Raw genomic sequence first — 57,671 nt, forward strand, 5'->3', positions numbered from 1 at the left:
CATGTTTTGTAATCAGGATGATTTATCATCTCTTGAAAAGAAATTTTAGATTCATTCGTTGCAAAGCTATTAAATAGCTCATGTGCTCTGCTCACAGACGTTGCACCACGAAAAATTTCTCCAAATATGTACACGTCTATTTGCTTATTGATTGATGTATAAGCGTACGCATTATGGAAAGAAGTTTCAGCCAGCGCAAAAACCAAATTGAAGTATGCATTCGACATTCTACTAAGCGTTTCGTTGTGACTAGAGATAACCGCTATTTCATTTAGGGTTAATACGAGCTTTCTGGCAGTGAGGTTAAACTGCCACATAACATGCGTTATTTTACCTTGTTCATCATGGGTGTGACTTTTATTTTCAGCCCCTTTTCGCACATACTCTAAGGTATCTAACATAGATTTTACTTGTTTTATTTGGCTCGATAAAACTTCAAATCGAGCCAGTTTATCTGAATTAGAATTGATGAAATTGGAATAATCTGCCTGAGCTTTAAGTGCTCTTTTATTATAAATTTGCATTTTTTTAAAGCTATCTTCTACATCGTTATCAAGGCTATCGATATATTGACGACTGTAATAAGCTTCGTTTAAAAGTGTTGATATAAATGGATAGGTTACATTTCCATATTTTAAGACAATTTCCAGCTGATGAATTTTTTCTTGTTGAGCATATGCTTGTTCAAGTTTTTCTAATGCGAACATCACTGTAACCACAAGTGGTAATATGGAAAGGATTATCATTCGCGTTTTAATTTTAAATTTATTTAGAATTTGCATTACTGAACCGTTATATAAAAGGAAAGGTCATTCAATCAATATAGTATATTTTTCGATTAAAGCTGTTACTTTATGTCAAAAAAATATGAAAGATAAAAGCAGTAAGATCATGTACCTATAGGAAAAAATTAAAAGTTCTATGTGCCATATTATGTGTTGTTACTATTAGGGTTATCACACTTAATGGTTCGGTAGACGTAACTTCTACTTGTTACTATCGTCCTATGTTTAACTAAATAATTTAAACTAGCTAAAGTCACAAACTCTTTTAGAGTAAAACAAATTGAGTGGGATACGTTTAAACTTATCTATAATTTATTTAGCGAAAACTTCAGAGTAATTATTTAATAGTCTAATACTTTAAACCTTTTTTGAAATATGAGCACATAATAGATTACAGGCCAAAAAAAGCAGTCATTAGATAAACCAATGACTGCATAAAAAAACTGGAGACGGGAAAACCCCAGTTACTTGGTACTAAAATCTATTTAGTTTCTTTCAAATAAACCGTTTTCTTTTCAAGGTATTGCTCAAGACCAAACTTACCGTCTTCGCCACCAAAACCACTTTGTTTCCAGCCATTGTGGAAACCTTGGTGTTGCTCACCCATACCACGGTTAACGTATACTTCACCCACTTCTAAATCATTAATCGCTTTGTTAATGTCAAAGAAGTTTTGCGTGTAAATGTAAGCACTTAAACCGTAAATACTGTCGTTACAGTATTCAATGGCTTGGTCCATATCTTTTACTTTAATGATAGGTAAAACCGGGCCAAAGGTTTCTTCGTGTACAGCAATATTGTCTTGTGCCACATCAACTAATAAGGTTGGTTCATACCAACAACCACCTTCATAGCCAGTTACTGTAGCGGTTTTACCGCCGGTCGCAACAGTAGCACCTTGTTTGATACTTTCTTGTACGATGTGATCAATGTTTTCAATTTCACGTTGGTTACATTTTGGTCCCATTTGTGTTTCAGGGTCCATTGGATCACCAACTTTAAGCGCTTTAACGGCTGGTACAAATTTGTCCATGAATTTTTCATAAACACTTTCTTGTACGTATAAACGTTCAACACAGGTACATACTTGACCACAGTTAGCAAAACGTCCCCATAAGGCACCTTCTACAGCCGCATCTAAGTCTGCATCTTCCATAACAACCATTGGCGCTTTACCACCAAGCTCTAACATAACTGGTGTCATGTATTCTGCTGATGTTTTGTAAATTTGCTTACCGGCTTTAGTTGAGCCTGTCATGGTGATCATTTTCGTGATCGGGCTTTCACATAATGCTTGGCCAACAACTGAACCTGAACCATTAATTACGTTCAATACACCTGCAGGAATACCTGCTTCGTTAGCTAAACGACCTAATTCGGTAGTTGCTAAAGGTGTTTCTTGTGTTGGTTTTAAAACAATACTATTACCTGTGATCAACGCAGGACCAATTTTACGACCAGCAAGTGCTAATGGAAAATTCCAAGCCGTAATACCAACAACTACACCACGTGGTACTTTATGAATGTAAATTTTCTCATCTTCGTTATCTGACGGAAGAATATCACCTTCAATCGTTAAGGCATTATCACACGCGTAATCAATAAAAGTGGCTGTTACATCAACTTCCATTTCAGCTACAGATAATAATTTACCTTGTTCTGCCACTAACATTGGCGCAAGAATAGCTTTGTTTTCACGAATTTTGTTCGCAAAGTTACGCAAAATATTTTGACGTGTACGTGCCGTTAATTTTGCCCATTTTTTTTGCGCGGCATCGGCAGTTTCTAAAGCTAATTGTGCGTCTTCGGCACAGCCTTTAGGAATAACACCGATAACTTCACCCGTCGAAGGGCTTAAAATATCAATTTCACCGTCAACTTTTGATGAAATATATTCACCATTAATAAAGTTTACGTTGTTTTTAAAATTAAGGTTTTGAACTGTCATTGAGATTATCTCCCCATCCAGCCGCCATCTACCAATAAGATAGCGCCATTAACATAACTTGCAGCTTCAGAAGCTAAAAACACTGCAGGCCCTTTAAAGTCTTCTGGATTACCCCAGCGACCTTGTGGAATTCGGCCTAAAATAGCTGCGTTGCGCTCGGCATCGTTGCGAAGTGCTTCTGTGTTATCTGTATCAATGTAGCCTGGTGCAATAGCATTAACGTTAACACCTTTACCAGCCCACTCATTAGAAAGAGCCATCACTAATTGACCAATAGCGCCTTTACTTGCCGCATAGCCAGGTACAGTAATACCACCTTGGAAAGTAAGTAATGAAGCAGTGAAAATAATTTTACCGCTACCACGATTAACCATTTCTTTACCAATTTCACGGCTAAGAACAAATTGAGAATTTAAGTTAACGTCAATTACCTTATCCCATAAGTCGTCACCATGTTCAGCAGCTGGAGCACGTAAAATGGTACCGGCATTGTTCACTAAAATATCAATTTTAGGGAAGTCAGCTTTAACTTCTTTAATGAAAGCATAAAGTGATTCACGATCACCAAAATCACATTGATAACCTTTAAAGTTTTTGCCTAACGCTTTAACTTCTTTTTCAACGTCTGAACCTTCAAGTTCTAAACTTGCTGATACACCAATAATGTCAGCACCAGCTTCCGCTAAACCCAACGCGATACCTTTACCAATACCACGTTTACAGCCAGTTACTAATGCAACTTTACCTTCTAAACTAAATTTTTCTAACATGTTATTCATTGATTCAAACCTTAATTATTCTGCGCCACATGAAACAAGTGCTTTCATGCCTTCTGGGTTACCATCCATATTGGCAAATGCTTGACCAATATTACTTAACTCGCTCACTGAACTGATAAACGGTTGTACATCAATTTGACCTTTAGCGATTAAATCAATTGCCCAGTCAAAATCTTCAGCTTCATAAACACGAGCGCCTAATAACTCTAGCTCTTTCCAGAAAAATTGGAATAAATCTATTTCAGGTTTTTGTGAATGAATAGCAACCATCACAATACGACCACGACGACCAGCAATTTGCGTCATTGCATCAATAGCAGGTTTTACACCAGATACTTCAAAAACAACATCTGCGCCTTTGGTACCTGTCCATTCATCAACATAAGCGGCTAAATCTGTTTCAATTGGGTTAACTGATTTAACACCTAATTCATCGGCAAAGGCACGACGAGATTCGTTTGGCTCTGAAACCAATACTTCAGCACCAACACTTTTTGCTACCGCTGCTACTAATTGACCAATTGGACCACCGCCTAAAACTACCGCTTTTTCGCCCGCTTTCAAACGTGAACGACGAATATCATGACAAGCAACAGATAATGGCTCAATTAATGCGCCTTGTTGCAAATTAACATTCGCTGGTAATTTATGTAAAGTACGTGCTTTAACCGTCCAAGAGCTTTGGAAAGCACCAGGAGTGTCAATACCCATAAATTTTAAATTTTGACAAATATGAGTGAAACCAGATTTACAGGTTGGACATTCACCACACCAATCTAATGGACGAACAACTACTTTTTCGCCAACAGTAAAGTTTGTAACACCTTCACCAATTTCAGCAACAACACCTGAAATTTCATGACCAATAGTTGCTGGTGGGTTAACACGAGCATCCATGACACCATGATAAATATGCATGTCTGTACCACAAATACCAACATAGCCAACGTTCAATCTAACTTCGCCTGCTTGTGGAGCGATAGCTTGGCTTTCAACAAGTTGAAAAGATTTATTACCAATATATTGTGCTGCTTTCATTGTCTTGCCTTATGATTTTTTAATTAAGTGTGGAGATAAAAGTGCGTCATCAAAAACGACACCTGTACCTGCTACATCGGGTGCTATCGCTCTGCCATTTTCATCTAATTGCAGAGGATATTTTGTGTATTGATCAATTGGGAACGAATGTACTTCCAAATACCCTGCATGCGGCTGCGATGCTAGTAGCGAAACATGCAATTCATGCATACCGTGACTACATAAAGGTAAGTTATTTTCTTTTGCTAACTTAGCAACGCGTAAGAAACCTGTAATACCACCAATGTTTGACGCATCTGGTTGTAAAAAGCTTAAGTTTGCTTGCGCAATGGCATAACCAAACTCATGCAAAGTGTGTAGGTTTTCACCCATTGCTAAAGGAATATTGATATTCTTTGAAATTTCAGCAAAACCTAAATAATCATCAGGAATGGTTGGTTCTTCAAACCAGCTAATATCGTATTGTTCAATTGCTTTACCAAAGGTGATCGCTTCATCAACTGACAATGAATAATTAGCATCAACCATAAAGGTAATATCAGAACCGATCAGTTCACGAACTGCGGCAACACGTTCAACGTCTTCAAGGTAGTTTTCTTTACCAACTTTAATTTTTACTGCTTTAAAGCCGTTATCTAAGTAACCTTGAATATTGTTTAGTAATTTTTCTTGAGAGAAATTAAGGTCAATACCACCAGCATAACAAGCTGTTGTATTATTAGCGCCACCGGCAACTTTCCATAAAGGTAAGTTTTCACGCTTACAGCGGATATCCCAAAGGGCAATATCAACAGCTGACATAGCAAAACTTACTAGCCCGCCACGACCAACATAGTGAAGGTGCCATTCCATCTCATCCCAAATTTCTTCAATTTGGTTAGCATCTTGACCCATGATCATTGGTTTGTATTCATCAACTAATAATGAATATATGGCACGTCCGCCTTTACCACCTGTATAGGTATAACCAACACCTTCGGTGCCATCGTTACAACGAACTTTACAAACAACCAATTCAAAATGTGTGTGGTCGCCATGTTTAGCATCGGTTAGCACTTCAGCTAATGGCACTTGGTAATATTCTACGTCTACGGCGCTTATGATGTTTGCATTATCATCCATCGAACTACTCTCTCAAATAATTTATTGTTAACAATTTACACTTTATTGTCGTTTAAGTAAAGTTTTATTATTGATATTTTTTTAAAGTAAAAAGTAATAACCGTTGAAGGTGCTAACTATCCGCGAATGATTTCTAATTACCATTTGAAATTGCTTTATGATTAATCAAATCTAAACAAGCTAATTTTGTTCACTTTGTTTCAACCTATTATTTTCTTTAGCAATATTTTTTAACTGCTGTTGGGATAAGCCCCGTCGGTAATGTTCTTGTGCTGAAAACTTAATGTAGTGCTTTTTCATGTACGGATCATGATGGTCAAGACTTAAATCACAATCAAAACGTGTTAAAACAGAATGGTTTTTAGAATAGTCTCCACCATGAGCGGTAAAGTGTGATAAACCCCAAGTGATACCTCGACCATATTTTGTATCAGTAAACGCATCTGCGACAAAAGGGCCTGCCGCCACTGGCATTAATTCAGTGTGAGCTTGTACTTCAAAATTCACCCAATCTTTGGCGTATTGGATCGTGTTTTTTTCAGTACCATCTTTGATCACTAGCGCAGCCACTCCTTCCTTAAATGGAAATAAGGTTGTTTCATGGCCTGAGTTGATTACAGGATTTAGTGGGTGTTTTTTGAAAGGACCAAGTGGATGATCAGCCGTTACTAAACCTTGCATTCTTACTTGTGAAGGATTGACGTCACCACGTTCATCAAAATCAGATTTGTAATAAATGTAAACTTTACCGTTGTGAACTAAAGGGTAAGGATCATGTACTGAATATTGATCCCACTCACCAGGTTTACCATTATCAATGACAACTTTATTATATGGGATCCAAGGACCATCAGGTGAATCAGCATACGATACGGCAACGGGGCAATCGTCGCCACGTGTACCACTTGCCTGATTAAACGCCTGATAATACAAATAATATTTACCCTGCCATTTTAAAATATCGGTCGTGGTTACAGAGCGCCAACCTAATTGAGGTTTTGGTGGACGAGGTACCGCTACCCCCTGCTCTTGCCAAGTAAAACCATCTTCTGAGGTGGCATACCATATTTCTGATAAATCCCAGTCACTCGAAGCTACGGTGTCTGTTGCTAAATGCGCACGGCCTAAGCCAACGGGCGGTGTTTTGGTATGTCGGTATGTGTACCAAACATAATATTTACCATTTTCAAAAATAATCTTTGATGGATCGCGTCGTGAGATGGTGCCATCACCATTATTGTAGTCAAAACCTTTTAATTTTGTGTATTTGAATTGACTATATAACTCGTTTAATTCAGGTCGTATCGAGTCGTATTCATTATAATTACGCTTAATTGCTTGGCTTAAAGGTTGGTTAGGCGCTTGCTCAGGAATAGAAAAAGGAAATGCTTTTTCTGCATTCGCCTGATAAACGAGGCCTAAATAGATAAAAAAGAATAAGATTGATTTGTTCACAAGATCACCTTTATTAAGAATTAATGCCCCAACATGCAAGATATTGGGACATGAGCAAACCTAAAACAAAATAGCTGCAAGAGGTTTGCCTGCTCAGTAAATTGTTTAACAACTACCAACTAAATTTAAAAACGGTAGTTTCATCATAAATATCACCCGCTTTTAAATAGGTTCGCGGTGAGTTTGGAATATTTGTGCCATTGGGATATTTAGAGGTTTCAAAACAAAAAGCTTTAAATTGGCCGTATTTCAGGCCATTTTCGCGGGCAAGATTGTTTGATGTATATCGGCCGGTATAAAATAAGGCACCGGGTTCTGTTGTTGAAATAGCTAACTTTCTACCTGAATGCGGCTCACTTATGTTAGCTACTTCAATTAAATTTCCTTGCGGATTATTAAATAGGTAATAGTGCTCAAAGCCATTCGGTAACTTACTAAATGCCTTTGCTAACGGCTTACTTTTATTAAAATCCGTTGCTGTCCCTTTTACAGATGATGCCTTACCATCAGGAATATTAGTGTCAGCATTTGGTGTTAAATAAGCTTGACTGTTAATTTGCACAACATGATCCAATACGTTTTCTTTAAAACCATTTAAATTAAAGTAAGCATGATGAGTAAGTGACACAGGTGTGTTTTTATCGGTTGTTGCTAAATAACGAACTTTTAATTCATTATCATTAGTTAACTTATATTCAACAGCAACATTAAGGGTACCTGGGTAACCTTCTTGTCCGTCAGGGCTGGTGTAAGTTAATTTAAGTACCGCGGCATCATTTTCTTGATACGTTTTTGCAATTGTCCAAACATGTTTGTCAAAACCTACGGTACCGCCATGTAAATGGTCACTGCCCGCATTTTGTGAAAGTTGATAACTATTGCCGTCAAGGTTAAATTTTCCATTATGAGTAAATGAGGCATAACGACCAATAACACCGCCAAAATATGGATTATTCTGTTGATACTCGTCAGAAAAATAACTAGATAACTGATTAAATCCTGCGGTAATTTCAGCATTATGGCCATGTTTATCAGGAACCATCAATGATGTCATGGTTGCACCATAATTTGTGATTTTAACCTGCATCCCCATGTCGTTTTTTAAAGTAACTAACTTGATAGATTGCCCATCATGTTTACCGAAATCTGCACTAACAATTGATATTGCATTAGCAACATTAAATAATGCTGAACTAAATAGTGTTATTAATAAAATACACTGTTTTCTCTGAAACATTTTCATCTTAATACCTTTATTGAAATAACGGTTTATCACTATGGTAATTAAATGCCAGCTTACAAATTAAGTTAAAGCCGCCCGAAATACTGGCTTATAAAATCATCAATGATTGATAGCATGGTTTCTTAAATTAATTTTTGTAAACAATTGACCATTTAAAAATAGTACTCGAAATATAAAAATATATCCAATAAATATATATTAAATATGAGTTTATGTTTTCTTATTTAAAAATTATGTTTTTGATGAAAGCAAAGATAAGAATTGACGTGATATCAATTAAATACAATAGATAAAGGTGATAGTAGAAGTTGTAGCCAACCGAACGTTGTTATCGTTGGCTACGCCATAAAATGTCAATAGGCTACTTATTGACAGCCGGTTTTGCCTTCAGGCATAGCTGTTAAACCAATATTGGCAATTTCAATTTCTAATTTACCTTGAGTAGCAATACTCAGAATTGAGGTAATATTTTTGTAATCAAAATCAGTACCTTGGGTTGTTTGACTAAAACAAGCCAGCGGAATTGGCAATGAAAACCATTCATCCTTAGGTAACTGTTTTAACACTTGTTTTAACGGGAACTTACTCTGACAAGTATTATTATTATAATTACATTGCATCGCTAGATGTGTTGCTTCATTAGGGGAGCGATTAATTTTAATATCAAAAGTAATTGCAGCTTTGTCTTTAACTGACGATAAATCTATTTTATTTTTTGTTAGCGTAAAGCTTGAATCATATAAAATGTTTCCGCCCCACTGACCTTTAACTTTTTTCCCCTTCCATTTCAGCAGTAAAGCATCACCTTCTTTATTTTTTTTACTTGCCGATACGGTTAAATTTTTTCTTTCAGTTTCAGCACTTTGATCTTTTACTGGCACAGACCAGTTTAATGCATTACCTATGGTTGCCTGCCATGGGGCAACCGGCTTTCCTTCTGAAACATAAGTGACCAGAGGGTCTTGTTGAGCCGTCACATTAAAGCTCAAGACTAAAGCACTGGACGCGCAAATGTTGATTATAGATTTTAAAAAGCGTTGATTTATTATCATTATTAACTCCTACTAGCTTTTCTACACTTGCTTAACGCCTTTTGTTTGCTAAAGACTTTTTCAGTGTATCAAGTCATATTTATTGCGAATTCACAGCTATAAAATAGCTAAATTCGTATGTAAAACATTAACACCATATATTAATAAGACAAAAAATTAAATATTGAAACTAAATTAATATCTGGATTTGTACAGGTAACACAGCCGTGATTTTTTTGTAAGCTATTGTTATTAAATTGTTAATTTTTAAAAACCACCACATATATCTTTTATTGAATTTTTATAAGAAATATATAACAAATCATTATAAACATTCTCATTTTAAAATTAATAATTCGATGATATTGTTTTATTAATAAAAACACAAATTTAAATACAAAAACAACAAAATAATAAAACAATAAGGGAAAGTATGAAAACAAATCCTTCGTTACTTGGCAAAAAAATAGGGCTGATATCCCTGCCAATACTATTTTATCCGCTTGTTAGCCATGCCGCTGAAACCACAATAACCATCAATACTGATACACAAAGGTTTATTGGTGAAATATCTGTATTAGATCGAGATAAGTTTTTTAATCTCCATAGTACACCAACAAGCTCACAATATGATCTTGATGATCTTCGAGTTATTACTGAAGAACTAAATGCAGGGTTTGGACGTTCATTTTGGAGTCCGATGTCAGCAGCTGGCGACACTTTATATCCTTCAACAGATTTCGCACTAGAAAATGGGCCACTTGCTATTCAACAGCAACACTCGAACCCTCTATACCCCTTTACTGATCGCCGTGTTGTGGTAACAGACCATCCAATAAATGTCATGAAAGAGGGGAACAACCCTGTTGAAGGTGCTCGATGGGCAGCTGATTATTTTGAAAATTATTATGACGACACCACTCGGCCACTATTTTATGAACCATTGAATGAGCCTTTTGTCCATGCCAGCGACTTTGTTGATGGACCATGGGATCCTGTTCAGAATGCAATTGTTCAAGATCAAATGACCGAATGGTTTAAAGAAATTGGATTAGAATTTGATCGCCGAGGTATCGATACGAAAATAATCGGTTACTCTTCTGCTTGGCCGTCACTTGAACTTAATGATTTTGGCTATTGGTATGATCGTGAAAAGCGCTTTATGGATATTGCCGGTGAAGCTGTTGATGCTTTTTCATTCCATTTATATGATGGGGTTAATGTTAAAGGACAAGATAACAAACGCTCAGGTAGTAATGCTGAAGCAATTATGGATTTGATCGAAACTTATAGCCACTATAAGTGGGATAAAATCAAACCTCATGCCTTAACTGAATACGGGGGTATTATTGACGGTTTCGAAGGTGTTGACTATAGCCCTGAGCGGAGTTCTCAAGAATTACCTTCATTAAACCATCTTTTATTCAGTGCCTTAGCACGTGAGGATAGATTACTAACTTCTATCCCTTTTATTACCGGCAAAGCAACTTGGTTTTATCAAGCAAACAACTTCCAGCCTTATTCTGCGGCGGTTTGGCGACCGGATCCAGACAAAATTTATGGCTCTAAAGTTAATGGTTTTTTATTAACTGAAAAAGCAAAATTTTTCCATTTGTGGTCAGAAGTTAAAGGCAGCCGAATTGATATTCAAGAACAAGACCCTGATTTATACACGCAAGCATTTGTTTATGGCAAACAAGTTTTTGTCGCCTTAAACAATTTAGAGGATGAAGCAAAAACAGTCGCTTTAAATTTTGTCTCCTCATTAGATAATTTACAGTCGGTAAGAATAAAACGTTTGAATGTTCCATACGGTGAAGCCGCAATGTATGTAGATGAAACCACAGATATTGCCCCTAATGAATTAACCTTAGCAGCGCATGAAACGGTAGTGCTTGAATATCAATTTTCAGCCCCTGTTAAACAACATAATATCGTAAGAAAACAAAGCTACTATGCTTATGAGCATTTACAGCCAATCGTAGAAAACCAAGCACTGAACTTTAATATTAATCAAGTATCACTCACCAAAGATCCGCTCTCATTTACCGATTATATTGTCGATCAATTTGACTATGACGAAAACTTAGCTAAATCAGTTAAACCACAACTTCATAATGCGTTAACAGCGTTAATCACTAAATTAAATCGTAGTTTTGCAATGATTGTTAGTCGTTATCCTGATACTTGGCAACAGCATAAACAACTTGCAGTATTAGTTAAAAATGCCAAACACAATCGCAATATGAATTTAGCCCTGCAGCATCATTTTTACACACAAGGCTTTAATACAAGCCAAGGTACAGCTTTGTTGAGAATGAGTATTGGACGAAAACATGATAAATCTAAGCAGCCGAATATTACGGTTAATGGCCATACGGTTAGCGTACCAAATGATTGGGCGGGTTATGATCAGGCCACGCGCACTGACTTTTTCGGCGCCATAGAAATTCCTGTACCAAACCGCTATTTGAAAACCGATAACCTGATCACCACCACTTTTTCTGATAGTGATGGTCGAGTAAGTTCGCTAGTACTAGAAGTTGATACTCAAGAAGCGATGGTAAACGTACCTGTCACTGGCATTGAAGTTTCGACAACCACCTTGCAAATGAATAAAGATAAAATGCGTCGTTTACACGCTAGCGTATTACCTAAAAATGCCAGCGATCAATATGTCATTTGGCAATCATCTAACCCGGAAATTGTCTCAGTGGATAGCAATGGTGTATTAACACCGATACAGCCTGGCAATGCGACTATTTCGGTAATGGCAAATGATAATAATGATCAGTTTTCAACTATTGATGTGGAAGTATTAGATCAAATAACTTTACCTAATACTATCACCATCATTGAAGATACTAGTGATGAAGTTTCAAGTACAAACTACGTGATTAAATTAGCCTACTCAACCAATATTGACCGTGATATTAGCCTTGAAATGCGCTCACCCACGAACCAATGGCTAGGCGAAAAACGTATTACAGTGCCTGCTGGCGAAGGTGAAACTGAAATTAATTTTACTTTAAATGAACCTCTACCGGCAGGAACTGGTTACACTTGGACGGCAGGGTTACGTGAAATTAACGGTGACTGGCGTACCAATGTTGATAGCCATAAGCTTAGTGGTATTGTAATTCACCCTGAAGATTGGGTTTACACTGATGAGTCTAGCGTTGAAATTACCTCAGGTTTTGAAAACTTAGCTTTATCACCAAGTTATAAAGTAACCGTACAATACAGTGCGGTAGTAGAAAGTGATGTAACGGTTGATTTATTTCACACTTCAGGCTGGAAAGCCGGTACCAGAACAACAGTACAACCAGGTACTGGCGAAGTTGAATTAACACTCTGGCCTGCCACACCACTTGCAGCAGACTCAGGCTATCGTTTAATTTCTGCGATCCGTGAAGTAGGCGGCAATTGGCAAACTGACTTTGCTAATACCGTAATCGATGACATCACCATTAGCGATGGCAATGATGACCCAGTTATTGACAGCAATTTGATCAGTGATCTTAATGCAAATTTTGAAACTGGGGATTTCTCACCTTGGGATACAGCGTGGGATACCGTAGGTACCGCCGAAGTAAATACTTCCGCTGCACTGGATAGCAACTTTGGTTTAGCCATAGATACCACGGCTGGCAAAGTTGGCATTGTGTTAAGTAGTAACGCATTGCCACAAGATATTTATCAAATCAATAAACGTTTAAAAATCTCCTTTGATGCTAAGCGTGCCAGTTCTGGCGGCTGGGTAGGCGGATTTGCTCAGTTTTGGAACAATGCCGGCGCTTGGGTAGCCTCAGAGCAAAAATGGTTTGAAATTAAACCAACTTGGACACGGGTAGAGTTTGAAATTGAGGGCCAAGATTTCACATCGGGCTCAACTAATTTCCAAATTAATATCAATAAAACCGGCGAACACATCTTCTTAGACAATTTCAAAATTGAAGACGTTACTCCGTAACCCCTAATAAATTTGAACACGAACTTGTTAACTGCAGGTTCGTGCTTTCATCACTCTTTAATAGGTAAAACAATGTTAAAATTTTTAAAGCAATTAATTATAATTTCTAGCGTTGCGGCTTTTACGACACAAGCCGCTATCATTAATGATCAGATCATACTTGGTGAATTTGAAGGTGAATTTGGGGGTGGTTACTACACCATAACCAACAATACCGATTTAGCAATCACTGAATTTGGTGTTACAACGGGTCAAGGTGAATTTGATAATCAGGCCATTATCGACGACTTTTACCCCTATTTAACAGATAATACTGAAATCGCATATAGCGGTTTATTTTTTGATTATTATTTAGCTGACGCTTGGTCGGCTAAGTTTTATGAAAAAAACGAATGGGATATTACATTTGCCAGTACTCATGGCAGCTATGTTAATTTATTTGGTGAAGAAGAAAATGCCGTTGGCGTAAACTGGTATTACTTTGATCAAGAAAAGTTTAACAGTTTATTACTTGATACTCAGGCTAGTGATTTCTACATTAATGCTGATACATCAGTTGGCGATCAATTTGGTAGTTATTTCCGCTTTGGTGGCGAATTACTCTCTAATTTTGCAGCTTTTAACTCTGACGCTAGTGTTCAATTAATTGATACTGGCAGCGCTAATGCAACTTTTGAAACGCCAGTCAATGTTCCCGAGCCAAGCTCGTTAATCTGGTTTATTGTTGCTGTAATGGCTTTATTATTTCGCAGCCAACGTAACCAAAACCAAGGTTAATAACGCTTATAACCTAAAAACAAATAAGGGCTGATAATTTTCATTATCAGCCCTTTTCATTACTTCATCATTGCTCAATAATTTTTATAACGCTTGCCAGTTTATCTCGCCGCTAGTTAATACTGGCACCAGTGAAGCATACGCTGTTGTTAAATGGCTAACAAATGTTGCTTGTTGCGGTAACCATGTGCCAAATACTTCCGTTAATTGTAGGAATAACTGAATGTCATGGGCAGGCTCATTATTACACTTAGCGGCAATTGCTAACATTTTGTCAGCTAAAGGATCAACTAGCTCCTCACCCGAGCTATAACGCTTACGAATAAATAAACACCAAGCAACAATTGCACAAGCAAGTTTATCAATAGCAAGATCATTTTTTAAATTTTGCTCAATAATTGGTAGAATTCGCATCGGTAACTTTTGTGAACCATCCCAAGCAATTTGCGCTAATAAATGACAAATGGCTGGGTTTCTAAAACGTTGTAAAATATCCTGCATATATTGTTGTGCGTTTAATTCTTTCGGCGCAGTAAATGAAGGAATGACTTCTTGATCAACCATAGCTTGAATAAAATCAACGAGCTTTTTATTCTGCATAGCGTCGTATACCGTTTCAATACCTGCGAGAACCCCAAGATAAGCCATAGTTGAATGTGGACAATTTAATAATCGCAACTTAGCGTTTTCAAAACCACGAACATCTGAGGTGAACGTAGCGCCTGCTTGTTCCCAAGCGGGTTTATCACTTGGTAAAATATCTTCAATTACCCATTGCACAAAAGACTCTCGTTTAATTGGCCAATTATCTTCTATACCTAACTCGTTACTCACTTGGGCACGTAATTCGTCATTAGTTGCAGGCGTAATACTATCGACCATAGAACATGGACAAATAAGCTGTTCTTCAAGCCATGATGCTAAGCTTTCATCAAATTGCATGGCATAAGTTATCAAAGCAGCTCTTAATTTTTTACCATTATCTGTTAAGTTATCACAACTCATTGCAGTAAATGGCGCAATACCTTCATTTTTACGAATAGATAAAGCTTCAACTAACAATCCAATCGCAGAGACTTTTTTCGCTGCTTGTAAATCAGCTTTAATATCACTATGTGCTAAATCAAGCTTGCCTTCATTATCTAAACAATACCCTTTTTCAGTAATTGTCATAGTAACAAAACGCGTTTTTGGGTTAGTTAAGCGCAATAACACTTGATCGTAATCTTGATGCGATACAAGCACTTCTTGAACAGCCCCAATTAATTCAAACTCGGTCTGCTCATCTAATACCGCTAAAGTATAAAGCCCGTTTTGTGGCTGAAGTGCTTTTTGTACCCCTTGAGAATGCATTGAAACACAACTAATGCCCCAATTCCCTCCCGCTAAAGCCATTGCTTTATGCGTATACCAAGCTTGATGCCCACGGAAAAAAGCGCCAGGGCCAAGATGAACAATACCAATTTCAGGCGTAGTGTCGCCGTTAAGGTAATTGGGTAATTTTATTTTTTCTGCCGGTAACTGTTTTAATGAGCTATATGATAATTGAGTCACAATAACTTTCCTTTATAACTAAGCGGATAAAAATGCCGTTAATCGCATAAACTTTCTTGAGCAAAGTAAGCTTAATTTATTTGGCTGTTTTTACGTATAACTAAGGTTTATACAGGTAATATTAAATGATTTATATCCAAAAGTTAAGATTTAAATATAAAAATTAATTGATTTTTAAAATTAAATCGTTTTATTATTACCTCAATCATTAGCTGATAAGAACAACCTATATTATGAAAAAAACAATTATTGCATCCGTTATTGCTATCTCGCTAGCTGGCTGTTCAGATAAATCTGCCACAATAACTGAAGAAAATGTGGCTCTTAATAGAGCACAAAAACTTGCTGAAATTGAGCAAGTAGCCAACCAAGGACCTTATAAAGCGTCTTTCGAATCTTTCACGCAATATCAGATCCCTGATTGGTATCAAGATGCAAAATTCGGTATTTTTATTCATTGGGGTGTTTATTCAGTTCCTGCTTTTAATGGTGAGTGGTACCCACGTAAAATGTATAACCCTAAGTATGCTGAATATAATCATCATAAAGAAAATTTTGGCGAGCAAACGGAATTCGGCTACAAAGATTTTATTCCACAATTTAAAGCAGAAAAATTTAATGCTGATGAATGGTTAAAAATCATCTCAGATTCTGGTGCTAAATACATTGTGCCAGTTGCTGAACATCACGATGGTTTCTCAATGTATGACAATTCATACACCAAATGGGACTCTGTTGAAATGGGACCTAAGCGTGACATCATTCAAGAATTAAAAGATGCTACCGAGAAAACCGATATTCATTTTGGTTTATCAAGTCACCGTGCGGAAAACTGGTGGTTCTTTGATGGTGGCCGAGAAACTCCATCTGATGTTCAAGACGATACCTATCGTGATCTATACGGCCCTGCGGTAAACCGTGAAACCTCAGAATCAGGTGAAACACCGCCGTCAAAAGAGTTTATGGATGACTGGTTATTAAGAACTGTTGAACTTGTTGATAAATATGAACCTGAACTGATCTGGTTTGACTGGTGGATGGCGTCAGAGCCTTTCCATGCCCACGTAGAAAAGTTTACGGGTTATTATTACAACAAAGGTGTGAACTGGAAAAACATGCCTGCGCTTAACTACAAAGAACATGAAGAAATGCGTTCATTCCACCCTGGCTCAGCAGTATTAGATATTGAACGTGGTGGAATGACGGATATTCACCCACATTTTTGGCAAACCGATACTTCTGTTTCTTTATCATCTTGGGGTTATGTGACTAACCATAGATACCGTAACGCTAATTCATTAGTTGATGATTTAATGGATATTATTTCTAAAAACGGTTCTTTATTGTTAAATATTGGTCCTAAACCAGACGGTACAATTCCTGAACTAGAAGTTAATTTATTAAAAGAAATTGGTGATTGGTTAAAAGTAAATGGTGAAGCTGTTTACAATACGCGCCCTTGGGTTGTTTACGGTGAAGGTGAAACTTACGTACCGGATGGCAAAAACTCTAACGATGCTGAGAAAAACCGTAAAGATTTCAATAGCAGCGATATTCGTTACACCACTAATGGCGATACTTTATACGCTACTGTTTTAGCATGGCCAGGTGACAATGCCAAAGTAACTATGCGCCAAATTAATACTAAGAACTACCCGCAACAAGTTAAACATGTTTCGCTAGTGGGTGTTGATGGTGAGTTAACTTTTGAACAAACCGATAATTCATTAGTTGTTACATTACCTGCCGGCGCGCCAACCAAGCACGCTGTGGTATTAAAAATTACGCATTAAATTTCCCCTAGAATATGCCAGCTTGGCACAATTGAGCTGGCATATTCATTTTTTTAACGAAATTACTTCAATATGTGCTTTGTTCTAAAGCACATATTTAAAAATCTCAAATTCAAAACTTCAGCAATCTGATCCTGTGAGACAACAATGAAACTAGTTAATAAAAGTATAATACTCACCACTTCATTACTTATGTCTTCATACGTAACCGCTAAACCGCCAGAGCCAGAGCCCGGCAAACGTTGGGTGTTAAATAATGCTTATTCTGATGAATTTAATGGCAATAGTTTAGACAAAACCAAATGGCGAGATAAACATAAATCTTGGCGAGGAAGACCACCTGCTACCTTTGACCCAAAAGCGGTGGAAATTAACAATGGTAAACTAGAAATTACCAACTCAATGTTAGATAAGGCAGACGGTAAATATACCATTGCTGGTGGTGCCGTACAGTCGTTAAATCAAACAGCCTACCACGGCTATTATGAATCTCGCTTTAAAGCTTCTCGCATTAATATGTCGACAACATTTTGGTTATCTAATGACAATATTCCTTTTGAAGGGAACAACCATTTAGGTCAAAATTGCTCTCGAGACCGCTGGAGCATGGAGCTTGATATAGTTGAAGCGGTTGGTGGTGTCATGGATCAGTCTTGGACTCAGTCTTTCCGTGATGGCATGCAGTACAACACCCATGTTTGGTATTCGGGTTGTGAAAAAAATAGTCGAAATAGGTTTTCCAAAGGTGCTAATGTCGCTGAAGGTGATGGCACTCAAGCTTTTAATAATAAATTACCTAAAGGTGAAGAAGTATGGCAAAACTATAATACATATGCTGCCTGGTGGAAAAACGAAAACGAGGTAGATTTTTATTTAAATGATAACTTTGCTGGCCATATAAAAGTAGACACAACTCTATTAGCAAAACCTTATAATCGTCCCATGCAAATGCAAATGTTAACAGAAACTTATGACTGGGGCAGACCACTGCCAACAGCTGAAGAACTAGCCAATAAAAAAATTAACACTTCGTATTATGATTGGGTAAGAAGTTATTATTATGCCGATGTGAGTGAAGAAGTTAAACAAGAACTTCCCCTCTCAGGTACGCCTGATGATATTTTTACTGAGTCGGTTCAAATTAAAAAAGTACAATTTATAGCGAATAAAATTGCTTTTTCTTATTTATATGAGTCTGATGAGGATGTAACTGCTAAAATTAGCGTAATAAAAGATAAAGAGACAGTATTAGCTAAAACCGTTAATTTAAAAGCAGGTTATGGTCATGTTGAAGATACTCTTGAGTTAGCTTTTGCTGCGCAATTTGATAACACAAATTTAGTTATAAAGCTGTATAACCAAAACAATGAAAAAATCACAGCGTCTAAAGCATACAAACTAAAGTTAAACGTTAAATAACCTAAGTTTAGGTTAAATAATACAATCGTTCCCAACCGTTAATTACGGTAAAAATAACCCAAGCAATCTGGCTTGGGTTATTTTTTGAACTTTTTACTTAGGAACCATTGATAACTTACGTGTTCATTACTAATTAAGGCTGTTGAGTCCATACCCGTACATACTTAACACGATATTCCTGATCCATGCGTTCATCATCGGGCAGCGCACCAAGCCACTTATTGGTTTCGTTGTTTAAGTTAATTTCAAGTGGTTGATGCCAGTGAATATTTTCTATTTCACGAAACATGACACCATTAATAAAAAAACGAATAACGTCTTTATTCCACTCTAACCCCCAAACATGATAATCATCATCAAGCTCTTGCGGAAAAAAATATTTTTTCGGCGAAGATATTAATTTTTTAACACCACCTTTATCTTCTGGTGAGCGAAAAACATGAACATTGCTGTTTAAATTATGGCGAAGACCATCTTGGCAAGGGCAATTTTCATTAATATCAATTTCAGTCCACCATTCCTTGGTAACTTTATTCAGCCAAAAACCTGATACCCAAGGAGCATCCATTAATTTAGCTTCACTTTCAAAATAACCATAAAGAATATCATTGCGTGATTTAATAAAGCCAGATGTATGAGTATAGCCTTCTGGTAGTTTAGCATCACCGTGCTGATTTATTTTAAACACTAACTCCCCAGCATCAAGACTAACATTACTGGCATGAAAGTTTGTTGGTGGTCGCCCTTTCCAACCAGGATTATTTGGCCACCAACGCTCAGTATTAAGCGTGTTGTTGTCAAATTCATCGGTAAACACAGGGTTTATCGTCCATTTTCCCAGATTATTTTGATCTGATAATGGATATTGATGATTAGAGCGCTTAATAAAATCGGCACTTTTAATGCCAGCTTCATAACCTGTCGCCGGCATGGTCGCATCACTAAAGGCCATAGCTGAAAATAATGTACTACAAGTGAATAATATCGCTAACTTCTGCAAGATAGTTTCCTCTATCGTTATTTCTTTTGATTAATTTACCTGTAAGAAATTATTGTTATGTACAATAAACTTCACCTCCAAGTAAGTCTCCGCTTAGTAATAACTGTACATTTAAAACACAGAGGATTCAAATATAAAAACACACAATCATATATTGTTTACATTGTTATCTTTTTATGCTTTAGTAGATAGTGGTCGGGGGGCCAAAAATTATCGGCTTAATTGCTAATAATTTAACATTAAATTTAAAACCCAAAAAAAAACAATTAGAAGGTTATTAAATGAATATACAAATAAAGAAAACTATTACAGCGATGTCATTAGTTGCTGGGGTGATATTTAGCTCATCAACACTAGCTAATCCTACACCTAATTTAGATAGCCAAGGTCATTGGATAAAAAACAACCTAAATTGGTCGTATGATGCTTCAACTAGTGATGAATTTAATCAACCGGGTAACTGGCAAACACCCGATCCATCTAAATGGAATCGTTATCATCCTACGGGATGGTTAGGCAATAACAGCTTTACTTATACAAATAACTTAGCGTATACCCACCAAGGCAACCTAGTGTTAGAAGCACGTCCAGGGGCCTATATTGGTGACAAACATACAACAGGCATTGCCTCCACTAAAACCAGCTTTAAATATGGTTATTGGGAAGTACGAGCAAAAGCTGCAAACAATAACATTGCGAGCAGCTTTTGGTTTTTTAATCGTGATGCCTCAAATGGTGATCAATTTGAAATTGATGTGTATGAGCATTTTCCATACGCGCCATGGAATGATCATAAAAAAAGCAAAAGTAATATTCATCACTTTGTTTGGACTCAAGCAACCGGCAATGTAGATCAAATCCCTAATTATAGCGGAGCATATACATTGCCAAATAATGGTGTAAATACTGACTGGCATACATACGGTGTATTACGTCAGGATGGCGCGATACGCTTCTACGTGGATGGCGTTCAATCGCGTGTTATTTGGGAAAGTGCGGTTGATCCAGCGCATTGGCCAGGTGACAAAGATATGCCGATTATTTTAGATATCTTAGTCTACGATTGGCAAGCAGGTGATAATGAACCACGACAAGAGAGATCTTTCTATTACGTCGATTATTTCCGTGTTTGGCGATAAATAAGTAACAAATTATGCCGATCAATTATCTTTTTTGATCGGCTTACATTTCCTCGTTTAATATTTCTAAAGCTATATAAACAATTCAAATTTAGCAATCAATCGCCTAAATAAAAAGTAATATACAAAAATAAAAGTTCATATATAAATACCATTTTATTTGCTTTGCTTAATCTGTTATAAATAACGAAATAATGTTAACAATTAAATATTTTTATAACTAAGAATAAAGCATGTCTAAATGCAACGAACTATATAGGTATAAGAAATGACGAAAACACTTAAGCCCCACTTATCAAAATTAAGTTTGATCACACTAGCAATTATCACATTAACAGCCTGTGGTGGTGGCGGTGGTTCAGATTCCGCAACTCCGACACCAACTCCCACGCCGACACCAACTCCCACGCCGACACCAACTCCTACTCCCACACCGACGCCTACGCCAAGTCCTACTCCGACACCTATTCCTGATGTAGGTTATTTAATTGATGTCAATTTAAATGTTAATCATTCCAAAGGCGGCGTTGATAGTTTTGATCGTAGTAAATACATTACGATGCACATAGCAACTAATGATAGTGAATGGCCCGATAATCAAACCATGAAAACATTTATTGAAGAGCATGATGTTTATTTTGGCCGTAATAATGGTGCTATGCCGTGGCAACTATCGCGACTTGAAAGCACCGCAACAGATGGTATTTTTAGCGATAGCGAAATGACTAAAAATGGCGAGCAAAGTAAAAGTTGGTATATTAATAATACAGTGGCTCATACTTTAGAAAGCCGCATGGAAAACATGATGTATGGCGGTCAAGAATTTATGTATCCGCACAAAGAATATAATACCTGCTCATCTAACTGCGCCGGTAATGCTTGGATTGCCGGTTATGACGAATACGCCCGTTTCTTTAGTGAATTTCTAACAAAATATTTTGGCACTGGCGGCACAACAGGCGAGATAAAACCCAAATATATTGAAGTGATGAACGAACCTTTTGTGAAATCGAGCAAATTAAATACCACCAATGCCAACATTACTGAACTTCATAAAGTAGTAGCGGATAAAATTCACCAAGACCACCCTGAAGTAAAAGTTGGTGGTTTTACCGCGGCATACCCTGCCTTGGAAAATAACAATAATAACTTTGCTCAATTCGACAATACTTGGAAAACCTTTATTGATGGTGCTGGCGAAGCAATCGATTTTTATTCTATTCATTTATACGACAATCATAACGAAATCAACCATCAGTATCGCTCAGGCTCAAATGTTGAAGCAATATTGGATATGATTGAGCACTACAGCTCGATAGCCATTGGTGAAGCAAAGCCTTGGGTTATTTCTGAACATGGCTTTTTTGCACCTGGTGATAAAGGTAAAGGCCCCTATTCTCGTGAACGTGATTGGTGGAATATTCGTTCGTTTTCTTCAATGATGATGCAGTTTATGGAAAAGCCCGATCAAATAATTTCTGCAATACCATTTTCTATCTTAAAAGCTAAGTGGTTTGGCCCAAATGGTCTTAGCCCTGAAGGACATCGCTATTCAACCCGATTATATGTTTTAAGAGATGAATTAGACGGCAGCATTAATGTTGCTGATAACGATGACTGGGTATATTCAGATATTAAAAAGTTTTACGAACTTTGGTCTGAAGTAAAAGGTAAACGTATTGATACTAAAGCCGGTGATTTAGACCTTCAAACCGACGCTTATGTTGATAGCAACACCTTATATTTTATTGTGAATAACCTAGAGCATGAAAATGTTAAATTTGATTTTAACCTAATTGATAAAAACAATGTCGCCATTACCGAAATCAGTTCCAAGCATGTTTATTTTGATGAACAAGCCAAAGCCCCTGTACTGGCAGAAGAAAACCTCGCAAATGATGCCCGTAGTTTTACCGTTAATGCCAATGCGACTGTCATTATTAAAGTAACTTATGCCGACAATATCACTGTTGACGAGCAGTTAGTAGAAGCTAAGTATTACGCTGATAAAATGAAACAACCAATTAAAGCAAATCAAGACATTAGCTTTACTATTGATGGTGTTAATGCCACAAGTACTAATGGTGAAGCGGTTTTAAGATTAGGTTTAGGGCGTTTACATAATCAGTCGTTATTACCACAAGTAACATTCAATGATACGTTAATTGAAGTACCTGAGGATTTTCGAGGTTACGACCAAAAAACACGTGATAGCTTTTTTGGTGTTATTGAAATTCCAGTACCTTATGAATTACTACAAGCTAATAACGAAATTAAGGTGCGTTTTAGTGATGCTGGAGGCTTTGTTACCAGTACCACCATGCAAGTATTCGAATCTTCAATTGATTTAAACCGATTCGCACAATAAAACCACAAACCAGTAAACTTAAATAAAATGAAATAGCTTATCGTTATCCGTTAGCAATACAAACGGGTAACGATACTATTTCAATATAAAGAGTGAAGCTAGGTTCATAACTTAATAATTTAGAACTAAAAATAAACTAGGCCGTTATCATGAAAAACGCTATAAAATATTCCATGCTTTTACCATTACCACTGCTATTTAGTGCTTGTGACGGTATTAAGCAACATACTCAGGAAACAGCAATCCAATCGTCTGATGCCCGAGTAATGATCACTGACTTTGAAAACACTTTACCCACTTGGTTAAATAGTGAAAATGCCGTGATCAACCAAGTAACTGAGCATGGAGTAACATCAGGTAAACAAGCATTAAAAATTGACTTTGATTCAGCTCAACAAAAAGCATCCCTTTCTCTAACCCCTGATAAACCTTGGGATTGGAATAACATAGGAGATATCAATTTAGCTGCCGACATTACTAACCCCAGCGATGTTTCTGTTCATTTATATATCGTTATTAAAGACAAATCAGGCTGGCCTCATCGCCGTAGTGTCAGCATTCCAGCCAATTCAACAGGCACATATTATGCCGAATTAAAAGGTTCGCAAATAGCATTTGACAGTGGCTTACGAGAAGATCCACCGGCTTGGGATTCAAGTGACAAAAAAATGTTTTGGCACAATGGTCGAAAACAACTGCAATTAAATGAAATAACCAATATTACCTATAATGTTGATAGTATGAATCAAGACAAAAGCTTGATCATTGATAATATCAGAATACGCAATAACCCTGAATTAAACCCTAATTACTTAGTGGGTATTACCGATAAATTTGGTCAAAATGCCAAAATAGATTTTCCAAATAAAGTACATTCAGAGCAAGAATTAAAAACCTTAGCTGAGCAAGAAATTGCACAGCTAAATGCTGAAGGTGCCATGCCAGATCGTACTAAATTTGGCGGTTGGAAAAGTGGCCCTAAGTTAAAAGCTACAGGTTATTTTCGTACCGAAAAAGTTAACGGTAAATGGGCAATGGTGGATCCTGAAGGTTATTTGTTTTTCTCATCCGCCTTAGCCAATATACGAATTGCCAATACCACCACCACCACAGGTGTAGACTTTAAAGATGATTCAGTACGTTATGTTGATCCAAATGATGTAACACCAGAAGACTCTTTAGGTATTCGTCCAGTATCAAAAGAAGCTCAAAAAACTCGCTATATTGCCTCAGATGTTCGTCATAAACTTTTTACTTGGTTACCCAGTTATGATGATGAGTTAGCTAATCACTACAGCTACCGACGTTCTGTCCATAAAGGCCCTATTCATCATGGGGAAACCTTTAGTTTTTATCAAGCCAATTTAGAACGTCGTTACGGTGAAACTCATCCTGATTCATACAACGAAACTTGGCGTGATATTACCATTAAACGCTTTAAAAATTGGGGCTTTACTTCAACGGGTAACTGGACCGATGCAGCCTTTTATCAAATGAACCGCATTCCTTATTTTGCCAACGGCTGGATCATTGGTGATTTCAAAAAAGTGTCTTCTGGTAATGACGTATGGTCAAAAATGCCAGATCCTTTTGATCCTGAATTTAAACACAGAGCCGAAATTACGACTCAAGTAATTGCTGATGAAGTAAAAAACAATCCTTGGTGTGTTGGAGTATTTGTTGATAACGAAAAAAGCTGGGGCAATACCAGTACCAAACGTGGTCACTATGGTATTGTTATACATACTCTTTCAATAGCAGATCAAGACAGCCCAACAAAAAATGAATTCAATCGCCTGTTAAAAGCAAAATATACGTCAATTGCAAAATTAAATAGCGCTTGGAACAGCAATATCGCATCATGGGAATCCCTTAATCAGGGGTATCTTGTTGGTGAGTTAACTGATGAAATGATCGCTGACTTTTCAATGTTATTAGAAGCTTATGCATCACAATATTTTAAAATTGTTCATGACGCGTTAGCAAAAGTATTACCTAATCATATGTACATGGGGGTTCGTATGGCGCATTGGGGGATGACTCCTGAAGCGGTAAGAGCGGCTAAAAAGTATGTTGATGTGATGAGTTATAATTTTTATAAAGAAGGTTTACACAAGAAAGCTTGGGAATTTTTAGCCGAAACTGACATGCCAAGTATTATTGGTGAATATCATATTGGTGCTACCAGCGACACCGGCTTATTTCACCCAGGCCTAATTTTAGCTTCAGATCAGCAAGATCGTGCTCGCATGTACAAAGAATACATGAGAACAGTGATCGACAATCCTTACTTTGTTGGCGCACATTGGTTTCAGTACCTAGATTCACCGCTTACCGGAAGAGCGTATGATGGTGAAAACTATAATACCGGTTTTGTTACCATTACAGATGTGCCTTACCAAACTATGGTAGAAGCGGCGAAAGAAATTAATGCTGAACTCTACCCTCGTCGCTTTGGTAAAAAAGACTAAGTTAATTTGAATGAGTTATCGTTTAATACACTTAAATTAGGCCCGTTTTTACGGGCCTAATTATTATTAAACTTAACGCTAAATTAATAGTTTAGTTCTAGATAAAATTCTCTCCATTAATAGGTAAAAGCGCTAACCATTGCTATACCAAGAGCAGAAGCTAAACCAAGTCAGATAGCGTTAATATCTTCCTGTTCCTCCCCTAATTTAATTGTCATTCAACACCTCATTTAAGTTGTTATTTGAGCAATGAAATATGGCAAAGCTAAAAAATGTGAATTATTTTATTTTTAGGGGGTAGCAACTTTTGCGTAACCCTAACCTATTCTTATTAATACATTAACAATTAAGACTTTTAACGACATAAGGTCTAAAAATGAAAATAAAATCAACATTAACGATTATCATCGGCTTACTAGCTGTTGTGCTAACTGCTTGTACAAAAGACGCTAAAATTAGGGAAAATGTCGAATACTCTATAAACACGAACAACAAAACAGCTAAAGGACATAATAGCCGACCAAACATTATTTTCTATTTGGCAGATGATCAAGATATCAACGATTACGGTATTTATGGAAATGAAAAAGTTCATACGCCAGCAGTTGATCGCCTAGCAAACCAAGGGATGCGTTTTGACCATGCGTTTACCGCTCAGGCAATATGTGCTCCAAGTAGAACCCAACTATTTACCGGCAAATACCCTCTTAAAAATGGTGCTTTTGCCAACCATACCCCAACCCGACCGGATATTTCTTCGGTAACCAAACAAATGCGCGCTTTAGGCTACGAGGTTGTGCTAGCGGGTAAAAGCCATGTAAAACCAGCAAGTGTTTACGATTGGGATCAAGAATGGGAGCCAGTACCTAAAGAAGGCGTACCGAGAGACTATATTCCGCTTGAACGTATTGAAAACTATTTCAAATCTGCCAGCAAACCTTTTGTAATGTTTATTACCTCAAAATATCCTCATGGTAAGTACTTTGATGTTAAAAACCCAAAAGCAGAAAACTTAAAATTTCATCCTTATGATGAGCATTTAAAAAACAATCAAGCGTATATTAAAAAACGCGCGGGCTATTACCGCAGTATTGAAGAAGACAATACTCAACTTGAACATGTACTTGCTATGGTTGATAACCATTTAACCGACAATACTTTATTTATTTACAGCGCTGATCATGGTGTCTCAGGGAAATTTACCGTCAAAGATGTTGGCTTGAATGTTCCTTTTGTGGTGCGCTGGCCAAGTGTTATCAAACCAGGTTCACACTCTAAACAACTGATCCATTATACCGATGTACTGCCTACTTTTATTGATGCGGCTGGTGGTCAAGCAGACGCAAGTATGGACGGCAAAAGCTTTTTACCCCTACTGGAAGGTAAAGACGAAGCCATTCACCAATATGTATACGGCGTAAGAACCAGCCAAAATATTATTAATGCCCGTGTTTTTCCATCACGCATGATCCGCGATAAACGCTACAAATATATTCGCAACTTTAATGCGCTTGAAGTACTAGATCAAAATTTAACAGACAATCCTAATATTAATGTGTTTTTACGTTTAGGTGCCGAAAAACATAAAAACGAAGCGTTTGAAGAGCTGTACGACTTACAAAATGATCCTTTTGAACAAGTAAATCTTATTGAAAAACCACACTTACAAGACGTTAAAGAGCGATTGAAAAACCAGCTATTTACTTGGATGAAATCACAAAATGATATTCTTGATGAACGCTTAGGTTATGTTCCTATTATTACCGCGCCTTTGTTTAAGTTAGATCAAAACAAGCCGCCACTTAGAACCAGTGTGGCTAAAGAGCACCAAAACATTTTAAAACCCGCCGACTACTTAGTAATCGAGCATTGGTAAAAAACAATATCAAATCGTTAAAATAAATAATAAGAGAGCTCATTAAATGAAATTAAAAGCTTTATCGTTGATCTCCACTGTCATACTAATGACCGCCTGTGGCAACAAGCCAACACAAACAAACTTAGCGCCAATGGAAGATGCTAGCAAACCTAATATCATTATGATTGTCATAGACGATTTAGGTTGGTCTGATGTTGGCTATAATCAAACTACAGATCACTTTGAAACGCCAAATGTTGATGCCTTAGCACAAGAAGGCTTAGTTTTTGATCAAGCATACGCTGGCGCAGCTAACTGTGCCCCAAGTCGTGCGGTATTAATGTCTGGTCAATATGGTCCTCGTCACGGCGTTTATACCGTATCACCATCTGCACGCGGTAATGCTAAAGCGCGTAAACTTATTCCTATTAAAAATAAACGCGGCATTAGCACAGAGGTTATCACCATAGCTGAATCGCTTAAAACAGCGGGTTATGCTACAGGCAATTTTGGCAAATGGCATTTAGGAGCTGATCCTGATCAACAAGGTTTTGATGTTAATGTTGCTGGTAGCCACCAAGGCATGACTTTTCATTATTTTAGCCCGTATAAGTTACCAAATATCAAAGATGGTCCAGAAGGGGAATATTTAACTGAACGTTTAACAAATGAGGTTATCGACTGGGTTAAGTCAACCAAAGACAAACCATTTTTTGCTTATGTACCTTATTACACAGTTCACACCCCTTACCAGGCCGTTCTTGATAAAGTGAATAAATACCACGCCAAAGGCATAAAAGATAAGAAACAAGCAACTTATGCAGCAATGGTTGAGCATATGGATGATAATGTTGGCCGAATTTTAGCGATGTTAGCATCAGAAAATTTAGCCGATAACACCTTAGTTATTTTTACCTCTGACAATGGTGGTTACCGTATGTCTTCTTTCCCAACACCACTTCGTGGCGGTAAAGGTTCGTATTATGACGGCGGTTTACGTGTACCATTAATTGTGCGTTGGCCAGAAAAAATCAAAGCTGGCCTTGACCATACACCAGTTGTTAATGCTGATTTCTACCCTACTTTAGTAAACTTGGCAAAAGCAGAACTACCCAATCAAGTATTAGACGGTGTTGATTTAAGCGCTCATTTATTAGGAAAAGAAAAAATTGCCAACCGTGATCTGTTTTGGCATTTTCCTGTATATTTACAAGCACATCACGCACCGACAGACCAAGGTCAAGATCCCTTATTTAGAACTCGCCCGGGTAGCTCAATTCGAAGTGGTGATTGGAAGCTTATCCAATACTTTGAAAACAATGAATTTGAATTATACAATTTAGCTAATGATATTTCTGAGCAACACAATCTTGCAAAACAAAAGCCAAACAAGGTTGCAGAATTAAAAGCTAAACTGCAAGCATGGCAACAGCAAACCGGTGCTGATATACCAACTGAGCTTAACCCTGAATATGATCCTGTTATTAACCAGCAATTGATTGCTGACGTATTAGTAGAAAAGCATCATCATTAAAATACAATACCATTCCGTATAACAGCGTTAGCAATAGCTTTAACGTAAAACGCCACAATACAAGTTGCTCAAGTTGTTATTGTGGCGTTTTTATTTCAACGCAAAAATATTTAAGCTTGAAAAACTATCATCAGTTGAACGGACGCTATTAATCTAGTATTTGCGCGGGTAAACCGGTTACGGGTTCAAGCGATAACGTTGACATAGGCGGTAAAAATATTTTCACATGTTTTGGTAACGGCTCTGCATTCGGTTTTAAGCCAAAATAATTTACCCCTTGCTGTACCTGCTGAAAATGATTTTCAACCATTAAAGCCGGCAATGAAAAATCATAAAAAGCTAATTCATCAATCGTGCCGGAAAAAGCAAATTCATCCCAACGTTTTTTATCTGGATTATTACCTATCATTGCTTCAGCAGGACCACCGGTTAATACTTTGGTACCACGAGGATAGTGATAATAAGCCAACATAGTACCGTTGATATATATCGCTTTTAAGCCACTTTTTACATCATAGCTAGCCACAATATGATAAACGCTACCATCATTAAGCTGTGCCAAGGTCGGACGGCCATTTTTACCATCGAGTGGTAATTTCAATTCATGATAACCTTGCCCGACTAAGTACAAACCAAAACTTAAACTCTCATTCGCTTCTACTTGCGGCATTGTGTATTCATTTTTGTCTGTATGCTGAAAAGCCAACATTATTCTTAAGTCACCCTCTTGGTAACCTTTACTAAAAATATGATCTTGATCGCTTTTTAAACCGCTGTAATTAGGTTTAGTTAACACTTCAAGAGTAATACCGTCTGTCACCGAAAATGAACCCGTTGCCGGTGCGGTACCACCACCAGTTCCTACCGCAATTCTAGCATTAGCACCGTTATCAAAATAAAACGCTCCTTCACCTAATAAACCCGTTACTCTTTTTGCCGCAGCGGTTGGCACACCATGCGCACTGCCCGCAGTGTTAATAACGCGATCTGTTTCGTCATCAAATGACCAATAATGTTTTGGACGCCAGCGCTCTACGTTCAAGGTAGTATGGTTAGCGCTAGTCACTATGGGTTGCTTGTTGGTTAGATCTAATGACAAAGCTTCACCGTTAGATCGCAACAAATAATTATGGCCATGTACGGTAATATTGTTGTCTGACTTAGCAATAATGCTGAGCTTTCCTGCTTGCAGTTTTATTTCTGTATTGGTGAAAAATTTTACTTTTGAGCCCGCCGATAATTCAAAAACATCACCGTTATCTAGCTCTAAAGTCGTGTCTATTATGATGTTATATTTCCCCGTATATACGGCATTATTGTCAAAATTTCCTTGCCCTATCAAAGCAATCTGCCCATGCAATATTTTGGCATGAAAGCTTGGCTTAATTTGGTTGTAAAATAGCCAAAACAAAATCCCCGCTAACAATGCAAACGTAGTGATAATGGCAAACCATTTATTATGAGATAAACTTTGTTTTGAGCTGTCGGCAACATGACTGGCTTGATTTACATCGTCAATGCCAACATCAGTTTGAGGACGTATGACAACTTCTTCTGTCATACGGCGGTAAACAATTTCCATATTTCGATCAGCCGAAGCATTAAGGCCATTATGTACTCTAAGATAATCAAAATAAAAACGCTTAGCTTCAGGATTATTCTTTAATTTTTGTTCTAATTCTTGGAGTTGAGATTCCGTTACCGAGTTAGAGCAAACGTCATCAGCAATTTCTCTAATATCAGAAAATTGTTCACTTCGCTTCACAATGAGTCCTCTTGCTCTTTTTCATCAATACAATCAAATATCTGTTGCCGTAATTTATGTACTGCTTTTCGAATAGCATGAATTGAACGACCAGAAGATTTTGCCACCTCTTGTGCCGTTTGATTATGAACATAAAAGTTTAAATAAACCTGTTGTAATGGCGCAGACAATAAAGCACGACAATGATCTAAATAATTCAACTTTTGCTCTTGTTGGGCAGTTAATACATCACATTCTGTCAAGTATTCACTAAACTCTGTAAGAAAATCGTCATTCAAACCCAAAGTATACTTTTTATTTTGACGACGAAAAGCGAGTACCCGACGAAAAGCAATACTATTGGCCCATTTTGAAAAATTAGTGCCTTGCTCAAATTTCTCAAAACTTTTCCAAAGTGTTAAACAAGTCTCTTGAAAAATATCATCAGCAGCTGCCGACTCAGCAACAAATGCGTGAATATACGAATACAATCGATTTTTATCTTTTTCAAATAGCAGCAGAAATTGCTCAGCAAGCAATGTATTTGACGTGCCTTGAGTTAATAGCGATTGATACTGAGACGCTTTATTTGCAGACACAATATTGCCTTAAAAATTTTAGATAATCTGAACTAACAACAGCCGAGACTATACAATATTGTATCGCACAAGTTAATGCGTATTTTAACACTATAGCTTGGTGACTTATTTAGCCAGCGGAAATCCCAACCGACGGATATAAATTAACTATTAAAGAGATTTAACTGAATTCAAGTGAACATAAAAATCACAATATGACTAAATTTGATAGGACTTGTTTGCAAAGTCACTATTAAGCTAATATACCTAGCATGTTTAAACAATGTACTCTTTCACTATTATGTCGAAAAATTGTGCTAACAATGTGTAAAAGGCCTTAGTGTGTCTTTTAATCAAACAACTATAAATCATTCGTTAGCTGAAAAGAAACCTTCAACTCTAGTTAATATTGAAGAATTTGAACAATTATTTGAAGCCGATAAAAATCGACTTTATCGCTATATATATGCTTCAGTTTGGGATAACAGTGCTGCCGACGATATTTTCCAAGAAACCAGTTTAACTTTATGGAATGAGTTTACTAAATTTGAACCCGGAAGTGACTTTTCAAAATGGGCAACTTGCATTGCCTTTAATCGCATTAGAGCCTACAAACGCAAACAAAATAAATATCAGTTGGGATTAGAAGATGACTTATTACAAGAATTTAGTAATAACCTTTCTGTGCTAGAAGATAATACGACACCTCAGGAAACAAGGTGGCGTTATTTAGAACATTGTTATAGTTTACTCTCTCCACCAATGCAGGAGATATATCAGTATTTTTATAATCATAACTTAATGGCGCAAGAGATTGCAGATCAATCTGGCCGATCTATCTATGCTATTCGCAAAGCTATTCACAAATTAAGAAAAAAATTATTCGATTGTGTTGAGCAAAAAATTAGCGGAGATGAGAAATGAACAGAAGTGAAAAGTATGCCGCTATCCGAGAAATAGCTGACGCAATAGGCACTAAAACAGCAACGCCAGAACAACAAAAACAATTGTCAAAGTTACTCAAAGGCAACCTTGAAGCACAACAATTTTTTTATGATTACATGAGTATGCACGCCCAATTACTTTCTAGTGCTGATCGTAATTTGGAATTTTCTTACAAACGCAAAACTGAAACTGCCATCACAGAAGAGTTTGTAATTAAACGAAAAGATAGCACAGATATCATTAACGACATAACTAAAGACACAAACAAGCTACAACAAAAAACAGTTACACCATTAAAAACCTTACCGGATCAAAGTCATGCACAACCACCAAAAACAGCTAATGGGCTGTTAAAATTTTGGATAATACTTACCTCTTTAGCATTAGTACTATTATTCATTTGGCAATTATTTAATAAAAATACTTTGCCGGTTATTGCAGAAATAGAGCAAGGAAAAATTTCAATTATTGGCCAGGGTAGAATAGCTAACTCGCAGCTATTTTCGGGCGAATACCAAGTTGAACAAGACGCCAGTTTAATACTTGCCGATGGTGATAAGTTGTTCTTAACCGCCAATACCCATATTAAGTTTTTTAATCATAATGAAATACGATTAACTCAAGGAAAATTGAGCATTGAGCCATTATCAAATAACAATATTATTCTACATGGCCCCAATTTTACCCTACATACAAATGGCGGAGAGCTTTCCCTCGACTTAACTCAAACGTACGAAAGCCCCATCATATATAGTGGCGACAATACCTTGTTAATACCCAGCCGTTGGCAACCAAAACATTTTTGGAGTTTTGATAGCCAAAGTGATCGCGCGATTGATTCAGCGGGTGGAGCAACAGGTATTCCCTCAACAGGAACATCTCGAACCAAGGGACTAATAGGACAAGGGGCATTTACTTTTGATAATAGCGCCAATGCACGAATAGACGTTGGCTCTGGTGGCGGTACAGCACCGGCAACCGGATCTTTTTCGGTAACAGATGGCGTCACCATTGAGGCGCTGATCCGCCCTGAGTATTCTGGCAAGTTTAAAGAAATAGATGCTATCTTTCGTAAAGATAGAGGCGATGGTGAACTCCGTATGCTACTCAGCTTTCAGCATGATCAAGGTAAAAACTACCTGCGACCGGAAGGTCAATTTAATGAAAGTTTAAGTTTTGGCCTTTACATTGTTGGCCAAGGCTACCATGAATTAAAACTGCCACTTGATGGACTAAAAGGACGACCAACATTAGCGCAATTAAAACAAGGTGATTTTCATCATGTTGTGGCAAATTACAATGTAAACACAGGTTTAAAAGCTATTTATATAAATGGTGAACGACTTGCAAGTTACCAATATCCACCAGGGTCAAAAATTTTAAGTGGTGGCCCAGGACAGGCTTCGATTGGGAATAATCCAGCAGAGTCTCGCTGGGCGCTGGAGGCTTTTTCAGGCATTATTGATGAAGTTGCATTTTACGATTTTGCTTTACCTTCAATGTCAATAAATCAGCATTTCAAAAATACCCAGAAAGGACAAAACTACTTTAGTTTACCGCCAAGTGCTGCCCCATTTCCCAAAGCAATCAAATTATCCTTACCTATGCATTCTACTCTTAAACTTGATAAATTAACGGGATTACCGCTACAACTCATACCACAATAAAACAATAGCTTTAGGCTTTGACTCGAAGTCATAGCGATAATTAATATTTATTAAAAATAAAAAAAGGGTATCAATCTCTCATATTGGTGACTAAGTCTTATATACATTAAAACATTTTTACATCACAGCTAATCATTGCTATGTAAAATGAGAATTAGGACACCAAATGACTAAACGAAAAACATTCCTCTGGTTCATAGCCAGCTTATTAACTTTCTTTTCTTTACAATCTGCCGCTGTAAAATGGGATGCGGAATGGATTTGGACCAAACAAAAAATTGGCAACCCAAATACTTGGGTAGCACTGCGTAAAGAAGTCGATATCACTGATTTTGACAAGATAGCAACTGATGAAGCAATAACCGCTTATATCAGCGCCGATACTAAATATTGGTTATGGATCAATGGTGAAATGGTGGTGTTTGAAGGTAGTTATACCGGCGGCCCATCACCAGTAAAACCCTCGCCTCGTGTGGATAGTTTTCCCATTGCGTCTAATAAATATTACGACCAAGTTGATATCAAAAAACACTTAAAAAAAGGTAAAAATACCATTGCAGCCTTAGCTTGGTATTACGGTGCTAATGGCGACAAAGGCACCCATATTTCAGCCAGAATAGGAGGTTTTATATTTCAGGCCAAGGTGGGTGAACAGCTCATTATTTCTGACACATCATGGAAAGCTAAACAACATTTAGCTTATCAACCGGTAGCGAAAGAAAAACATCGCCGAGTTGCTGCATGGAGTGTTAATTATGATGCCCGCGACGATATGGGTGATTGGGGTAACGATGCTTGGTATTTACCCGGTTATGACGATTCAAGCTGGAAAGCGGCAAACAGTGCAAAAAGCCCTCCTCGCGCACCGTTTTTCGAATTATTCCCGAGTGAAATCCCGCCGTTAAATAACTTCGGTTTAGTCAATTGCACTAACTTCCCTGCGTCTAAATTCCCGTTTGTCAGTGACGGTAAAAAAATTAAATGTAAGTTAGATTTTAATAAAAACTTCACGCCTTATTTTGATATTGACGCGCCTGCGGGGTTAAACATTCACATCAAATCGAATATGCGATTAAACACAATTGAGACCTTTTATACCACTAAAGCTGGTCGCCAGCAGTTTGAATCTTATTCTTGGTTAAATGGCCGCATCATCGAATATACCATTCCTAAAGGCGTGACAGTGCACGGTTTAAAATATCGTTGGACAGGTGTTGGCAAGCCTGTTGGTCATTTTGAAAGTGACGATGCATGGTATTCACGTATCTGGCAAATGTCTGAAAACACCCTATATATTTGTGCCCGTGATAACTTTATGGACACCCCCGACCGTGAACGTGGTTTGTGGATTGGTGATGTTGCCGACCAAGCCAGTTATTTATTTTATACCATGGATAAACCCGGCCGAGATCTTCTGAAAAAAGCGATTAAAGTCACTATGGCCTTTAGTGATTCGGAATCGGGTGTATTTGCTGGTTTAGGCCCTGGCCGTTTCCGTGAATTACCGGCACAAAGTCTGCAGTTTATCGAGCAAGGCGTTTGGCATTATTATTACAATACCGGTGATTTAGAAACCCTCGCCTATGCCTATCCTTACGTACACAGATATTTATCGATTTGGGACAAACAAGACAATGGCTTGATCGTCTTTAGAAGTGGCGCTTGGAAATGGACTGATTGGGGCCCACAAGACACAATTGATTACGATGTGATCCAAAACGCTTTGTACTACAGCGCTTTAGTATCTGCTCGTAAAATGGCAAAAGCGTTAAACGACAATACTCATATAGCGTTTTACGATCAACGTATAACAGAGCTTAAACAAGCCTTCCACCAGCACTTTTGGCAAGATGGTTTTTACAGTAGTAACCCTAACAAGCTCAAAGATGATCGCGCCAATGCCATCGCCATTTTATTTGGCTTAGCCGAGCCATCTCAGTATCAACAAATTGTCGATAACGTATTGATCCCAAATCAATTTGCCAGTCCGCATTTTGAATGGATGATCTACAACGCCATGGCGATTGCCGGCCGTTATGACGATGCGTTAGCACGAATGAAACAACGTTATGGCAAGCAAGTAGATAACAAAGAACGCTCAACCTTAACCGAATACATGACAGGTGGCGGCACCGAAAACCACGCATGGAATGCGCCAGCAACTGTGTTAAGCCAATATATTGCCGGTATAGAGCCAACATCTGTTGCATGGCAAAGCTATCAAATCATGCCAAATATGGCGCACATGAAACACATCAAACAATTAGTTCCTAGCGTGCAAGGTGATATTGATTTTGCAATAAGCCGAAATAATAACAGTATCAAGATGACACTAACGTCACCTAAAGGCAGCACAGCAACTGTTGGTATTCCAAAGGCCTACTTCAAAGTCAACACGATAAGTATCAATGACAAGCAGGTATTCAAAGCTGGCTTGTTATGGCCAACCGACAATACAGATCAATATCCAGGTATTCGCTATATAGGAGAAGACGATAAATACTTGAAGTTTGAACTGGCTCCTGGTGATTGGATCATTCAAGCGGATCAATAGCCATCGTTTGAGCACACACATGTATATCGGTGTCATAACCTGATTTTTAGGATTGTGACACCTCCTATACAAAGAATTGAAGAGTAAGCTAGGAAACAATATGTTTAATGATAATAGCGTGATAAATAATTCAACTTTAATCACAATATTCAAGCGTCGTATCACAAACACCATTATTTTTATAATAATGATGCACTTTTTGATTGGCTGTCACTCAGTTGATAATAACGATACAAACGCCAGAAGCAATACCAATACGAACACGATTAAACAAATTAAACCGCTAGCCCAAACTCAAAATTCACCTTTACCTTTTAGCACATTAAAAACAAATTTTAAGAATCCCGAGAAACATTATTACCCTGAAACTTGGTTTCACCTCAATGGCAAAAATATTAGTAAACTAGGTTTAACCGCAGATTTAGCCGCAATTAAAAAAGCTGGATTACAAGGCATACAGTTATTTAATACCCGATCTCAGCCATACCCGAATGTCGAACAAGTGCCAATTTTAACCCCAAAATGGGAAGAGATGATTGGCCATATTGCAGATGAAACAGAGCGGTTAGGATTAAATTTAACCCTACAAAACTGCCCTGGTTGGTCGATGGCTGGCGGGCCTTGGGTACCCGTAGAAGAATCACAACGTGAGCTAATTGAACATGTATTTCAATTAAAAGGCGGGCAATTTGTTCAAAAAGCGTTAGCGCTTAAAGCTGAGTATTTAACCTCAGATCGTAACTACCAAGATATTAAAACCATTGCTTTTAAAACGCCTAAAAATGAGCGTTCGGTTAAGCCAATTCCTCAAATTTCACCCATGAGTTATCAAACTAATAATTCGATAGTGCCGTGGGATACCGTATTTGAAGAAGCAAAACAGGTGATGTACGACCCTAAAAAAATTCATTCACAGGAGCCTTATAGAACTTATCAACAGAAGAATATTCAATATGTAGATGGTAAACCTACGTGGGTAGCCGTCACATTTGCAGAAAAAACTATCCTAAGAAGTTTAGAATTACCCCCTATTCGTACTATTTTGACTAATCGCCTTTTGCCCAAGGTAAATATCGGCATTTTAGTTGAAGCTCAACAAGATAATGAGAAGTGGCAAACCCTTGCTTCACTCAAGGTTCCGACAAGTCACTGGTACGATAATGATTACCCCGTGACGTTTAATTTACCTGAAACAAAAGCTAAAACTTTTAAATTAACCTTTACTGATGATCCCTTATTTTTGTCTTATGTCCGTTTAAATGGTCACGTGCGTTTACATAACCATGAAGCTAAAGCCTCAAAAAGCTCGCGCGGTTTACAAAGCGACATCAAGCAATTTGTTTCTACTGACGATACGATAAATCCCAATGATGTTATAGATTTAACCTCATATGTTAATAACCAAGGTCAACTAAACTGGCAAGCACCAAAAGGTGACTGGACAGTGATCCGCTTTGGTCACGTTAATATGTTAAAAACCAACCGCCCTGCCGAGCCAGAAGCAACCGGTTGGGAAACCAGCAAGCTCGATAAAATTGCAATAGAAAACCATTTACGTCATGGCATGATGGGGAATTTAATGCGCGATGGTGGCCCACTAGATGGTCATAAACTACATGGCATGTTAATCGACAGCTGGGAAAGCGGCGTGCCTACATGGACCATGCACAAAGATGATTTACCCCAAGCATTTAAACAGCGGCGTGGTTACGACATGATGCCATATTTACCTGCCACATTAGGCTATATCGTCAGTTCAGTCGATGACACCAATAAGTTTTTAAGAGATCTTCGTCAAACCATGGCTGATTTGTATGTCGATAATTTCTTTGACCATTTTAGAACGGTCGCTCACGATATGGGGGCTAAAGTTTACACCGAGGGGGCAACCGGCGAAACATTACCAGGAGATCCCTTACGCTATTACGGCGTAAGTGATTTCCCGATGACCGAATTCTGGTACCCGAAAGCGCCGCAAAATCAAAAAGAAGCCAAACCTATCTATGCCGCTGCATCGGCTTATCATTTATATAACAAACCTTTTTTAGCTGCTGAAGCTGCAACGCAATTAGGGGTGAAATGGAATGAGTCCCCTAAAGATATCAAATACCTGATCAATGAAAATTTTACCAAAGGTGTTAACCATTTAGTATTTCATACTTTTTCTCATACCCCACAAGTTGATGTCGTGCCCGGATCTAGCTTTGGTGGCAATATTGGCTTCCCCTTTTTACGCACGCAAACATGGTGGCGTCATACACCTACATGGATCAAGTCTTTAGCGCGCAGTCAATATTTATTGCAACAAGGTGAATTTGTCGCCGACGTACTTTGGTATTTAGGTGATGATTTAGATCGTCACCCGTTTGATACCCATCCATTTCCACAGGGTTATAAGTTTGATTATTTGAATGAAGAGCTATTGCAAGAAAAAGTGCACATCGCTAACGGCCAATTGTATGTTGAAGATGCAGGTAAGTATAAAATCATTATGCTGCGTGACTCTCAGCGCATGTTGTTATCCACCGCGCAAAAAATTAAAAGCTTAGTAGAACAAGGCGCAGTTATTTTAGGTAACAAACCACAAACATCGCCGAGTTTGATGGATGATGCCCAAGATTTAAGCAAGCTCACCCAAATAGCAAACCAGTTATGGGGCGATACCAGTACCGGCATGAGAAAAGTAGGTAAAGGTAAAGTTTATTGGGGACACACAATACAACAAGTATTACACGCTGAAGCAATTCAGCCGGATGTTTCGTTTGCCAAAGAGCTTGATTTACGTTGGTTACATCGCAGTATTGGCGACACTGACGTTTATTACATAACGAATCAGCTTGATAAACCTATTGATGCTTCCATCCGATTAAGAACAACAGGTGCGCCACCAGAAATTTGGAATGTAGATACGGGCAACATCCATATTGCGCCAATTTGGCAGCAAGACGATGCTCACATGAATGTCGCTATTAGCCTCGATCCTCATGGTAGTCAATTTATTGTGATTAACAAAAAACGTGAAGATGCAACCAGCGTTACAAAATCACAACAGCAAGGCCATATTGCGCTAAAAAAAGGCACAAGCACCTTATTAAGTAGCCAAGCACACTGGTTTAAAATTCACGATACTGATACACCACCACTATCATTTATAAATGGTCAGTTACTGCCAAAACAAACAGGCATGTATCAATGGCTCTCACATAACGGCGACATAGATGAGCAATTTATTGAGACAGAAACCAAACCTCTAATCAAACCTTGGCTATTAGATTTTGAAGCCGGCTGGGAAACGCCATCACAGCTAACGTTAACAAATTTGATAGCCTTAAATGAACACGCAGAGCCTGCTATTCAACATTACTCAGGCACGATCACCTATAACACTTCATTTACCGTGAAAGATAAATCACAGTTGATGCAATTAGATCTCGGTCAAGTGGCCGATATTGCCGAAGTGTGGTTAAACCACCAACAGGTCGGGACTCGCTGGGCCCCCCCTTATACCTTTGATATTACAAAACATGTAACTGATGGAGAAAATCAACTCAAGGTGTTAGTCACGAATACTTGGCGAAATCAACTGATATTTGATGCCAAACGAAAAGCATCACATAAAAAAACCTGGACGACCAATCCACCAAAAGAACATGAAACACAACTTGATCTTTCAGGACTCATTGGCCCTGTGAGTATTCAGCAAATTAATAATAACAGTGTAGATGGGATATAAACATCGGCATGATGAGTAATAGAGATCTATTCAAGATGATAAAAAAACTTAACGAAATCTTAACGCCTAAAGATAAGAAACAACCAAAGCGAGCTTTTTCAAAGTATGGTCGTTTTTCCATTTGCGCTTTTAGCTTTTTAATATTGTCTGCTTGCACAGGTGATGAAGAAATTTCAACAACTCATTCTGGCGCTGAGCAACTTGAAGAACAAGGCAGACAAGCATTAAGCTTATCTTCCGAACAATTTTATCAAGCGCCTGCAGAGGTATTAAAAGCTAATTTCAAAACGCCGCCTGAGCAAGTAAAACCCTGGGTTTATTGGTATTGGGTTAGTGATCACATTTCAAAAACGGGGATTGAAAAAGACTTAGCGGCGATGCAAAAAGCCGGCATTAATACTGCGCTCATCGGTATTATTCATCTTAAAGACGAGCAAGGCGAAGTCAAAGCCTTAACGGCTCCTTGGTGGGATCATGTACGTTTTGCCATTAAAAAAGCCGCAGAATACAACATCGACATAGGTTTATTTAACTCACCCGGTTGGAGTCAGTCGGGCGGCCCTTGGGTGACACTTGATAAATCGATGCGATATTTAGACTCAAGTGAACATCAGGTTGTTGGCCCCAAAAAAATCAATATGGTATTGGGTCAGCCTGAAAGTAAAGGTGGCGATTTTTATCAAGACGTACGCTTATTAGCCTTTAAAACGCCAATTTATGAAAAAGAGAAACTAACAGCAAGCAATAGCGAAATTAGTATTAGTAATCCGATCACAAATACTTTGCTAAAAAACCAAGCGGTAGACGCGCTGTTTGACGGCGACCAAAGCACAGTTTACGCGCTGCCACAAGAAGTACTTAACCATCAACGTCAAGGATCACAAAGCAAAGGTCAGCTACAAATTGACTTAGTGCATCCAACAACATTTCAAGCCCGTAGCTTAGAGATTTATCCTTACAATACGTTAAAAACAACTGTAACCCTGTCTGCTAAAAATAAGGCCGGTGTATTTGAAGAAATTAAAACCTTCGAAATGCAACGACCACGTGATATGGCAGCTATTGGTCCAGATCATGACGCGCCGATTACCGTCACTTTTCCAGCGGTTGATGCCAAACATTTTCGTTTAACGTTCAATGGATTTCATCGTTGGCGTAGCGATAAGCCAACGGATCCGGTTGGCTTTAAAGACATCGTATTATCAAAAGCTTACAAACTAGAACGTTATGCCGAGAAAAAACTAGCCAAAGTTTTCCCTAACCCAATGCCTAAATTTGATACTTATCAATGGCCAATGTCCACTGATGTTAGCGACCCACAACTATTAGTTGCCGCTGATGAAGTAATAGATATCACCAAACATGTCAAAGATGGACACTTAACATGGCAAGCACCTGCGGGCGATTGGACAATTGTGCGTTATTTTATGCGCCCTACTGGCACACAAAACGGCCCATCAAGTGGATCCGCTCGCGGTCCAGAAATAGACAAACTCAGTAAAGAAATTGCTCAATTTCATTTTGATGCCTACATAGGTAAATTTATTGAAAGCATGCCAGCAGAAGATCGTACCGCATTAAAATATGCTGTCGTCGATAGTTACGAAAAAGGCGCACAAAACTGGAGTGATGGTTTTGCTGAAAAATTTGAGCAACGTTACGGTTACGACCCTGTTCCCTTTTTACCAGTTTACAGTGGCCGCGCTGTTAACAGTGTTGCCCAAAGTGAGCGTTTTTTATGGGATGTTCGCCGACTAGTTGCCGATGGTGTTGCCTACGAATATACCGCAGGTCTTAGAGAAAGAGCCCACCAGCACGGGTTAAAACTGTGGTTAGAAAACTATGGCCACTGGGGGTTTCCCGCTGAGTTTTTACAATACGGTGGCCAAGCTGACATCGTCAGTGGTGAATTTTGGGCAAGTGGTAATTTAGGCGCGATAGAACTCAAAGCCGCTTCCTCTGCGGCCCATATTTACGGCCAAAAAACCGTGATGTCAGAGTCTTTTACCTCGGGCCGTGATACCAGTTTTAAAAATCATCCATGGAATTTCAAAAAGCGTGGCGACTGGTCATTTGTTGAAGGCATTAATCACACCTTATTACACGTTTATATCCACCAAGCTTACGATGACCGTTTTCCCGGTGTAAATGCTTGGTTTGGCTCGGAGTTTAACCGCAATAATACGTGGTTCGACTTTATGGGCAGTTGGCTTGATTATATAAAACGTGCTAATTACATGATGCAACAAGGTAAGTATGTTGCTGACATTATGTATTTTATTGGCGAAGATGCGCCGAAAATGACTGGCGAAATTAACCCGGAAGTGCCAAATGGTTATTCCTACGACTTCATAAACGCCGAAGTGATTTTAGAGCGGTTAACCGTTAAAAATGGTTATTTTCATTTGCCAGATGGCATGCGTTTTAAATTATTGGTGTTACCTAACTTAACCACCATGCGCCCAGCGGTGTTAACTAAAATTCAGCAACTGGTTAAACAAGGCGGAACGATTTATGGACCTAAACCACTACATTCTCCGAGTTTAGAAAACTACCCAATTGCCGATCAAACCGTCCAACAAATTGCAGATTCATTGTGGCAAAACATTGATGGTGAAACTGTTACCCAAGCCAGTTATGGCCAAGGACAGGTTTTTTACACTGCCAATCTCAACGCGAGCAACAATGCAAGTGACGGTGCTAGTAACAGCGCAGATCTAAGCAGTGTCTTATCTGCCATCAACACGCCAGCAGACTTAACGGGCTTGCCAGAAGATGTTATTTGGAGTCATCGCAGCAGCGATACTCATGATATTTATTTTATCGCCAACCAATCAGAGCAAAGCCTAGAAATAAATCCAAGCTTTAGAATTAACCATGCAACTGGCAATGCCGCGTCGTCATCACACATGCAGCCACAACGTTGGAATGCAGTGACTGGTGACATTGTTGATATTGCCCAGTTTGAATTAACCGATTTTGAATTAACCGGTAATAACACCCGTATCCAAACACCGATGACTTTACAAGGGTTAGAATCGGGCTTTTTTGTATTTGAAAAATCAACGATAGCAAAACAAACCAGTCGTAAAGTCAGCATCAAAAGTATTAACAAAGAACAACAAAACATGTTTTTACCATCGATGTTTAACCAAGATGGCACGACAACGATTGAGGTTAGCAAAAATGGTGTTTATCAAGTCACAACAACAGACAATGTTAAACGTACATTAAAGGTTGATGATATCCCAACGCCACTAATACTTAACAAACCTTGGCAGTTAACGTTCGAACAAAATCGCGATGTGCCAAACACTCTCACCTTAAACCAGCTCACGTCGTTAACCTCGTTAACAAACAAAGCCTTACAACATTATTCGGGCAAAATAAGTTATCAAACCACATTTAGTCTTGATGAAAACATGTTACTTGATGATCAAACCTTACAGCTCGATTTAGGTGAAGTTGGCGTGATTGCGCGAGTAACGCTTAATGGCAAAGATTTAGGTGAGCTATGGAGCCGGCCTTTAACGCTTGATATCACCGACGCTGCAAAACTTGGCAACAATACATTAACCGTAGAAGTAGCAACCACTTGGTTAAACCGTATGGTCGGCGATTTAAAATACCCTGAACAGTTCCCCGACAATCAAGCGGTTAAAAGCTTTAATACCGACGTAACCTTTACCACTAAATTGTTAGCCCAAACGCCATTACAACCGTCAGGTTTGCTTGGGCCAGTATCGATTAGACCTATCCGCGCACTTAGGTTTTAAGCCATGTTTTGTGAGTAAAAAATATTTAATAACGAGTATTAACAAAGACACGATCTGGATCGGAGAAACGAAAGAAGCCAATAAGCTCATCGTTAAATCAGGACACTATATAATCCAAAGAAAATAGGTGTCTATAGCAAGTTTACTTTAAAGATCTGCTTAAAAACTAAAGCAATTAACCAAAAGGAAAAACAATGATTAAAAACAAACTGAACCCTTTTAGTAAAGTGTTCAATATGCAAAAAGTAATGACCACTGCCTTATGTACAACTGTACTTGCATTAACGTCAGCTTGTTCATCACTCTCAACCAGCACAGATGCGGCAGCACCTTCGGTAGCCAAAGACACACCGCCTAATATTTTACTTATATTATCTGACGACCACGCATGGAGTGATTATGGTTTTATGGGGCACGAAATTGTTAAAACCCCAGCACTCGACAAACTTGCCAATGAAGGCGTCACGTTTAAACGTGCTTATGTACCTACGTCACTTTGCCGCCCTTCGCTAGCTACCATAGCTACAGGTTTATATGCCTCTCAACACGGCATTACCGGTAACGGTCCTTCCAAAAAAGTACCCGGCGGTAAAAAGGGTGAAAAATACGCGCAATTACGCAAACAGATCATCAGTAAAGTAGATAAATTAGATACGTTACCTGAATTATTAAGAACAAAAGGCTATGTTTCACATCAATCAGGTAAATGGTGGGAAGGTAGCTTTAAGCGAGGCGGTTTTGATCAAGGTATGACCCAAGGTTTTGGTAATCATCCTCAAGGACGCCATGGAGATGTCGGTTTAAAAATTGGACGCAAAGGCGTGGCACCAGTTACAAACTTTATTGATGAAGCAGTTGCCGCAGGTAAACCATTTTTAGCTTGGTACGCGCCATTTATGCCCCATACACCACACACGCCGCCAGAACGAATTTTAAAGAAATACACAAACAAAGGCCTAGCCTTACCTATCGCTAAATATTACGCCATGATCGAATGGTTTGACGAAACCAACGGAGAATTGTTCGATTACCTTGAGAAAAAAGGCATAAAAGACAACACGCTTATTGTCTATGTTTCTGATAATGGCTGGATAACTAACCCTAAACAAACAGACCGTTTTTTACCGCTGTCAAAACAAAGTCCAGCAGAAAGTGGTGTCCGTACCCCGATCATGTTCTCGCTACCAAGCAAATTTAAGCCACAAATGCGTCCCGAATTAGTTAGTAGTATCGATATTGTCCCAACTATTTTGGGCGCTGCTGGCGTAGAAGTACCAGCGGGATTACCGGGTAAAAATTTATTTGCCAACATGGTGAATGAAAAACCACTTGATCGCAATGAAGTATACGGCGAAGGCTTCTCTCATGATATGTCAGATATTAACGACATTGAATCTTCATTATTATACCGCTGGGTAATTGAGGGAGATTGGAAACTTATTTTAAGTTACGATGGCGTAAACGAGAGTTATCAGGAGCATCACGCTGTCGATCGTCAAGGGCCACGTTTATACAAGGTATCAACTGACGAGCATGAACAAGTAAACTTAGCCAAGCAACACCCTGAGATAGTAGAACGTTTATCACAAAAATTAGTTGACTGGTATCCTCTGCACAAACGTAAAATTCTTCAAAAATAGAAAAACTTAGTCGGTAATTACGCAATTTACTAATCACATTAGTCATGCTGACAACACAAACTAAAAAACGCCATCCTATTATTTAGAATGGCGTTTTTATTTAGATCGATTTAAAAGCAAAGTTAAGCTGCTTTAGACACAGAAGCCTGAAATAATTAAGAACCTGAGCTTACTGAAGCATTAAGGTTTAATCGCATGTTCTGCTCTGCCAGTTTACGCTCAACAATAAACATATTATAAAGTTTAATTGATAATATAATACCTGCGAGCACAAACGTTATCATGTTCGCAACTATCATCGCCATATCTTGTTTAATTAAGCCATATACTAACCAGCCTGCCACCCCGATAGTAAAAATACTATACATCGCCAATGAAAGTGAGGCGGTATCCCGAGTTTTTATTACTTGGATCGCCTGAGGTAAAAATGAAAAGGTTGTCAAAAATGCTGACGTAAAACCGATAATTTCAATAGTTGTCATGATGTTCACCTCTAAATAGACACTTAATTAATTTTCCGCTGTTAGTTTGTTGGTTAACAGCTAGTTCTTAAAACTTGCAGCTATTTTAATCAACATGTTCACAAAGTGTTATGGTTTAAGCTATCATAATATTTATCCATTCCTATCATTAGTCAGATTCGGTAATTATGCATAAATACAACCCATGGCCAGATATTCTTGAAATTGGTGAACAATGCGACGAGCGATTTGTTGATGGTGAACGCACACCAGAAATGAAAGAGTTAAACTGCTCAATTTCTGGCGTTTCAAATTTAGCGGGGCGATACCGAGTAGCACGCTCTAATCCCGAGTGGCACGCCATTGTCTTTACCGTTGCTGGGGCCGTTGAGTTACATAACGAACAAGGACATCAAACCGTTGAGAAATGTCATTTAATATCGTTACCTGCCGGTAAGCCGTTTGTGATGGAATTAGAAGCGCCAAGTTTGGATATTGTTTGGTTTCATTTAGACCGTTGTAAACATTGGGACACTTATATTAAAACGCTGCCAAGTGTATCTTTTTGCGATCTCAACCAACAAATTTATCATTTATTAAGTTTAATTTATTACGAGTTTGATTCAGGTTTACGGCAACTGGCGATGAAACAATTAAAAGCGTATTTAAATAAAGCGTTGAATAAGCCCAATACCACCTCCATTGACTCACAACGTATTTGGCAATTAAAACAAGAACTAGAAAAGCGCCTACACTACCCGTGGAAAGTTCACGAAATGGCGGAAAAAATTAATTATTCCGCAGCCCATTTACATCGCTTATTTCAAAGTCATTTTAAACAAAGCCCAATACAATATTTAATAGACTTACGTATGGAAAGAGCTAAATATTTATTAAAAAATAGTGATTGGTCACTAGAACAAATTGCCGAACAAGTCGGCTATAGTGATGTCTTTAACTTTTCAAAACGTTTTAAAAAGTCGATTGGCTTAGCGCCAGGCAAGTTTCGCTTAATCGAATAGTGATCAGCTTACTAGGATTCATCTTAGTAAGCTGAATCCTTGTTTATTTAATTCTGTGCTATTGATGCTTTTTAATTAATTTTTCATTGGCTACATCAACGGTAAATCGTACTACTTTAGGAGCGTCTTCACCTCTTGCAGCGACTAGCTTAGGACGCCACTGCGCTCTCATCTGTTCCAGTTTTTCTTGATATTTTTTTGCATTAGCTAAGTTAATAAGTTCATTCGGATCAGAAGCTAAATGATATAACTCTTCATACACAGCCGGCTCACCATTTAGCGATGCATCAAGGTAATCTCGGTAGACAACAATATCATTATCATGCACCCCATAAAGTATTTTATTGATCGGAATATTTAACTCTTTAGCTACCTGCTTTTTATACGTTGCCGACATATTATTATTTTTATAATAACGAATATATTTCCAATTATGATCTTGGATCGCTTCACAACGCGGATTACCAAAATGAGTTGACCATAAATTTTCAGTGAAAACATAGTCGCGCTCTGTTTTGGTTTTATGATCAATTACCGGCGAAATATCTTCACCCTGCATGCTAGTAGGAATAGTAATACCCGCTAAACTTAACATGGTTGGCGCAAGATCAATTGATTGCACTAAAGCATTTGATCGACCTTTAACATGCTTGCGTGGATCATAAACAATGAGTGGCACATGGGTATTTTTTTCGTAACATAACGATTTCCCCCCCAGACCTTGTTCGCCCATAAACAAGCCGTGATCGGAGGTGAAAATAATAATGGTATTATCGGCAATCCCCTGTTGTTCGAGTGTTTTTCGCAAATTACCCACTAAACGATCAATCCCTGTCATTGCTTGATATTGACGAATAAGACGCTCTTTTAAGCTTTCAGGTTCGTTGACATAATCGTAAATATCTTGTCGATCTTTAACGCGATGTAAGTCTGCTGGTAGTTTAGGGTTTTTTATCTCGGCTTTAGCTAGGTAGTTTTTAGGTAAAGGAATATCTTGGTCACGATACTTAGTGCGATACAAGGCATCATCACTAGCTCGCATCTCCATAGTTTCCGTACCCGCACCATGAGGTAAATTAAAATTAATAGATAACATAAACGGTTTATTTGTTGGCCGTTTTTCCACAAATTTAACTGCCCGTGCAAATTTATGTTCATTCGTATTTAAGAAGTCATTCATTCCTTCATTAATAATTTCGGCTTGTGTATCCGCTTCAGCTTCTGCAAAAATGGTATGTTTGTTTTTGGGATAAAAGAAAATATGTCCATGACCTGCATACCAATAATCAAAGCTTTTATCCATAATGCCACTGTTGTAGCCATTCGGGCCAATGGGTGCATGGTTTTTCCCGATCCACCCTGTGTAATAACCCGCTTGTTTAAACTTTACCGGATAAGATTGTTGCCAAGCTTCTTCTGATACCGCCGTGCCTGAATTAAAGTTAACACCATGCTTGCGTTCATATTGCCCTAATAACAAAGAAATACGACTCGGTGTACAAATAGCACTGCTGACATGTGCATTGGTAAATAGCACACCTTCATTTGCTAAGGCATCAAGATTCGGCGTTTCAACCACTTTATTACCTGTAACGCCTAACATGCCATAGGACTGATCATCCGTTAAAATTAACACAATATTAGGCCGTTCTTGTGCGACTAATTTCCCACATAAGCTCAGTGTCAGTAGCAAAAAAAAGCCGTGTAAAAATCCCTTCATATTTTGTTCTCTTGGTTTACTGCTTTGTTAAAAGGCTATTGCTGCCAAGCTGTTGCAACACCTGAATTACGTATCGCGAGATAACGCTGATGCATTTGTACAACTTTACTTTGATATGCTTTTTTATTAAGTAAATTTTGTGATTCATCTTCAGCTAAATTTTCTTTTAAATTAAAAAGTGCGATCGGTTCAAACTTGGTCGCTTTATGGTTACTTTTCATAATAAGCTTCCAATCACCTTCTCGAAAAATAGCTTCTGTTTTTGACCCGGATTGCAGCATTAAGTACTGGCGAGATTTATAACCTTCTTGCCCCGTTAATAATGGCAATAAATTATTTGAGTCAGGTGCTTGCAGCCGATTTTGTGGATTACCTATTGCTGCGCCAATCGTTGCTAAAATGTCTTGCACCAAAACAGGCTCAATACTTGTTATCCCCGCCTTAACCTTTTCAGGCCAATGCACAATAAAGGGTACTCGGTGACCTCCTTCGTACGGTAAGTTTTTACTGCCTCGATAAGTACCGCTAACTTTGTGTCCTGCTTTTTCCGTTTTACCTATTCTTAAACCCCCATTATCGGAAGTAAAGATAAACAGGGTATTTTCAAAAACACCTTTGTGCTTTAACGCATTGATAATGCGGCCAACTTGCAAGTCCATTTCTTTGATCATATCTAAATGGAAAGATGGCGTAGTGCCGGCAACTTTAACACCGTCAAAACTCTCCGGTGGCATATGCGGTATATGTGCCATTGGCGAAGCGTAATAAAGCATAAAGGGTTTATCATCAGATTGACGATGGATAAAGTCAGCCGCTTTTTGAGAAATAACATCACCTATGGCTTCAGTTCGCCAATAAGTATCTCCCATGCCAGGGCCTTTATCCGATATCATCGCTTGGCTATAAACATTCTTAGTTTGCATGTATTCAATATTTGAACGTTTATCTAGCGGATACCACTGCTCATTTTCATAAGCTAAATAAATGGGTCCTTGAATGCCGTCGGGTAACATGAAGCTGTAATCAAATCCCATATCTTTTGGACCGCCAGCAATAATTTTACTCAGATCAACTTGCGGTAAGTCAAATCTGTCATCACCTCGATAGATTTGATTGTTAGCTTTTAATTTAAAATCACTACCTAAATGCCATTTACCAACAAAGCCTGTTTCATAACCAACATCTTGTGCCACACGGGCAATAGTAGGTTCATCCGCTGAGATAGCGTTCTTTCTAAATGTTCCCCAAACACCCCAAGGCGCATACGAGCGATAGTTATTTTTACCGCTCATAATTGCATATCGTGTTGGCGCACAAAGTGCTGTTGCGCTATGCCCATCGCTAAACCACATGCCTTGTTGTGCTAACGCATCAATATTAGGCGTTTTTAAAACGGGCTGCTTATGTAAATACTTTTCAGTAAAATAGCTGATATCGCCAGAGCCAATATCATCTGCCATTACCACGACAATATTAGGTTTAACACTTGCAAAGGTAGTTGAACAAACGATTACCAAAGTGCAATGAAATATAAAACAAATTAACTTTTTCATTTAATTACAAACGCCTTACTTGCTTGAACACCATTTTTATAAAAAGTTGGTGCTCTGTTCGAGGCTAGCGGATAAGCATCATCCCATGAATAAATACTAATCGTTGCTTTACCTGCTGCTTTAGCGGTTATTTCACCAAACTTGTTCACACTTAATATACTAGGATCGCTTGAGTGCCAAACAACACCTGCGCGTTTAGCTTGCTCTGGCGTGATCTGATAATGTAATTGCAGTTGTTCGCCAACGCCTAACGATGCTCTATCGGCTTGAATAGTTAATTGTTCAACAGCCAGTAACTTATTATCTTCAAGTACTTGCCCTAATTCATGATAGCCCGCTAATTGTTCGTCGGTTAAGCTTTCAAGCGGTAAACCACTATAACGTTTAACTCCCCACTTGGCATTTACCACTCGGCTACCAACGCGCTCAAGCGGATCCGTGCGTAAATCAAAAAAGCGTCCTTGTGGGAACTCTTTACTAGGCGCATAACGCTTAAACTCTTTATTAAACGCGTAAATAATCCCAAGCTCGTCAACGTCTTGGTAAGTATTATTCCCTATATACCAAGTATAAATATGCTTCCTTGGCTCTCCTGAAGCACCTTTGGCTTGTTGCCAAAAACTAATACCGTCAACCTGCTCAGCCCTTGGCATTTCTACACCAGCCGCTTCTGCAATGGTTGGATAGATGTCAGTTAAATTTACTAAGCCATCATAGCTGCGGTAGCTACTATTATTACTAGCAGGGATAACATTCGGGTAATTAAGCACTAGTGGAACATGCAAACCATTATCCGCATTACCACCTTTACGCCCAGGGTAAATTGTGCCGTCAGGTAAAACATGGCCAAACACTTCTTTAGTGCCATTATCTCCCATTACCACAATTAAGGTGTTTTCACGCACACCTTGCTCTTCTAATTTAGTCACAACTTTCCCGATCAATTTATCCATATATTCGATCATGTCTGGAAAGTATTGTCGATCATCGCCACCTCTGTTGTTATATACCGCTTCCTCAGGAAAATTATCAAATACTGACGTTGGTTGGGTATCCGGCGTTGGTTTATGGTCATCGTGAACCAGCATCATTGGATAATATAAAAAGAAAGGCTTATCTTTATTTTTTTCGATAAAGTTTAATGCATGGCGATTAACAATATCTGGTCCGTACCAACGTCTACCGGTGTTAGGATCTAAATCTGTTCTGCCGTTATAGTTATGCTCTTTACCATTAATAACTAGGTTAGGGTTAATAAAGCGTTGACCTTCACCAACAACATCAAATGCGGCATAGTCATCCCAACCAAATTCACTAATATAGCGTTTGCCTGGTATTTCTTTGGTGCCTCGCGTTTGTTTCCATTTACCAAACAGCCCCGTGGTATAGCCTGCTTTTTTAAACGCATCGCCAAAGGTAATGTCAGAATGGTGCTGAGATTTTGGCTTTAAATAGTTTCTGTCATTGCGCTTACCACTCATTAAGGCAATACGGGTATTTTCACAAATAGGATAAGCAAAAGCGTTATCAACCCGTAACCCCGTTTGAGCTAGTGCGTCAATACTCGGTGTTGAAAATTCTTTATTAGTAAATTCACCATCGTAACTGTGTAATTTATTAGCACCATAAGCGGTTACCCCGTAATGACTTAAATCATCAATTAAAATTAGCACAACATTAGTCGGCTTCTTCTCTTTGAGAATTGTTTTTTCAGCTGATTTAGGGCTATTACAAGCAGATAACAGTACGGCGCCTAACGCTAGCACCGAACATTTAGCTAACCAGTTATTCATTCACTTATTTACCTTATTTTTATTTTTTTGATATCACGATAAGATCACAAATTAGAAGGATAAAAACTAATTTAAGCAGATTATCAAAAAGTATTATCTATTATTAACATACTTACATTTTGAACTTTATATGTAAATACTTTTGTTTGTATACAAAAATATTTACATGTATTATGAAAAACAAATAAAAACCAATTTTTTTGATTTATATTTAATTTAAATTACCGAGCCATGAGTAAATAATGCAGCTAATTAACAGATACGTTCTTGTCCTATTTATTATCTATCAGGCCCTTGGTTGTGCTAAACCAATAGAGCAAACAACAACGAATGAATCACCTAACATTCTTTTTATTTATACCGACGATCAAGCACCTTGGGCGCTTGGATATAGCGGTAATAAACAAGCAATCACCCCAAATATGGATAAACTTGCTAAACAAGGCATGTATTTTCCAAATGCCTATACCACCACACCAGTATGTAGCCCTTCAAGAGCAGGTTTGTTAACTTCACGTTATGGCTATGAAGTGGAAATTGATGATTGGATCAATTTAGAATATAAAACGCTAACAGCTAATGAACCAAATTTAGGACTTGATCCTACACTCGTCACTTGGCCAACTATTTTACAACAACACGGTTACCACACAGGTTTAGTGGGTAAATGGCATTTAGGCTATTTAGAAAAATTTCATCCAACAAACTATGGCTATGACGAATTTCATGGTTTTATTGCTGGTGGTACAACAACTAAAGACCCTGTTTTAGAATCGAATGGTGTTGAAAAACAATATAAAGGTTTAACTGCCGATATACTTACCGATCAAGCAATAGAATTTATTAAACGCCAGAAAAATTCAAAGTTTTCATTATCATTAAATTATCGCGCTCCTCACACTAATTGGCTACCAGTTGCGTCCGAAGATTCTGCTCCATATGAAAATATAGAGATGGCCTTGCCTCACCCTGACTATCCAGATCTTGATAAGCCTCGGGCAAAACAAATGATGAAAGACTATTTATCGAGTGTCCGAAGTATTGATCGCAATTTAGGCCGATTAATGACTGAACTAGACAAATTGGGTTTGCGTGATAATACCTTGATCGTTTTCACCTCAGATCATGGTTACAACATGGCTCATAATGGCATTTGGCATAAAGGTAACGGCCATTGGTTATTAAAAAGTGCAACCCAAGGTACGGCAAACATTCCAAGTGATCAACGCCCAAATATGTACGATAATTCGATTAAAGTCCCTATGCTTGTGAGTTGGCCTAAGCGTATTCCGCAAGGTCAAAAAAACCTAACAACTTTTTCTAACTTAGATTGGTTCCCAACATTATTAGCCTTGGCTAACGCCAGCCACAATAAGCAAACTTTACTTCGAGGTAGTGATAAATCTAAGGCGTTTTTTCAAGCGGATCACCTTGCTTCTACCGACTATTACGGTGCTTACAGTACATTACATCAATCAATAAGCGGCATGCGTATGTACAGCAATGGTCAATATAAGTTGATCAAAGACTATATTAATAAAGGCCGTGATGAATTTTACGACTTAACCACAGACCCTGAAGAAACAACCAATTTAATTACCACTAACAATCCGAAATTACTCGCAATTATTGCTAAGTTTGATGATGAAATTTTTAATCGCATGTTGCAAACCAACGACCCGCTGACTAAACAATTTTTCCATCAACAAAACCACGGTTCTAGTCACTCTGTTTTGCCTGATTACCAGCAAGTAACACAATCGAAGTTCAGCGAACAACTGAAAAGTGGCACGCGTATTCTTGAACGAGAAAATTGGAATGTGTGGGGTGCCTCACCTATTGTCGATGAAAATGGCAAATATCACCTATTTTATTCACGTTGGCGCGGCGATCACGGCGCATGGTTAACTCATAGTGAAATAGCACATGCTATTGCTGATCATCCTGAAGGCCCTTATACCCCTCTCGGTACTGTATTAACTGGCCGAGGTGGTGAACATTGGGATGCCGATACCATTCATAATCCGACCATTCAAAAAGTAGGTGACCAATACGCATTATTTTATATTGGCAATAACTTAAAACGCAGTAACGATTTTGACGACCATCATGCTTCTACTCAGCGAATTGGTTTAGCGTTAAGTGATAATATTTATGGCCCTTTTCAACGAGTTCAGCAAGAGCCAATCATTGAAACCAGTGCCAACCGTAAAGATTGGGATAGCTATCTAACCACTAACCCCGCTTTATTACAGCACCCTAATGGCGAGTACTGGCTTTATTATAAAGCGTGGGATAAATACAACGACAATATGAGAAAAATGGGTCTAGCCATTGCCAAAGATATTACAGGCCCTTATCGAAAACACCCAAAAAATCCGTTAGTGAGTTTTACCCATCTTAACAAGCAAGTAGAAGATGCTTATGTTTTTCAGCATAACGATAAATTTCAAATGATCATGCGTGATATGGGAGTGATCCATCCGCATGTGGGATTATTACTAGAATCAAACGACGGCATTCATTGGGGCGAACCCATGTTAGGTTACAAAACCAATATCGACTATACCAATGAGGTTGATATTCAACGGATGGAACGGCCTCAAGTACTTATGCAATCAGGTAAACCAACACATTTATTTTTAGCATTAATGGGCGGTAAAACTAACACCTCATCAGCATTTGTGATGCCGATTTCATCAAATTAAGCCGCAAGAAAAATTAAGCATGTTCAGATGAATATTTGACCATGCTTACGCTATGTTTTTCCTGTTCACGTAATATTTAAAATATCAATTATCACTCATTTTGCCTTAATAAATCACATCCTCTTGCTCATTTCCCCTGATATTCATGAAAATATTTTTAATAATAAAAAATAGATGTTATATATAAAAATACGATTTCAAATACTAAAACACTAACAATGAGAAATTTATTTAATATAGTCCTGTTCACAATGCTGACCATGAGTTTTGCCAAAGCCAAAACAATTGAAGACTTTAATAATAACTGGCGTTTTACGCTAACTAAGCAGCAAGCAGCACACCAATACAACTATGATCATAGTCATTGGCAAGCAATAAAATTACCCCACGATTGGGCAGTCGCACTGCCTTATGATAAAGACGCAGCAGCATCTACTGGTTTTAAAATGGGCGGTATTGGCTGGTACCGTAAAAGTTTCACCTTAAATAACGCTGATAAAAATAAACAAATCTGGTTAGAGTTTGACGGTATTTATAACAATTCAGCCGTTTGGATTAACGGCCATTATGTTGGTGGTAGACCTTATGGTTACACCAGTTTTCAAACCGATTTAACGCCCTATTTACATTTTAATGGTGAAGTAAATAACATTGCCGTGAAAGTGGATAGAACAGCTTATGCAGACTCGCGCTGGTACACAGGCTCAGGTATTTATAGAAATGTTCGTTTAGTTAAAACTGCAGCTGTTTATGTACCACAATGGGGAATTCAAATTACCACACCTGAAGTTACGTCAGACGAAGCCATGGTGCATGTAAAAACACAAGTGTTAGCTAAAAAGTATCAAGGAGAGGATGCCAAACTAAAAATTGAGTTATTTGATGAAACCGGCCAAGAAGTGGCGCAAGAAAAAAGTACCTTCGATCTTCAACATAAAAATACGCTGGTTCAAACAATTGAAGTAGACAAACCTAAACTTTGGTCATTAGAAAATCCTCATTTATATACCGCTAAAGTAACGGTTTATGTTGATGGCGACAAAATTGAAACTGATTCCACCACTTTTGGTATTAGAACCATTAAATTCGATAGTAAAAAAGGCTTCTTTTTAAATGGTAAAAACACCAAAATTAAAGGTGTAAACATTCACCATGATGCTGGCGCTGTTGGATCTGCAGTACCTAAATCGGTATGGCGTTCACGTTTAAACCGACTAAGAAGTGTTGGCGTTAATGCTTTACGTTTATCACATAATCCACATTCACCAGAATTAATTGAGCTAGCCGATGAAATGGGCTTTTTAGTGAATGCTGAAGCATTTGACGATTGGGATCGTGCGAAGAAAAAAAGTAAAGTTTATTTAGGTGATAATGCAGCAACACCTGAGTCCTCAGTTTCTTATAACATTCACTTTAATGAATGGGCTGAACGTGATCTAAAAGATCTCATTCGCCGCGATTTTAACAGTCCATCAATTATCATGTGGAGTATTGGTAACGAGGTTGAATGGACTTACCCTTACTATGCGCAAGCGGCTATTTTTAAGAACAAAACGGATACTTATTTTAATAACGCACCAGACTTTACACCTGAGCCTATTAAAGAAAAACTAAAAACATTAAATCCAGATAACATTGATAATTTACCGATAATTGCTAACACCTTGGCAAAATACGTAAAAGAAATTGATACCAGTCGTCCGGTAACTGCAGGCTTAGTTCACCCCTCTGTTGGTTTTGTTTCAGGTTATACCGATGCGCTTGATATTGTCGGATTTAACTACCGTGCGCCCTCTTATGAAAGCGCACACAAAATGTACCCTGATAAAGTTATTTACGGCTCAGAAAACTGGGGTGCATGGCGTGAATGGCGTGACGTAAAAGATAAAGATTATGTTTCGGGTATATTCATCTGGACAGGGTTTGCTTACAAAGGTGAAGCTGGGCCAATGCCAAGAATGGGCTTGGAAATATCACTGTTTGACTTTGTTGGAAATAAAACCGCACGCGGTCATTTTTTTGAAACGCTATGGGTAGATAAACCAAAAACCTATGTTGGTACTACCGCAGCTGCAAAATCTGAATTTTCTTACAGCAAAGAAAATGGTTGGACATGGACAAAACGTAAAGCACCCGCGCATATCTGGCAAGAATTACGTCGCTGGGAATGGTACGACATTAACGAAATTTGGCAATATCAACACAACGAACAAGTTGTCGTGCAAAGCTATACCAATACCGAATCAGCCGAATTATTTATTAACGGTAAATCGTTTGGCCGACTCAGATTAGCTGATTTTGAAGATCGGGTTATAAAATGGTTAGTGCCCTTCCAAGCCGGTGAATTAAAAGTAGTGGGTTATAATCAAGGAATTGCAGTATCACAAGATGTTATTAATACTCATGGCGAAGTAGCAAAAATTGCACTTAGTAGTGAAAATAATCTATTAACTGCCGATGGTTACGACACAACCTACATTCATGCCCAGT

Annotated in this window: 34 protein-coding genes (2 of these 34 running past the window's edge); 18 read left to right on the plus strand and 16 right to left on the minus strand. The window is 38.1% G+C overall.

Annotated features, from left to right (window positions below; translation table 11 throughout):
* The 8 genes from ACSLUO_RS10475 to ACSLUO_RS10510 form a co-directional block, all read right to left on the minus strand.
* On the minus strand, window positions 1–782 hold the beginning of the coding sequence (locus ACSLUO_RS10475) for a methyl-accepting chemotaxis protein (RefSeq protein WP_448248481.1). Its footprint begins 1,255 nt before the window's first position; 782 of the gene's 2,037 nt are visible here — the first part of the coding sequence; its start codon is at window positions 780–782; its stop codon lies beyond the left edge, outside the window.
* A gap of 484 nt (window positions 783–1,266) precedes the next feature.
* Window positions 1,267–2,733, minus strand: a complete 1,467-nt coding sequence (gene aldA / locus ACSLUO_RS10480; RefSeq protein ID WP_448248482.1) for an aldehyde dehydrogenase — start codon at window positions 2,731–2,733, stop codon at window positions 1,267–1,269.
* Between the two features lie 5 nt (window positions 2,734–2,738).
* On the minus strand, window positions 2,739–3,503 hold the full coding sequence (locus ACSLUO_RS10485; RefSeq protein ID WP_448248517.1) for a 2,5-didehydro-3-deoxy-L-galactonate 5-reductase: 765 nt from the start codon (window positions 3,501–3,503) through the stop codon (window positions 2,739–2,741).
* Between the two features lie 24 nt (window positions 3,504–3,527).
* Window positions 3,528–4,550, minus strand: a complete 1,023-nt coding sequence (locus tag ACSLUO_RS10490) for a zinc-dependent alcohol dehydrogenase (protein WP_448248483.1) — start codon at window positions 4,548–4,550, stop codon at window positions 3,528–3,530.
* Window positions 4,551–4,559: 9 nt separating this feature from the next.
* The gene (locus ACSLUO_RS10495; protein ID WP_448248484.1) at window positions 4,560–5,672 is read right to left on the minus strand and encodes a mandelate racemase/muconate lactonizing enzyme family protein; all 1,113 of its coding nucleotides are present in this window, start codon (window positions 5,670–5,672) and stop codon (window positions 4,560–4,562) included.
* Between the two features lie 180 nt (window positions 5,673–5,852).
* A complete protein-coding gene (locus ACSLUO_RS10500; RefSeq protein WP_448248485.1) occupies window positions 5,853–7,127 on the minus strand; it encodes a glycoside hydrolase family 117 protein in 1,275 nt (424 codons plus the stop codon).
* Window positions 7,128–7,239: 112 nt separating this feature from the next.
* Complete coding sequence (locus ACSLUO_RS10505) at window positions 7,240–8,370, minus strand: aldose epimerase family protein (protein ID WP_448248486.1); 1,131 nt, start codon at window positions 8,368–8,370, stop codon at window positions 7,240–7,242.
* Window positions 8,371–8,735: 365 nt separating this feature from the next.
* A complete protein-coding gene (locus ACSLUO_RS10510; protein ID WP_448248487.1) occupies window positions 8,736–9,347 on the minus strand; it encodes a putative glycoside hydrolase in 612 nt (203 codons plus the stop codon).
* Window positions 9,348–9,834: 487 nt separating this feature from the next.
* Between ACSLUO_RS10510 and ACSLUO_RS10515 the strand changes: the two genes are divergently transcribed.
* Both ACSLUO_RS10515 and ACSLUO_RS10520 read left to right on the plus strand, forming a co-directional pair.
* Window positions 9,835–13,374 carry an Ig-like domain-containing protein gene (locus tag ACSLUO_RS10515; protein ID WP_448248488.1) on the plus strand — a complete coding sequence of 1,180 codons (3,540 nt, stop codon included), beginning with the start codon at window positions 9,835–9,837 and terminating at the stop codon, window positions 13,372–13,374.
* A 72-nt stretch (window positions 13,375–13,446) separates the two neighbouring features.
* On the plus strand, window positions 13,447–14,151 hold the full coding sequence (locus ACSLUO_RS10520; RefSeq protein ID WP_448248489.1) for a hypothetical protein: 705 nt from the start codon (window positions 13,447–13,449) through the stop codon (window positions 14,149–14,151).
* Window positions 14,152–14,235: 84 nt separating this feature from the next.
* On the opposite strand, the gene ACSLUO_RS10525 is transcribed toward ACSLUO_RS10520, so the two are convergent.
* Window positions 14,236–15,705 carry a mannitol dehydrogenase family protein gene (locus ACSLUO_RS10525; protein ID WP_448248490.1) on the minus strand — a complete coding sequence of 490 codons (1,470 nt, stop codon included), beginning with the start codon at window positions 15,703–15,705 and terminating at the stop codon, window positions 14,236–14,238.
* Window positions 15,706–15,938: 233 nt separating this feature from the next.
* Here ACSLUO_RS10525 and ACSLUO_RS10530 point away from each other — a divergent pair, with 233 nt between their 5' ends.
* Both ACSLUO_RS10530 and ACSLUO_RS10535 read left to right on the plus strand, forming a co-directional pair.
* On the plus strand, window positions 15,939–17,498 hold the full coding sequence (locus ACSLUO_RS10530) for an alpha-L-fucosidase (protein WP_448248491.1): 1,560 nt from the start codon (window positions 15,939–15,941) through the stop codon (window positions 17,496–17,498).
* Window positions 17,499–17,645: 147 nt separating this feature from the next.
* Window positions 17,646–18,917, plus strand: a complete 1,272-nt coding sequence (locus ACSLUO_RS10535; protein ID WP_448248492.1) for a LamG domain-containing protein — start codon at window positions 17,646–17,648, stop codon at window positions 18,915–18,917.
* Window positions 18,918–19,050: 133 nt separating this feature from the next.
* Here ACSLUO_RS10535 and ACSLUO_RS10540 read toward each other — a convergent pair whose 3' ends face one another.
* On the minus strand, window positions 19,051–19,917 hold the full coding sequence (locus ACSLUO_RS10540; protein ID WP_448248493.1) for a family 16 glycosylhydrolase: 867 nt from the start codon (window positions 19,915–19,917) through the stop codon (window positions 19,051–19,053).
* A gap of 281 nt (window positions 19,918–20,198) precedes the next feature.
* On the opposite strand from ACSLUO_RS10540, the gene ACSLUO_RS10545 reads away from it, so the two are divergent.
* The 5 genes from ACSLUO_RS10545 (at window position 20,199) to ACSLUO_RS10565 (ending at window position 29,287) form a co-directional block, all read left to right on the plus strand.
* Entirely contained in the window at window positions 20,199–21,056 is an 858-nt protein-coding gene (locus ACSLUO_RS10545) for a family 16 glycosylhydrolase (RefSeq protein ID WP_448248494.1), read from the plus strand.
* A 268-nt stretch (window positions 21,057–21,324) separates the two neighbouring features.
* Window positions 21,325–23,424, plus strand: coding sequence for a hypothetical protein (locus tag ACSLUO_RS10550; RefSeq protein ID WP_448248495.1), 2,100 nt, complete (start codon window positions 21,325–21,327; stop codon window positions 23,422–23,424).
* 149 nt (window positions 23,425–23,573) lie between these two features.
* Entirely contained in the window at window positions 23,574–25,895 is a 2,322-nt protein-coding gene (locus tag ACSLUO_RS10555) for a beta-galactosidase (protein ID WP_448248496.1), read from the plus strand.
* A 376-nt stretch (window positions 25,896–26,271) separates the two neighbouring features.
* Window positions 26,272–27,771 carry a sulfatase family protein gene (locus tag ACSLUO_RS10560; protein WP_448248497.1) on the plus strand — a complete coding sequence of 500 codons (1,500 nt, stop codon included), beginning with the start codon at window positions 26,272–26,274 and terminating at the stop codon, window positions 27,769–27,771.
* Between the two features lie 46 nt (window positions 27,772–27,817).
* Window positions 27,818–29,287, plus strand: a complete 1,470-nt coding sequence (locus ACSLUO_RS10565) for a sulfatase (protein WP_448248498.1) — start codon at window positions 27,818–27,820, stop codon at window positions 29,285–29,287.
* Between the two features lie 148 nt (window positions 29,288–29,435).
* Here ACSLUO_RS10565 and ACSLUO_RS10570 read toward each other — a convergent pair whose 3' ends face one another.
* Entirely contained in the window at window positions 29,436–31,052 is a 1,617-nt protein-coding gene (locus ACSLUO_RS10570; protein WP_448248499.1) for a LamG-like jellyroll fold domain-containing protein, read from the minus strand.
* The gene (locus ACSLUO_RS10575; protein ID WP_448248500.1) at window positions 31,049–31,630 is read right to left on the minus strand and encodes a sigma-70 family RNA polymerase sigma factor; all 582 of its coding nucleotides are present in this window, start codon (window positions 31,628–31,630) and stop codon (window positions 31,049–31,051) included. The genes ACSLUO_RS10570 and ACSLUO_RS10575 overlap by 4 nt, the downstream gene beginning before the upstream one ends.
* Before the next feature lie 321 nt (window positions 31,631–31,951).
* Here ACSLUO_RS10575 and ACSLUO_RS10580 point away from each other — a divergent pair, with 321 nt between their 5' ends.
* From ACSLUO_RS10580 to ACSLUO_RS10605, 6 genes are all read left to right on the plus strand, one after another.
* Entirely contained in the window at window positions 31,952–32,533 is a 582-nt protein-coding gene (locus ACSLUO_RS10580; RefSeq protein ID WP_448248501.1) for a sigma-70 family RNA polymerase sigma factor, read from the plus strand.
* On the plus strand, window positions 32,530–34,221 hold the full coding sequence (locus ACSLUO_RS10585) for a LamG-like jellyroll fold domain-containing protein (RefSeq protein ID WP_448248502.1): 1,692 nt from the start codon (window positions 32,530–32,532) through the stop codon (window positions 34,219–34,221). The genes ACSLUO_RS10580 and ACSLUO_RS10585 overlap by 4 nt, the downstream gene beginning before the upstream one ends.
* A 166-nt stretch (window positions 34,222–34,387) precedes the next feature.
* Window positions 34,388–36,775, plus strand: a complete 2,388-nt coding sequence (locus ACSLUO_RS10590; RefSeq protein WP_448248503.1) for an alpha-L-rhamnosidase-related protein — start codon at window positions 34,388–34,390, stop codon at window positions 36,773–36,775.
* Window positions 36,776–36,875: 100 nt separating this feature from the next.
* The gene (locus ACSLUO_RS10595; protein WP_448248504.1) at window positions 36,876–40,508 is read left to right on the plus strand and encodes a glycosyl hydrolase; all 3,633 of its coding nucleotides are present in this window, start codon (window positions 36,876–36,878) and stop codon (window positions 40,506–40,508) included.
* A 35-nt stretch (window positions 40,509–40,543) separates the two neighbouring features.
* Window positions 40,544–44,284, plus strand: coding sequence for a glycosyl hydrolase (locus ACSLUO_RS10600; protein ID WP_448248505.1), 3,741 nt, complete (start codon window positions 40,544–40,546; stop codon window positions 44,282–44,284).
* Window positions 44,285–44,478: 194 nt separating this feature from the next.
* Window positions 44,479–45,924: a sulfatase family protein gene (locus ACSLUO_RS10605; RefSeq protein ID WP_448248506.1), complete on the plus strand. Its 1,446-nt coding sequence runs from the start codon at window positions 44,479–44,481 to the stop codon at window positions 45,922–45,924.
* A gap of 155 nt (window positions 45,925–46,079) precedes the next feature.
* Here ACSLUO_RS10605 and ACSLUO_RS10610 read toward each other — a convergent pair whose 3' ends face one another.
* The gene (locus ACSLUO_RS10610) at window positions 46,080–46,406 is read right to left on the minus strand and encodes an SWEET family sugar transporter (RefSeq protein WP_448248507.1); all 327 of its coding nucleotides are present in this window, start codon (window positions 46,404–46,406) and stop codon (window positions 46,080–46,082) included.
* Window positions 46,407–46,573: 167 nt separating this feature from the next.
* Here ACSLUO_RS10610 and ACSLUO_RS10615 point away from each other — a divergent pair, with 167 nt between their 5' ends.
* Window positions 46,574–47,407 (plus strand): helix-turn-helix transcriptional regulator, encoded by an 834-nt coding sequence (locus ACSLUO_RS10615; RefSeq protein WP_448248508.1) that lies wholly within the window; start codon window positions 46,574–46,576, stop codon window positions 47,405–47,407.
* A gap of 58 nt (window positions 47,408–47,465) precedes the next feature.
* Here the strand turns inward: ACSLUO_RS10615 and ACSLUO_RS10620 are convergent, their stop codons facing one another.
* Genes ACSLUO_RS10620 through ACSLUO_RS10630 form a run of 3 tightly spaced genes read right to left on the minus strand, consistent with a single transcriptional unit; the run spans window position 47,466 to window position 52,473 of the window.
* Window positions 47,466–49,127: a sulfatase-like hydrolase/transferase gene (locus tag ACSLUO_RS10620; protein WP_448248509.1), complete on the minus strand. Its 1,662-nt coding sequence runs from the start codon at window positions 49,125–49,127 to the stop codon at window positions 47,466–47,468.
* A gap of 35 nt (window positions 49,128–49,162) precedes the next feature.
* On the minus strand, window positions 49,163–50,680 hold the full coding sequence (locus ACSLUO_RS10625; RefSeq protein ID WP_448248510.1) for a sulfatase family protein: 1,518 nt from the start codon (window positions 50,678–50,680) through the stop codon (window positions 49,163–49,165).
* Window positions 50,677–52,473, minus strand: coding sequence for a sulfatase-like hydrolase/transferase (locus tag ACSLUO_RS10630; RefSeq protein WP_448248511.1), 1,797 nt, complete (start codon window positions 52,471–52,473; stop codon window positions 50,677–50,679). Before ACSLUO_RS10630 ends, ACSLUO_RS10625 begins: the two co-directional genes overlap by 4 nt.
* A gap of 242 nt (window positions 52,474–52,715) precedes the next feature.
* Between ACSLUO_RS10630 and ACSLUO_RS10635 the strand changes: the two genes are divergently transcribed.
* Both ACSLUO_RS10635 and ACSLUO_RS10640 read left to right on the plus strand, forming a co-directional pair.
* Complete coding sequence (locus tag ACSLUO_RS10635; RefSeq protein ID WP_448248512.1) at window positions 52,716–55,181, plus strand: sulfatase-like hydrolase/transferase; 2,466 nt, start codon at window positions 52,716–52,718, stop codon at window positions 55,179–55,181.
* A gap of 260 nt (window positions 55,182–55,441) precedes the next feature.
* Window positions 55,442–57,671 carry the 5' portion of a glycoside hydrolase family 2 TIM barrel-domain containing protein gene (locus ACSLUO_RS10640; RefSeq protein WP_448248513.1) on the plus strand. Its footprint extends 257 nt past the window's final position, so only the first 2,230 of its 2,487 coding nucleotides appear in the window; its start codon is at window positions 55,442–55,444; the stop codon falls past the right edge of the window.

Source organism: Thalassotalea agariperforans (assembly GCF_053470345.1).

Bases quoted from the DNA above. Each gene is read 5' to 3' on its own strand.
- aldA (WP_448248482.1), bottom strand. From the start codon at position 2,733: ATGACAGTTCAAAACCTTAATTTTAAAAACAACGTAAACTTTATTAAT.
- ACSLUO_RS10485 (WP_448248517.1), bottom strand. From the start codon at position 3,503: ATGTTAGAAAAATTTAGTTTAGAAGGTAAAGTTGCATTAGTAACTGGC.
- ACSLUO_RS10490 (WP_448248483.1), bottom strand. From the start codon at position 4,550: ATGAAAGCAGCACAATATATTGGTAATAAATCTTTTCAACTTGTTGAA.
- ACSLUO_RS10495 (WP_448248484.1), bottom strand. From the start codon at position 5,672: ATGGATGATAATGCAAACATCATAAGCGCCGTAGACGTAGAATATTAC.
- ACSLUO_RS10505 (WP_448248486.1), bottom strand. From the start codon at position 8,370: ATGAAAATGTTTCAGAGAAAACAGTGTATTTTATTAATAACACTATTT.
- ACSLUO_RS10515 (WP_448248488.1), top strand. From the start codon at position 9,835: ATGAAAACAAATCCTTCGTTACTTGGCAAAAAAATAGGGCTGATATCC.
- ACSLUO_RS10520 (WP_448248489.1), top strand. From the start codon at position 13,447: ATGTTAAAATTTTTAAAGCAATTAATTATAATTTCTAGCGTTGCGGCT.
- ACSLUO_RS10530 (WP_448248491.1), top strand. From the start codon at position 15,939: ATGAAAAAAACAATTATTGCATCCGTTATTGCTATCTCGCTAGCTGGC.
- ACSLUO_RS10535 (WP_448248492.1), top strand. From the start codon at position 17,646: ATGAAACTAGTTAATAAAAGTATAATACTCACCACTTCATTACTTATG.
- ACSLUO_RS10545 (WP_448248494.1), top strand. From the start codon at position 20,199: ATGAATATACAAATAAAGAAAACTATTACAGCGATGTCATTAGTTGCT.
- ACSLUO_RS10550 (WP_448248495.1), top strand. From the start codon at position 21,325: ATGACGAAAACACTTAAGCCCCACTTATCAAAATTAAGTTTGATCACA.
- ACSLUO_RS10555 (WP_448248496.1), top strand. From the start codon at position 23,574: ATGAAAAACGCTATAAAATATTCCATGCTTTTACCATTACCACTGCTA.
- ACSLUO_RS10560 (WP_448248497.1), top strand. From the start codon at position 26,272: ATGAAAATAAAATCAACATTAACGATTATCATCGGCTTACTAGCTGTT.
- ACSLUO_RS10565 (WP_448248498.1), top strand. From the start codon at position 27,818: ATGAAATTAAAAGCTTTATCGTTGATCTCCACTGTCATACTAATGACC.
- ACSLUO_RS10585 (WP_448248502.1), top strand. From the start codon at position 32,530: ATGAACAGAAGTGAAAAGTATGCCGCTATCCGAGAAATAGCTGACGCA.
- ACSLUO_RS10590 (WP_448248503.1), top strand. From the start codon at position 34,388: ATGACTAAACGAAAAACATTCCTCTGGTTCATAGCCAGCTTATTAACT.
- ACSLUO_RS10595 (WP_448248504.1), top strand. From the start codon at position 36,876: ATGTTTAATGATAATAGCGTGATAAATAATTCAACTTTAATCACAATA.
- ACSLUO_RS10600 (WP_448248505.1), top strand. From the start codon at position 40,544: ATGATAAAAAAACTTAACGAAATCTTAACGCCTAAAGATAAGAAACAA.
- ACSLUO_RS10605 (WP_448248506.1), top strand. From the start codon at position 44,479: ATGATTAAAAACAAACTGAACCCTTTTAGTAAAGTGTTCAATATGCAA.
- ACSLUO_RS10610 (WP_448248507.1), bottom strand. From the start codon at position 46,406: ATGACAACTATTGAAATTATCGGTTTTACGTCAGCATTTTTGACAACC.
- ACSLUO_RS10615 (WP_448248508.1), top strand. From the start codon at position 46,574: ATGCATAAATACAACCCATGGCCAGATATTCTTGAAATTGGTGAACAA.
- ACSLUO_RS10620 (WP_448248509.1), bottom strand. From the start codon at position 49,127: ATGAAGGGATTTTTACACGGCTTTTTTTTGCTACTGACACTGAGCTTA.
- ACSLUO_RS10625 (WP_448248510.1), bottom strand. From the start codon at position 50,680: ATGAAAAAGTTAATTTGTTTTATATTTCATTGCACTTTGGTAATCGTT.
- ACSLUO_RS10630 (WP_448248511.1), bottom strand. From the start codon at position 52,473: ATGAATAACTGGTTAGCTAAATGTTCGGTGCTAGCGTTAGGCGCCGTA.
- ACSLUO_RS10635 (WP_448248512.1), top strand. From the start codon at position 52,716: ATGCAGCTAATTAACAGATACGTTCTTGTCCTATTTATTATCTATCAG.